33 protein-coding genes, 1 tRNA gene and 4 pseudogenes are annotated in these 40,420 nt (G+C 64.0%); 17 read left to right on the top strand and 21 right to left on the bottom strand.

Annotated elements, in window-relative coordinates; translation table 11 throughout:
• Together F753_RS0124845 and F753_RS34345 are read right to left on the bottom strand one after the other, a co-directional pair.
• A pseudogene (locus F753_RS0124845) lies at nt 1–271 on the bottom strand (serine/threonine protein kinase); the annotation flags it as partial.
• A gap of 166 nt (nt 272–437) precedes the next feature.
• Nucleotides 438–661, bottom strand: a pseudogene (locus tag F753_RS34345) (DUF2061 domain-containing protein).
• Between the two features lie 282 nt (nt 662–943).
• Here F753_RS34345 and F753_RS34340 point away from each other — a divergent pair.
• From F753_RS34340 to F753_RS34320, 5 genes are all read left to right on the top strand, one after another.
• A complete protein-coding gene (locus tag F753_RS34340; protein WP_023445032.1) occupies nt 944–1,258 on the top strand; it encodes a DUF485 domain-containing protein in 315 nt (104 codons plus the stop codon).
• Complete coding sequence (locus F753_RS34335) at nt 1,258–2,913, top strand: cation acetate symporter (RefSeq protein WP_023445031.1); 1,656 nt, start codon at nt 1,258–1,260, stop codon at nt 2,911–2,913. The genes F753_RS34340 and F753_RS34335 overlap by 1 nt, the downstream gene beginning before the upstream one ends.
• Before the next feature lie 239 nt (nt 2,914–3,152).
• Complete coding sequence (locus tag F753_RS34330) at nt 3,153–3,962, top strand: SDR family oxidoreductase (protein ID WP_014819796.1); 810 nt, start codon at nt 3,153–3,155, stop codon at nt 3,960–3,962.
• 128 nt (nt 3,963–4,090) lie between these two features.
• Nucleotides 4,091–5,221, top strand: coding sequence for an MFS transporter (locus F753_RS34325; RefSeq protein WP_031297561.1), 1,131 nt, complete (start codon nt 4,091–4,093; stop codon nt 5,219–5,221).
• A 114-nt stretch (nt 5,222–5,335) separates the two neighbouring features.
• A complete protein-coding gene (locus tag F753_RS34320) occupies nt 5,336–5,764 on the top strand; it encodes a hypothetical protein (protein WP_003301247.1) in 429 nt (142 codons plus the stop codon).
• 15 nt (nt 5,765–5,779) lie between these two features.
• Here F753_RS34320 and F753_RS34315 read toward each other — a convergent pair whose 3' ends face one another.
• The 5 genes from F753_RS34315 to F753_RS34295 all read right to left on the bottom strand — a co-directional run bounded on the left by F753_RS34315 (nt 5,780) and on the right by F753_RS34295 (nt 13,966).
• A complete protein-coding gene (locus tag F753_RS34315) occupies nt 5,780–6,007 on the bottom strand; it encodes a YheU family protein (RefSeq protein WP_003301246.1) in 228 nt (75 codons plus the stop codon).
• 44 nt (nt 6,008–6,051) lie between these two features.
• Nucleotides 6,052–8,799 (bottom strand): hybrid sensor histidine kinase/response regulator, encoded by a 2,748-nt coding sequence (locus F753_RS34310; protein ID WP_023445029.1) that lies wholly within the window; start codon nt 8,797–8,799, stop codon nt 6,052–6,054.
• Between the two features lie 209 nt (nt 8,800–9,008).
• Entirely contained in the window at nt 9,009–10,199 is a 1,191-nt protein-coding gene (locus F753_RS34305; RefSeq protein WP_023445028.1) for an osmoprotectant NAGGN system M42 family peptidase, read from the bottom strand.
• Nucleotides 10,200–10,318: 119 nt separating this feature from the next.
• Entirely contained in the window at nt 10,319–12,058 is a 1,740-nt protein-coding gene (ngg, locus tag F753_RS34300; RefSeq protein WP_023445027.1) for an N-acetylglutaminylglutamine synthetase, read from the bottom strand.
• A 135-nt stretch (nt 12,059–12,193) separates the two neighbouring features.
• Entirely contained in the window at nt 12,194–13,966 is a 1,773-nt protein-coding gene (locus F753_RS34295) for an N-acetylglutaminylglutamine amidotransferase (protein WP_023445026.1), read from the bottom strand.
• Between the two features lie 175 nt (nt 13,967–14,141).
• Here F753_RS34295 and F753_RS34290 point away from each other — a divergent pair, with 175 nt between their 5' ends.
• Complete coding sequence (locus F753_RS34290) at nt 14,142–14,615, top strand: MarR family winged helix-turn-helix transcriptional regulator (RefSeq protein WP_023445025.1); 474 nt, start codon at nt 14,142–14,144, stop codon at nt 14,613–14,615.
• 6 nt (nt 14,616–14,621) lie between these two features.
• On the opposite strand, the gene F753_RS34285 is transcribed toward F753_RS34290, so the two are convergent.
• The 3 genes from F753_RS34285 to egtB are packed head-to-tail and all read right to left on the bottom strand — an operon-like array spanning nt 14,622 to nt 18,664.
• Nucleotides 14,622–16,400 carry a S8/S53 family peptidase gene (locus F753_RS34285; protein WP_023445024.1) on the bottom strand — a complete coding sequence of 593 codons (1,779 nt, stop codon included), beginning with the start codon at nt 16,398–16,400 and terminating at the stop codon, nt 14,622–14,624.
• 3 nt (nt 16,401–16,403) lie between these two features.
• The gene (gene egtD, locus F753_RS34280) at nt 16,404–17,366 is read right to left on the bottom strand and encodes an L-histidine N(alpha)-methyltransferase (protein ID WP_023445023.1); all 963 of its coding nucleotides are present in this window, start codon (nt 17,364–17,366) and stop codon (nt 16,404–16,406) included.
• A gap of 2 nt (nt 17,367–17,368) precedes the next feature.
• Nucleotides 17,369–18,664: an ergothioneine biosynthesis protein EgtB gene (egtB, locus tag F753_RS34275; RefSeq protein WP_014819804.1), complete on the bottom strand. Its 1,296-nt coding sequence runs from the start codon at nt 18,662–18,664 to the stop codon at nt 17,369–17,371.
• A 149-nt stretch (nt 18,665–18,813) separates the two neighbouring features.
• On the opposite strand from egtB, the gene F753_RS34270 reads away from it, so the two are divergent.
• A complete protein-coding gene (locus F753_RS34270) occupies nt 18,814–19,629 on the top strand; it encodes an OBAP family protein (protein ID WP_041207183.1) in 816 nt (271 codons plus the stop codon).
• Nucleotides 19,630–19,631: 2 nt separating this feature from the next.
• On the opposite strand, the pseudogene F753_RS34265 reads toward F753_RS34270, so the two are convergent.
• Nucleotides 19,632–20,358: pseudogene (locus tag F753_RS34265) on the bottom strand (SDR family oxidoreductase).
• Between the two features lie 9 nt (nt 20,359–20,367).
• Nucleotides 20,368–20,673: a hypothetical protein gene (locus F753_RS34260; protein ID WP_014819807.1), complete on the bottom strand. Its 306-nt coding sequence runs from the start codon at nt 20,671–20,673 to the stop codon at nt 20,368–20,370.
• A 117-nt stretch (nt 20,674–20,790) separates the two neighbouring features.
• On the opposite strand from F753_RS34260, the gene F753_RS34255 reads away from it, so the two are divergent.
• Complete coding sequence (locus F753_RS34255; protein WP_031297559.1) at nt 20,791–25,110, top strand: DEAD/DEAH box helicase; 4,320 nt, start codon at nt 20,791–20,793, stop codon at nt 25,108–25,110.
• A gap of 172 nt (nt 25,111–25,282) precedes the next feature.
• Here F753_RS34255 and F753_RS34250 read toward each other — a convergent pair whose 3' ends face one another.
• Complete coding sequence (locus tag F753_RS34250; protein ID WP_023445019.1) at nt 25,283–26,146, bottom strand: DUF6279 family lipoprotein; 864 nt, start codon at nt 26,144–26,146, stop codon at nt 25,283–25,285.
• A 178-nt stretch (nt 26,147–26,324) separates the two neighbouring features.
• Here F753_RS34250 and F753_RS34245 point away from each other — a divergent pair, with 178 nt between their 5' ends.
• Nucleotides 26,325–26,513, top strand: coding sequence for a hypothetical protein (locus F753_RS34245; RefSeq protein ID WP_023445018.1), 189 nt, complete (start codon nt 26,325–26,327; stop codon nt 26,511–26,513).
• A gap of 30 nt (nt 26,514–26,543) precedes the next feature.
• On the opposite strand, the gene F753_RS34240 is transcribed toward F753_RS34245, so the two are convergent.
• The 4 genes from F753_RS34240 to F753_RS34225 form a co-directional block, all read right to left on the bottom strand.
• Nucleotides 26,544–27,092, bottom strand: a complete 549-nt coding sequence (locus F753_RS34240) for a hypothetical protein (RefSeq protein WP_023445017.1) — start codon at nt 27,090–27,092, stop codon at nt 26,544–26,546.
• Between the two features lie 78 nt (nt 27,093–27,170).
• Entirely contained in the window at nt 27,171–27,941 is a 771-nt protein-coding gene (locus tag F753_RS34235) for an ABC transporter substrate-binding protein (protein ID WP_023445016.1), read from the bottom strand.
• A 122-nt stretch (nt 27,942–28,063) separates the two neighbouring features.
• Nucleotides 28,064–28,789, bottom strand: coding sequence for an RNA pseudouridine synthase (locus tag F753_RS34230; RefSeq protein ID WP_014819813.1), 726 nt, complete (start codon nt 28,787–28,789; stop codon nt 28,064–28,066).
• Between the two features lie 78 nt (nt 28,790–28,867).
• Entirely contained in the window at nt 28,868–29,047 is a 180-nt protein-coding gene (locus F753_RS34225; protein WP_014819814.1) for a hypothetical protein, read from the bottom strand.
• 181 nt (nt 29,048–29,228) lie between these two features.
• On the opposite strand from F753_RS34225, the gene F753_RS34220 reads away from it, so the two are divergent.
• From F753_RS34220 to F753_RS34210, 3 genes are all read left to right on the top strand, one after another.
• Complete coding sequence (locus tag F753_RS34220; protein WP_023445015.1) at nt 29,229–30,377, top strand: PQQ-dependent sugar dehydrogenase; 1,149 nt, start codon at nt 29,229–29,231, stop codon at nt 30,375–30,377.
• 167 nt (nt 30,378–30,544) lie between these two features.
• Entirely contained in the window at nt 30,545–32,875 is a 2,331-nt protein-coding gene (locus tag F753_RS34215; protein WP_023445014.1) for a glucose/quinate/shikimate family membrane-bound PQQ-dependent dehydrogenase, read from the top strand.
• Between the two features lie 41 nt (nt 32,876–32,916).
• A complete protein-coding gene (locus F753_RS34210) occupies nt 32,917–33,753 on the top strand; it encodes a CvfB family protein (RefSeq protein ID WP_023445013.1) in 837 nt (278 codons plus the stop codon).
• Nucleotides 33,754–33,796: 43 nt separating this feature from the next.
• On the opposite strand, the gene F753_RS34205 is transcribed toward F753_RS34210, so the two are convergent.
• Nucleotides 33,797–34,378 carry a DUF488 domain-containing protein gene (locus F753_RS34205; protein WP_023445012.1) on the bottom strand — a complete coding sequence of 194 codons (582 nt, stop codon included), beginning with the start codon at nt 34,376–34,378 and terminating at the stop codon, nt 33,797–33,799.
• A 2-nt stretch (nt 34,379–34,380) separates the two neighbouring features.
• Entirely contained in the window at nt 34,381–34,593 is a 213-nt protein-coding gene (locus F753_RS34200; RefSeq protein WP_003301215.1) for a hypervirulence associated TUDOR domain-containing protein, read from the bottom strand.
• Nucleotides 34,594–35,126: 533 nt separating this feature from the next.
• Between F753_RS34200 and F753_RS34195 the strand changes: the two genes are divergently transcribed.
• The 5 genes from F753_RS34195 (at nt 35,127) to F753_RS34175 (ending at nt 39,778) form a co-directional block, all read left to right on the top strand.
• Entirely contained in the window at nt 35,127–37,205 is a 2,079-nt protein-coding gene (locus tag F753_RS34195) for a glycoside hydrolase family 5 protein (protein ID WP_023445011.1), read from the top strand.
• Nucleotides 37,206–37,649: 444 nt separating this feature from the next.
• Entirely contained in the window at nt 37,650–38,441 is a 792-nt protein-coding gene (locus F753_RS34190) for a hypothetical protein (RefSeq protein ID WP_031297556.1), read from the top strand.
• A complete protein-coding gene (locus tag F753_RS34185) occupies nt 38,438–38,863 on the top strand; it encodes a phage holin family protein (protein ID WP_014819822.1) in 426 nt (141 codons plus the stop codon). Before F753_RS34190 ends, F753_RS34185 begins: the two co-directional genes overlap by 4 nt.
• Complete coding sequence (locus F753_RS34180; protein ID WP_023445009.1) at nt 38,860–39,618, top strand: DUF3618 domain-containing protein; 759 nt, start codon at nt 38,860–38,862, stop codon at nt 39,616–39,618. The genes F753_RS34185 and F753_RS34180 overlap by 4 nt, the downstream gene beginning before the upstream one ends.
• Nucleotides 39,619–39,702: 84 nt before the next feature.
• Nucleotides 39,703–39,778 (top strand) — tRNA-Thr (locus F753_RS34175).
• An 84-nt stretch (nt 39,779–39,862) separates the two neighbouring features.
• On the opposite strand, the gene F753_RS34170 is transcribed toward F753_RS34175, so the two are convergent.
• Both F753_RS34170 and F753_RS34165 read right to left on the bottom strand, forming a co-directional pair.
• Nucleotides 39,863–40,168, bottom strand: coding sequence for a hypothetical protein (locus F753_RS34170; protein ID WP_023443846.1), 306 nt, complete (start codon nt 40,166–40,168; stop codon nt 39,863–39,865).
• Nucleotides 40,169–40,230: 62 nt separating this feature from the next.
• Nucleotides 40,231–40,420: pseudogene (locus tag F753_RS34165) on the bottom strand (tyrosine-type recombinase/integrase); the annotation flags it as partial.

Genomic DNA, 40,420 nt, shown 5'->3' with positions numbered 1-40,420 from the left:
GCGGGGGGAGCCGATAACGCAGCTTTTTGACCGGCCAGAAGTTGTCCGGCAGGGTGAACTCGCGTTCGGGACGCAGGCGCAGGTTGTAGTCGGCCTGGTCGATATCATCATCGGTCGGCACTTCGGCGCGTAGCTCGTTGGGCGTACCGGCGATGGTGGCTTCGAAGGGGTTGGACAGCGGGAAGCCGTACTCCTCGACAGTCAGATCGGCGGCGTGGACAGGCGCAACGACCAGGGCGAGCAGGGCGGTCAGGCGCAACAACAGCTGCATGGTGCTTCTCCGTTAACAGGCCCGGCTGGCCTGTGGCAAGGCAGCGACGGGGTCCCGCGCTACCTGTCCCAATAGAACTGCATCGGCCGCACAATGCAAGCCAACTTCACTATGGCAGCGCGGTTGCGGATTCGATCCCTGCGCAGGATGAGAAATGACGACGGCGTCAGGCGTGATGGTGCAGCCAGGCATGTTTGGGGATGGGCATCTTGCTTGCCGGCTGCGTTCGAAACGCTGCCAGAGCTTCTCGTGGAAGTAGAAGCCCACCGAGTTGCACAGCGGTTCGACGGTGGCGACCAGGCCGTCAATGGCGATGCTGCCAGTCAGTGCATAGGTCACCGAAAAGGCGATGCAGAAGTGCATCAGGGTGAACGTCACGGTCTTCAGCATGGCCCCGTCTCCTTGTGCAGTCGAGAATCGTTCTCGCGATGGAGAGAGTCTGGTCGAGCCCGGGCAATGTCTGAAATCAACGTTTCGCATGTGCGACATAGCGCCACACTATTTGTATGTGGATTTGTTGCGGCGCCCCATTTTCCGCGGCTGAACGGCTCTACGACGGGTGTTTTTGTGAACTGCATTCAGACCAAAGTCGGGGTGGTGTTCATCCGACCCAAGCCTAAAGTAGCCGCCCCTGCTCCCACCGGGGGGTAGCGACCGTGGAGACAGATTCCAATGCACAATGAAAATGTTTACCGGCAGATCTATGCCAATCCGCGTTTCCAGGAACTGGTTGCCAAGCGCGGCCGTTTTGCCTGGCTGCTATCGGCTGTCATGCTCAGCGCCTACCTGGCGTTCATCCTGCTGATCGCCTTCGAGCCAAAGATCCTCGGCATTCCGCTGTCCGCCAATACCGTGACCACCTGGGGTATCCCGGTTGGCGTCGGGGTGATCTTCATGGCGTTCATCCTGACCGGTGTCTATGTGCAGCGTGCCAATGGTGAGTTCGATCGCATCAACCAGGAAATCCTCAACGAGGCACAGAAATAATGATCCTGCGTTTCCTGATGGCTGCCTTCCTCCTGGCAGTCTCGCCTGCGCTGCTCGCCGATGCGATTACCGGCGAAGTCCAGAAACAGGCCACCAACTACACCGCCATCATCATGTTCGTGGTGTTCATCGTCTTCACCATGGGCATCACCAAGTGGGCGGCCAAGCGCAACACCTCCACGGCTGATTACTACACCGCGGGTGGTAGCATCACCGGCTTCCAGAACGGCCTGGCTATCGCCGGCGACTTCATGTCGGCGGCATCCTTCCTGGGCATTTCCGCGCTGGTCTACACCAGCGGCTACGACGGCCTGATCTACTCCATCGGCTTCCTCGTCGGCTGGCCGATCATCCTCTTCTTGATGGCCGAGCGCCTGCGCAACCTGGGCAAGTTCACCTTCTCCGACGTGGCGTCCTATCGCCTCGGTCAGACGCAGATCCGTCTGCTCTCCGCGTTCGGTTCGCTGATCGTGGTGGCCTTCTACCTGATCGCGCAGATGGTCGGCGCCGGCAAGCTGATCCAGCTGCTGTTCGGTCTGGACTACTACGTAGCCGTGGTGCTGGTCGGTGTGCTGATGGTCATGTACGTGCTGTTCGGCGGCATGCTCGCCACCACCTGGGTGCAGATCATCAAGGCGGTCCTGCTGCTGTCCGGCGCCTCTTTCATGGCCATCATGGTGATGAAGAGTGTCGGTTTCGACTTTGGCAGCCTGTTCGCCGAAGCAGTGAAGATCCACGAGAAAGGCGCTCAGATCATGAGCCCGGGCGGCCTGGTTTCCGATCCGATCTCGGCGATCTCCCTCGGCCTGGCGCTGATGTTCGGCACCGCTGGCCTGCCGCACATCCTGATGCGCTTCTTTACCGTCTCCGACGCCAAGGAAGCGCGCAAGAGCGTGTTCTACGCCACCGGCTTCATCGGCTACTTCTACATCCTGACCTTCATCATCGGCTTCGGCGCGATCCTGCTGGTCAGCACCAACCCGGACTTCAAGGACGTGACCGGCGCCATCGTCGGCGGCACCAACATGGTCGCCATCCACCTGGCCAGCGCGGTGGGCGGCAACCTGTTCCTCGGCTTCATCTCCGCGGTCGCCTTCGCCACCATTCTCGCCGTCGTGGCGGGTCTGACCCTGGCCGGTGCCTCGGCGGTTTCCCATGACCTCTATGCCTGCGTGATCAAGCAGGGCAAGGCGCGGGAAGAGGACGAGATGCGCGTGACCAAGCTGACCACCCTGACCCTGGGCGTGGTGGCGATTCTGCTCGGCATCATCTTCGAAAAGCAGAACATCGCCTTCATGGTCGGCCTGGCATTCTCCATCGCCGCCAGCTGCAACTTCCCGGTGCTGTTCCTTTCCATGTACTGGAAGGGCCTGAGCACCCGCGGCGCGCTGTTCGGTGGCTCGCTGGGGCTGTTCACTGCGTTGCTGCTGACCATCATCAGCCCGACCGTATGGGTCGACGTGTTCGGTTATGCCGAGGCGATCTTCCCCTACAAATACCCGGCGCTGTTCTCGATGGCCGCCGCGTTCATCGGCATCTGGTTCTTCTCGGTCACCGACAAGTCCAAGCGTGCCGGTGAGGAACGCGAGCGCTTCTTCGCCCAGTTCGTTCGTTCGCAGACCGGCCTGGGTGCCACCGGTGCCGTCGCGCACTGACGCAATGCTGGCAGAAACAAGGGCAGCCCTCGGGCTGCCCTTTTTTATTCGTGGCGCAGGTCGCTCGTGCAGCTATAGCGAGCCCATGCTGCCGCCATATTGCCTGCCCGGAACCGCGCGGTCAGCCCCATGAGCCGCGGGTTTGCCAAGGGCATTCAGCAGTCTGATGGATGCCGGTCCGTGCCCCGGCATTCGCTAGACTCGCTGCCACTACCCGAACAACAAAAGGCAGCACAACGATGCACAACCGCATGATGATTACCGGTGCCGGCTCCGGGCTCGGTCGCGAGATTGCCCTGCGCTGGGCGCGTGAGGGCTGGCAGCTGGCGCTTTCCGATGTCAACGAAGGCGGCCTGGCGGAAACCCTGAAAATGGTCCGCGAAGCGGGCGGTGACGGCTTCACCATGCGCTGCGACGTGCGTGACTACAGCCAGCTGATCGCCTTCGCCCAGGCCTGCGAGGAGAAGCTTGGCGGCATCGATATCGTGGTCAACAACGCCGGTGTGGCTTCCGGCGGCTTCTTCGACGAGCTGTCGCTGGAGGACTGGGACTGGCAGATCGCGATCAACCTGATGGGTGTGGTCAAGGGCTGCAAGGCGTTCCTGCCGCTGGTACAGAAGAGCAAGGGCAAGATCATCAACATCGCGTCGATGGCGGCGCTGATGCAGGCACCGGGCATGAGCAACTACAACGTGGCCAAGGCCGGCGTCGTGGCGCTGTCGGAAAGCCTGCTGGTCGAGCTGCGCCAGGCCGAGGTCGGCGTGCATGTGGTCTGCCCGTCGTTCTTCCAGACCAACCTGCTGGATTCCTTCCGCGGCCCGACGCCGAACGTGAAGGCGCAGATCGGCAAGCTGCTGGAGTCCTCGCCGATTACTGCGGCGGACATCGCTGACTACATCCACCAGCAGGTCGCCAAGGGCGAGTTCATGATCCTGCCGCACGACGAGGGCCGTATGGCCTGGAAGGTCAAGCAGCAGAACCCTCAGGCGATCTACGACGAGATGGCGCTGCTGGCCGAAAAGAAACGCGCCAAGAGCAAGGCGCTCTGAGACTGCCCGGCCGCTTCGGCGGCCGCTGCGGTTGCCTCGGGGAGGGGCGGGGAGTAGGGTTGCCTGTCCGGCTTTTTTCGCCGTAACCCTATGGATCGCTTGTGAATTTTCCCTCCCGCGGGCTGCTGATGCTGGCGCTGGTACTGGCTGCCATCAACCTGCGCCCAGGTATTACCTCCTTCGCTCCGCTGATCGAGCGCATCGCCGAAGAGCTTTCGCTTTCTCGCGGTCTGATCAGTCTCACCACGGCCTTGCCGGTTCTGCTGATGGGCTTGCTCGCGCCCCTGGCGCCGCGGCTGGCCGTGCGTTTCGGGCTGGAGTGCAGCATCGCGCTGTGCCTCGGGCTGATCGGCGTGGCATTGCTGTTGCGGCTGTTCGGCCACAATGCCGTTCTGCTGATCGGCACCGCCGGGCTGGTTGGCGCAGGGATCGCCGTCGCCGGGCCGCTGCTGTCCGGTTTCATCAAGCGCTACTTCCTCGAACGCATGGGCCAGACCGCCGCCTGGTACTCGCTGAGCATGGCGGTCGGCGGCACCCTCGGCGTAGTGGTGACGGCGCCGGCCACCGAGGTGATGGGGCAGGACTGGACGCGTGGCCTGGCGCTCTGGGCGCTGCCGGCCCTGGCTGCGCTGCTGATCTGGTCGCGCTTGCCCAATCAGCCGGAAGCCGCCAGCGAGAGTCGTGCCGGTTTGCCCTGGAAGGAGCCTCGGGCCTGGTTGCTCAGTGTCTACTTCGCCCTTCAGGCCGGGCTGTTCTACGCGCTGGCCACTTGGCTGGTGGCTCGTTATCACGAGGTTGGCTACAGCCTGCTGCAAAGTAATGCGTTCTTCAGTGGCTTCATGCTCATCGGCCTGCCAAGTGCCTTTGCCATGCCCTGGCTGGCGCAGCGGCTGGGCAATCGGCATCGAATCATGGCAGCGTGCGGCGGGTTGGCGACCCTTTGCCTGGCAGCAATCGCTCTGGCACCGAGCTGGCAACCCCTGGTGGTCTGCATGCTGCTCGGCGTCGCGCTCAACGGCACCTTCTCCCTGGCGCTGATCTCGCCGATGTACGAAGCCAATACTCCGTTGGCGGTCAGCCGGCTGACCGCGATGATGCTCTGCACCGGCTACTGCCTGGCGTGCCTGACGCCGGTACTGGCCGGGCTCGGGCGTGATCTGGCGGGTGACTATCGCATGCCGTTCCTGGTCCTCACCGGCATGGCGGCATGCATGTCGTTGTTGGCGATGCGCCTGCGGCCACGGCATCAGGATCGCTGAACCGTCCCGAGGCTGTGGCCTGTTTCACCACTTCCCAAGCCGCGGGTGACCCGCCCGCCGCGCTGTGCTAGAAAGCTCGCCGTCCCAGTTCATCCCTGCGTTTCGGAGTTTCGAGTGGAGTCTGAATCCATCGTTTATGGCTGCATCCGTGATTGGCCTTCCGCCGACCCCGAGCAGTGCCGCCAGCGCCGGGCGAACAATCTGGCTGCCGTGCAGGCGTTGCCGCAGGGCGAGGCCTGGCCCTTCATCGGTCGCGAGATGTTTTCCTTCTGCCGTAACGAGGAACTGGGCCTGTACCAGACCCAAGTGATCCACTTCGGTGCCAGCTACCGCGCGGTGGAGTACGAGTGGGCGCTCTGGGTCCAGCGTTTCGAGGAGCTGCTCAAGCAGTTGTACTGGACCAGCGCGGTGGTGCACCTGGAAACCGAGCTCAACGGCACCCACACCTTTCGCTGGGAAACCGATACCGGCAGCCACAGTCCGCAGCAGAGCGACCTGCGCATGCGCTGTGCCTGGGAGCGCGAGAGCGGTCTGTTCGGCTGAAACGCGCGGCGGCGTTCAGTCCAGCCACTCGCGCGGCACATCGCGCCTGAGGGCCAGCTGGCATTGCTGACTGTCGGGGTCGAAGACGATCACCGCCTCCCCCTTGTCCAGCGCGCGGCGCACCCGTGTCACCCGGGTTTCAAGCGGGGTTTCGTCACCATTATCGGTGCCATCGCGGGTGACGAAATCTTCTATTAGGCGGGTCAGGGTGTCCGGTTCGAGCTGGTCGTGCGGTATGAGCATGGGATTTCTTCGGGTGAGCCGGTTTGCCACAAGGCCGGCGGACGTTAGCTCGCGCCGCCCTGCAGGTAGCTGTCCAGGCAAGCATACAGCTGCCGGCTCTCCAGAGGTTTGCCGATGAATTCATCCATACCCGATTCCAGGCCGCGCTGACGGTGCTCTGCCAGTACGTGGGCGGTCACGGCGATGATCGGCACGGCCTGTAATTCAAGCTCCGCTTCCAGCTTGCGTATCCGCCGGCTGGCTTCGAAGCCATCGAGCTCCGGCATTTCGCAGTCCATCAGGATCAGTTGCACGGCTTCCGGATCGCGACGATAGAGGTCCACGGCCTGGCGTCCGTTGTCGGCGAGCTGAACCGCGTAACCGCGCTTTTTCAGCAGGCCGCGCACCACCATCTGATTCACCGGATTGTCCTCGGCGACCAGAATGCAGGGCTCGCGCGGTGGCTGCTCGGCCGGCGCTTCTTCGGTCGTTTCGCTGGCCCGCCGCGGCTCCTCGGCGTACAGGGTTTGCAGCGCCTCGCGCAGCGGCGTGCTCTGCAGAGGGAGCGCCAGGCTGATCAGGCGTAAGCCGGGCGATGGTGGCGGTGGCTCGTGGACGGGCGAATAGAGCATCAGCACCCGCTGATTCGCCTCCAGATGCGGGCGAAGACGCTCCAGCCACTGCGCCGGACTACCCGGCCAGGGCGCCAGCAGAACCAGCAGTGGCGGGGCGGGGAAGTCAGACAGGTAGTCCGGCAGGCATTCCGGGGTCTGGCAGCGCTCGGTGCGCATGCCCCAGCGCCGCAGCAGATGGCTCAACGCTTCGAGGCCCTCGGTATCCTGCGAGGCGAGCAGCGCCGGGCGGCCGCCGAGCAGATGGGCGAGGGGGTCTTCCGTGTCGCTGGCGCTTTGCAGCGGAATCTCGAAGCAGAAGCGACTGCCGCGGCCCGGTGCGCTCTGCACCTCGATATGGCCGTTCATCATTTCCACCAGCTCCTTGCTGATCGCCAGGCCAAGTCCGCTGCCACCATAACGTCGGGTGGTACTCGAATCGCCCTGGGAGAAGGACTCGAACAGTTGCGCCAATACTTCCTGACGCATGCCGATACCGCTGTCGCTGACGCAGAACACCAGGCGCCGGGTGCCTTCCTGGGTCTGACGGCAGGAGACTTCGAGCAGTACGTGGCCGTGCTCGGTGAATTTCAGCGCATTGCTCAGCAGGTTCATCAGAATCTGTTTGAGTCGCGTGGGGTCGCCACGAATCCGTCGCGGCACGCCGGGCTCCAGACCTACATGCAGGCTCAGCTGCTTCTCCAGCGCCTGCGCGGTGAACAGCCGGATGGTTTCGGAAATCAGGATTTCCAGATCGAAATCGATGTCTTCCAGGCTGAGCTTGCCGGAGCCGATCCGGGCGTAGTCGAGGATGTCGTTGATCACCGCCATCAGCGAATTGCCGGAGCTGGAGATGGTATCCAGGTAGAACTGCTGGCTGCGGTCCAGCGGCGTTTCACGCAGCAGTTGCAGCATGCCGAGCACGCCATTGAGCGGAGTGCGGATCTCGTGACTCATCTTGGCCAGGAAGCGGCTCTTGGCTTCGTTCTCGCTGGCGGCCCGCTCGGCGGCCTCACGCGAGCGGTAGCCCTCTTCCTTGAGCAGGTTGATGCGATCGGCAAGGCCGATGGACAGGGTGATCAGTTCGAAAGCGACGCTGGCCTTGACCACCGCCGCGCCGTACAGGCCGAACAGTTCGAAACCCAACGAGCCGGCCGTGACCAGAATGAACGAGGCCAGCAGCACGCCCCAGGCCAGCGTGTAGTAAACCCCGTAGCGCACGCCGCGGCGCCAGACGAAGGCACCGGTGACGAGCAGGCCGACCGAGGCGGCGATCACCGTGATGCTGGCCAGGATGCTCCAGGTCTGCACGTCCAGCAGCAGCCCGGAAACCATGCTGCCGAGGGCGATCAGTAGCGTGCAGCGCAGCACCAGATCGAGCCGTGGAAAGAGTTCGCGGGTATGCAGGAAGTGGCGGCTGAACTGAATGGCGATCAGGCAATGACTGAACATCAGGACGTAGATGCCCATGGCCACCAGCCCGCCGTCGTCGGCCAGCCATTTGACCAGCAGGCCGTCGAAGGAGAGTGCGAACAGTCCGACGTTGAGGGTGTAGACCAGATACCAGAAGTACGCCGGTTCGCGCAGCGAGGCGAAGAGGAACAGGTTGTAGCAGAACATCGCGAACAGCACGCCGTAGAAGGCCCCGCTGATGCCGCTCAGCTCCTGCTGCTCGGCCGCGCTGGCGTTGTAGCTGCTGAAATACAGTGGCACGTAGAGCGTGCTGGTGGTCTTGATGCGTAACAGCAGCGTGGTTTCGCCCGGCGGCAGATCGACGGGAAACCAGAAGTCGCTGACCTTCACCGCGCGATCCGCAAAGGGGTAGCGATCCCCGCTCAGTTGCCGGCTGATGCTGCCGTCGGGGTGCTGCAGGAACACCTCGATGTGGTCGAGCAGTGGATAGTTGATCTCGATGAAACCACCGAGCGGTGCGTCCAGCTCGTTGACCAGCCTGGTGCGTAGCCACCACGTCGAGCTGTTCTTGCCTTCGTTGACATGCCCGCTCTCGACGGGGCGCAGACGCTCGGCGGGTAACGCCATGACGTCGTCGAAATCCAGGCTTCCATCCTGGTCTTCGAGGTAGAGGGTGCCGTTACCGAGGGACTGGCGCGTATCGGGCGAATCGAACACGACGGGCGAGACTGCCCAGGCTTGGAGCGACAGGCAAAACAGCAACAGAGCCAGGCATGAACGCGGCGACATGTTTCGTTCCGGAAGGGGCGCGCCCGAATGGGCGACACATATTAGTAGAGCGATGTGACGGTACCGATTCCTTGGGCTCTACATGGCGCCTTCAGAGTGCCGCACGTCCTTGTCCGGTTAACTTTGCCGAGTTACACGCCGAGCGGCAAGCGTCTGCTGTGCGAAGCAGGCGCCTGGTCACGTAAGCCGATGGCTCAACTATCACGCTCCTAGGGTTGGTGCTGGCGCCCGATCAGTGTGTCGACGGGTGGTACACGGGTGTCGTTCTCCATCTGCGCATCATGTTCCAGTTGATGGCTGAAGCGTTCCAGCGAGTCCTTCGAGTGCTGTGAGTCGCTGGCGAAGACCGGCTGGCTGAGCATGTAGCCGCAGAGCAGGCGGCTCATGGCCGCGAGGCTGTCGATGTGGGTGCGTTCATAGCCATGGGTGGCATCGCAGCCGAAAGCCAGCAGCGCGGTGCGGATGTCGTGTCCCGCTTCGACCGCCGATTGGGCGTCGCTGTGGTAGTAGCGGAACAGATCGCGTCGCACCGGGATTTCGTTCTCGCTGGCAAGCTTGAGCAGGTGCCGGGACAGATGGAAGTCATAGGGGCCGCCGGAGTCCTGCATCGCCACGGTTACCGCGTGCTCACTGGAGGCCTGGCCCTTGGCCGCCGGCGCGATGTCGATCCCGACGAACTCGCTGACATCCCAAGGCAGGGCGCCGGCGGCTCCGGAGCCGGTTTCCTCGGTGATGGTAAACAGCGGATGCACATCGATGGGCGGTTCGCGGCCGCTTTCGACGATGGCCTTCAGTGCCGCTAGCAGCGCGGCGACGCCTGCCTTGTCATCCAAGTGACGGGCGCTGATGTAGCCGTTCTCGGTGAATTCCGGCATTGGATCGAAGGCGACGAAATCACCGACGTTGACGCCCAGCGCGCAGGTTTCGTTGCGGCTGTAGGTATAGGCGTCCAGGCGCAGCTCGACGTGGTCCCAGCTCACCGGTGCTTCATCCACGGCGGTATTGAAGGCATGCCCCGATGCGAGCAGCGGCAGTACGCTACCGCGGATAACTCCGGTATCGGTGAAGACACTGACGCGGCTGCCCTCGGCGAAGCGGCTCGACCAGCAGCCCACCGGCGCCAGGCCCAGGCGGCCGGTATCGTGAATCTCGCGAACAATGGCGCCGATGGTGTCCAGGTGCGCCGCGACGGCGCGATCCGGGCTGTAGCGCCGGCCCTTGAGTGTGGCGCGGATGGTCCCGCGGCGGGTCAGCTCGTAGGGGATGCCCAGCTCGGCCAGGCGCTCGGCAACATAGCGCACAATAGTGTCGGTGAATCCGGTGGGGCTGGGGATGGCGAGCATCTCCAGCAACACGCGTTGCATGTAGTTGAGATCGGGTTCGGGGAGTTTTGCGGTCATGAGAGCTCCTGTTGACGGTGCCTTTTCAGCCACCGGATGGAGTGAATGTCGGAGAGCGGGACCCGCCATAGTGACGAGCGACCTGTGGCGACCCGGCTTGGTGCCGGGTCGCGCCAGACTCAACCTGCGGTGCTGAGTGGGAAGAGCAGGTCGATGAAGCGTTCGGCGGTCGGCTGCGGCTGATGATTGGCCAGGCCGACGCGCTCGTTGGCCTCGATGAAGACGTACTCCGGCTGGTCCGGTGCCGGCACCAGCAGGTCCAGGCCCACCACCGGGATGTCCAGTGCGCGGGCGGCGCGTACGGCGGCGTCGACCAGCTCGGGGTGCAGTTGCGCGGTGACGTCTTCCAGCGTTCCACCGGTATGCAGGTTGGCGGTGCGGCGCACCGCGAGCCGGTGTCCGTCCGGCAATACACTTTCGAAGTCGAAGCCGGCGTCGCGCAGGCAGCGCTGGGTTTCCTCATCCAGCGGAATGGAACTCTCACCGCCGGTAGCGGCCTGGCGCCGGCGGCTCTGCTTCTCGATCAGCGAACCGATGCTGGTGCGGCCATCTCCGATGACTTCCGCCGGGCGGCGTATCGCCGCGGCGACCACCTCGAAACCGATCACCACGATGCGCAGGTCGAACCCCGGATGAAAGCTTTCCAGCAGCACGCGGCTATCGTACTGCCGGGCGCGCTGGATGGCGTCTTCCATTTCGGTCGCATCGCGCAGGTCCACGGCGACGCCCATGCCCTGTTCGCCATCCACCGGCTTGACCACCACGCTGCCGTGCTCGGCGAGGAACGCGGCATTTTCCTTCGGGCCGGCGGCCAGTTGTTGCGCCGGAAGACAGATGTCGGCCTGGGACAGGGTGCGGTGGGTCAGGCGCTTGTCCTGACAAAGCGTCATGCTCACGGCCGAGGTTAGGTCGGATAGCGACTCTCGGCAGCGCACCCGCCGGCCGCCCTGGGTCAGGGTGAACAGGCCGGCTTCGGCATCGTTGATCTCGATCTCGATACCGCGCCGCCGGGCCTCGTCGACGATGATCTTGGCGTAGGGGTTGAGCTTTGCTTCCGGGCCAGGGCCGAGGAACAGCGGCTGGTTGAAGCTGTTCTTGCGCTTGACGGTGAAGGTCTGCAGATCACGGAAGCCCAGCTTGGCGTACAGCGCCTTGGCCTGCTGGTTGTCGTGCAGCACCGACAGATCGAGATAGGCCAGGCCGCGGCCCATGTAGTGTTCGATCAGGTGACGCACCAGCGCCTCGCCGACGCCCGGCCGCGGGCAGCTTGGCGAAACCGCCAGGCACCACAGGCTGGAGCCGTTTTCCGGATCGTTGAAGGCGCGGTGGTGGTCGATGCCCATCACGCTGCCGATGATCTGCCCGGAGGTCTCGTCCTCGGCCAGCCAGTACACCGGACCGCCCTGTTCGCGAGGGGTGCAGCGCTCCGGGTCGACTGGCATCATGCCGCGCGCCTGGTACAGGCCGTTGATGGCCTGCCAGTCCGCTTCGCTCTGGGCACGGCGCACGCAGAAACCGCGGAAACGCTTCTGCGAAGGGCGGTAGTCGGTGAACCAGATACGCAGGGTATCGGAGGGGTCGAGGAAGAGTTGCTGCGGTGCATAGGACAGCACCTGGTGTGGCGCGGCGACGTACAGCGCGATATCGCGCTCGCCCGCCTGCTCGTTGAGCAGTTCGGCAGCGAGTTGGGCGGGATCGGAGTAGGTGTGGCCGACCAGAATGCGACCCCAGCCGCAATGCAGGATCACCGGGCCGCAGGGCTCCTCCTGACCGTCCTCGGCGAAGCGTGCCTGCAGCCGCTGGTAGGTCGGAGCCTGTCCGCGCAACAGACGCTGACCGTAGGCTTGGGACTTCTGCATGGTGCGTTCCTTGATGCTAAGTCACGAACCGGCAGCGGCGGGGCGATGTGCTTGCCCCCGTGGCGCGTGGCAACCGCAGCCGTTCGTGAGCGGGTTATCGGGGCCGTCGTGGCCTGGCGCCTGCAGCGGCCAACGTCAAAGGCCTTGTTCGCTCAACCATAGGTTGACCGCCGCCAGCTGCCAGAGTTTTGAACCGCGCAGCGGCGTGAGCTGGCCATCCGGATCGGCGAGCAGCTTCTCCAGTGCCTGCGGGTTGTAGAGGCCGCGCTCCTGGCTGGGGTCGAGCAGCATCTCGCGAACCCAGTTCAGCGTCGCTCCCTGCAAGTGCTTGAGGCCCGGCACCGGGAAGTAGCCCTTAGGCCGGTCGATCACCTCGGCAGGAATCACCTGGCGCGCCGCTTCCTTGAGCACATACTTGCCGCCCTCGGGCAGCTTGAATCTGGCCGGGATGCGCGCCGACAGTTCGGCAACGCGGTAGTCGAGGAACGGCGTGCGCGCCTCCAGGCCCCAGGCCATGGTCATGTTGTCGACGCGCTTGACCGGGTCATCGACCAGCATCACCGTGCTGTCGATACGCAGCGCCTTGTCCACCGCCGCATCGGCGCCGGGCTGGGCGAAGTGCTGACGGACGAAGTCGCCGGAGAAGTCGCCCTGGACCCACTGCTGCTGCACGGTCTCGGCATATTCCTCGTACGTGCGGTCGCGGAACGCGGCCAGGTAGGCCGCCACCGGGTCTTCGGCGCCGTCCACCAGCGGATACCAGTGGTAGCCGGCGAACAGTTCGTCCGCACCCTGGCCGCTCTGCACCACCTTGCAGTGCTTGGCCACTTCCCGCGAGAGCAGGTAGAAGGCGATGCAGTCATGGCTGACCATCGGCTCGCTCATCGCCTGGAAGGCGGCCGGCAGCTGTTCGAGGATTTCCTTTTCCTGAATACGCAGCTGGTGATGACGCGTGTTGTAGTGCTTGGCGATCAGATCCGAGTACTTGAACTCGTCGCCGCGCTCGCCGCCGGCATCTTCGAAGCCGATGGAAAATGTCAGTAGATTGTCGGCCACACCGGCTTCGCGCAGCAGGCCGACCAGCAGGCTGGAGTCGACACCGCCGGAGAGCAGTACGCCGACATCCACAGCGGCGCGCTGACGGATCGCCACCGCCTCGCGCATGGTGTCCAGGGTGCGCTGTTTCCAGTCTTCGAAGCTGTATTTGCGCTCCTCTTCACGGGCGCCGAATTCAAGCTCCCACCAGCGCTGGGTGGTGGTAGCGCCATTGGCGTCGACGCGCATCCAGCTCGCCGGCGGCAATTTCTCGATACCGGCGATCAGCGTGTCCGGTGCCGGAACCACGGCGTGGAAACTCATGTAGTGATTCAGCGCCACCGGATTCAAAACACCCGCTATGTCGCCGCCCTTGAGCAGTGCCGGCAGCGACGAGGCGAAGCGCAGGCGCTGGTCGGTGCGCGACAGGTACAGCGGCTTGACGCCGAGACGGTCGCGGGCGATGAACAGCTGCTGGCTGTCGCGCTCCCAGATGGCAAAGGCGAACATGCCGTTCAGCCGCGGCAGCAGCGCTTCGCCCCAGGCATGGAAGCCCTTGAGCAGCACTTCGGTATCGCCTTCGGAGAAGAAGCGGTAGCCCAGGCCTTCCAGCTCTGCGCGCAATTCGGGGTAGTTGTAGATGGCGCCGTTGAAGACCATCGACAGGCCGAGGGCCGAGTCGATCATCGGCTGGCCGGACGCCTCGCACAGATCCATGATCTTCAGGCGTCGGTGACCCAGGGCGAGTGGGCCCTGGCTGTGGAAACCGCACGCGTCGGGGCCGCGCGCAGTCAGGTGTTGAGTAATGCGTTCAACCGCAGCCAGATCGGCCGGGCGGTTATCGAAGCGAAGTTCTCCAGCTATGCCACACATAAGATCCTTACCGGTTTTGCCGTTGGGGAGTGTGACTGGCCCGTCACCCGCTAAGTTCAGCCTTTCGGATCAGCGCAGCGGCGCCAATGCGGCCGGGAACAGGTCAGTCAGCTTTTTACACCAAAACAAAAAAATGCTTTGATGTCAAAGTTAGTTTTCGCAAGAAAAGCCGCATATGACTGAAGAAACAGTTTTAAACGAAAGCAATAGTGCCGGGCTGGAAGCCTTCGAGATGCCGCTGTTTCAGGCCATGCGCCGGTTGCAGCAGGACGCCGAAGTACATGCCAAGCGTCTGGCGCGCTACGGAGGCTTGAGCCCTGTGCAGCTGATGATCCTGCAGGTGCTGGCTAGCGAAGGGCAGATGACCGCGAGTGACCTGAGCCGGCGCGTCAGCCTTACCGCAGCCACGCTTTCCGGGCAGATCGACCGGCTGGAGGAGCGCGGGCTGTTGCAGCGCCAGCGCGACGACCAGGACCGTCGCCGCCAGTGGCTGCTGCTCAGCGATAGCGGCCGCGCCTTGTTGCAGCAGGCGCCAGCGCTGCTGCCACCGGAATTCCGCGCGCGTTTGGCCGCCTTGCCGCAATGGGAGCGCCACGCGCTGACCGCCGCGCTGCTGCGTGCCGCCGAGCTGTGCGGCGACATGGAGTGAGCGCCGCTAGCGCGAATTCTTCAGGCTTTCCACGGTCAGCTCCAGCGCCTTGCGCATGTCCAGCCGTGCTGAGCGACCGACATCGCGATCATCCAGCCGGTAACCACGCTCGGACGGCAGGATCGGTGCGGTAAGGTCATCCGCCTCGGCGGGCTCGAAATCTGAGTCGCGGCCGATGGTCATGGCGCTGCGGCGCAGCAGTTCACGCAACTGATCCGGCTCCAGCCCGGGGTTGACCGACAGCATCGCGCCCACCGCGCCGGCAACCAGCGGCGTGGCATAGGAAGTGCCGCAATGCACGTCGCCGCGCTTGTCGGGATCAAGCGTGGCGGCGCGGGTGCAGGCGGCGGCGGTGATGTCCACGCGCATATCGACGTTGGATGATTTGCGCTTGCGTACGTAGTCGGGGTGCTCCACCGAGACCTTTTTCCTGTCGTTGCGCTCATGGCCGCCGACCACCAGCAGCTGCTCGGTGATGAACGAGGAGGGCAGTCGATAGTCGTCACGCCCGGAGTGGGCCGAGCCATTGCCGGCGGAGTTGATCACCAGCACGTCGGGATGTTCGCGGCGCAACCAGAGGAAGAATTCCTCCAGCAGCTCCTCGTAGCCGCTCATGGCGATGCCCGAACGCAGCAGCGAATCCACCGGTTCGCCCTCCACATCCACCGTGCCAATGCGGTGGATGCCCCAACTCCAGTTGAGGATGCGCGCGCCGTCCTCCACCAGATTCACCGAGGCTGCGACGTTGGCTGTGATGCCGGCGTCCGAGTTGCGTTCGACGATCACCTCGAAGCCCGGCCCGGTGCCGTCCAGTGCACTGAGAAAGCCCTGGTCGCGGGCATCGCTGGCGTGGGCGGCGAGAATGCCGGCGACGCTGCTGCCGTGATTGTCCGGCCGGTCGGCGTCGCGGGCGTAGAGGCAGGTGCGCTGTTGTTGTGGATCGCAGGGGCCAAGGTACTCGGCAAAATGCGGTGCATCGAAGTCCACCGCACGCTCGATGATGCCGATACGCACCGGCTGTTTTTCGCCGGCGCGCTGGCCGGCGGGAATGCGTTCGCGGTAGTAGTCCACCGCATCGAGGAAGCGGTTGGCGGCCCACTCGCGGTTCTGCGGGCGCTTCTGATCCGCGGTCTTGCCGGTTTCCTGCTCGTCGTTCTCGGCGGCCGATTCCTCGATCACCACGGCATCCACACCCACCTCGCTGCCCAGGCGCAGCACCATGGCGTCGCGCTCGGTCAGATCTTTCACTGGTAGGCGCAGCTGATAGGTGTTCAGCGGCGGTATGGCGCCGACCACCTTGGCGCCGTACTTCTCGGCGAGCCGCCGCGCCTTGTCCAGGCCTTCGTGATCCTCCTCGATGATCAGGCTGACCAAGTCTACGTAGGTGGTCAGGTCATCCATGTTGCGCGCCACTTCATCGGGTTTGGCGGCGAGCACCTGGCTGCGACCAGCCGAGAGCCAGACCGGATTGCTGCGTTGCCCGTCGCGTTCCAGCCACAGCGGGCCGCTGCGCACCGCGTCCGGCGCTAGGGTCAGGCGCAGCTGCTTGCCGTCGCGTTGGAGCGTGTCGGCAGCCACTCGCTCGCCGTTGAGGTACAGCTGCACCTCGCCGCGGGGCAAGCCTTTGGCGCTCAGGCACCAGCTCAGCGAATCCTCGGCGAAGAGGTCGCCGCAGCGCTTGAGCTGGGTGATGCGGATGGGATCTTCTGCAGCTGCCGGAAAGGCGGCGAGGGCGCTCAATAACCCGAGGCCGAGGGTGAACAGGGTGGAGGCGCGTTCTGGCATGGTTCAACGTCGCTCGAGGTAGTTGACGCTGAACAGCCCGCGCCGGTCGGTCCACTGACCGCGACAGTCGAACCCGGCGGCATCGGCCAGGGCAGCGAAGGATTCCAGCGTGTACTTGTAGGAGTTTTCCGTATGCAGGCTTTCCCCAGCATCGAAGTGGAAGCGCCGGCCTTCGATGGTCACGTCCTGCGCATCGGGGCTGATCAGGTGCATCTCAATGCGCGATTCGGCCTCGTTGAAGAAGGCGCGATGGACGAAGCGTGACGGGTCGATGTCGCTGTCCAGCTCGTTGCGGATGCGCTGCAGCAGGTTGAGGTTGAAGGCGGCTGTGACATGGGCGCGGTCGTTGTAAGCCGCCTCCAGCACCGCGCGGTCCTTGACCAGGTCGACGCCGATCACCAAGCCGCCACCGGCCGGCAGCACATCGTGCAAACGCTGCAGAAAGGCCGCGGCCTCGCCCGGGGTGAAGTTACCGATGCTGGAACCGGGGAAGAACATCAGCGGGTGCTCGCTGGAGAAATCATCCGGCAGGTTCAGCTCGTTGGAAAAGTCGGTACAGGCGGCATGCACCTCCAGCCACGGGTAGTCCGCCGCCAGGCGCTGGGTGCTGCTGAGCAGGAAGTCCTCGGAGATGTCGATGCCCAGATAGCTGGTCGGGTGTAGTGCCTCCAGCAGCAGGCGTACCTTGCGACTGGCACCGCTGCCCAGCTCGATCAGGTCGCTGTGAGGGCCGGCGATATCGAGGATGTCGTTGGCCGCCTCGGCGAGAATCTGCTCCTCGGTGCGGGTGATGTAGTACTCGGGCTGCTGGCAGATCTGCTCGAACAGCTCGGACCCGCGCCGATCATAGAAGAACTTCGGCGAGGCCCATTTCGGGCTCGCGGCGAACCCGGCGAGGGTTTCGTCGCGCAGCGAGGCGTCGTGTGGCAGTTGCAGCTGATCGTGAAAGTGAATTGCCAGCGCCATGTTCAGAGCCCTCTGGCCAGGCGCAGCCCGGCGAACTGCCAGCGCATGGCCGGCTGGAAGAAGTTGCGGTAGGTGACCCGTAGGTGGGATTCCGGCGTGGCGCAGCAACCGCCACGCAAGACCATCTGGCCGGACATGAACTTGCCGTTGTACTCGCCGAGGCTGCCCTCCAGCGGGCGAAAACCCGGATAGGGCAGGTAGGCGCTGGCGGTCCACTCCCAGACATCGCCGAACAGCTGCCTCGGGCCGTCATGGCCAGGCGGCGCGGCGACCGGTTGCAGGTAGTCGCTTTCAAGGAAATTGCCGCGCAATGGCTGGTCGGCGGCGGCGACTTCCCATTCCGCTTCGCTCGGCAGCCGCGCACCGGCCCAGCGTGCGAAGGCATCGGCCTCGTAATAGCTGATGTGACAGACCGGTGCCTCCAGATCCAGCGGGCGCAGACCACCAAGGGTCATCTCGTGCCAGCTGGCGTCCTCGCGCAGCCAGTACAGCGGAGCGTTCCAGCCGGCCTGCTGGATCAGGTCCCAGCCGTCCGACAGCCACAGCTCCGGGCGGGCATAACCGCCGTCAGTGATGAACGACAGGTATTCGCGGTTGCTCACCAATCGTTCGGCAAGCTGGAAATCCTCGACGAACTGGCGATGTCGCGGGGTTTCGCAATCGAAGGCGAAATCGCTGCCGGCATGCCCGATGTGCTGCACACCGCCGGCGTATTCATGCCAGCGCGGGCGCTCGGGGCTGCTGGGCCGGGGCTGGGCGAGATCGTCGCGATAGACCGGGTGCAGCGGGTTCTGCGCGAGGATGTGCTTGATGTCCATCAGCAGCAGTTCCTGGTGCTGCTGCTCGTGCTGCAGGCCGAGGCCGACGCGGCGGACGATTTCGGCAGCCTGCTCGCGCGGCGGATTGCTCAGCAGTTCGCCCATGGCCTGGTCGACGTGGCGGCGATAGCGATAGATCTCGTCCACACCCGGGCGGGACAGCACGCCGCGCCGCGCCCGCGGAAAGGGCAGGCCATGGGTCTGGTAGTAGGAATTGAACAGGTAGTCGTAGGCCTCGTTCAGCCGCCGGTAGCCGGGCAGATAAGGCAACAGCAGAAAGGTCTCGAAGAACCAGCTGACATGCGCCAGGTGCCATTTCGGCGGGCTGACTTCCGGCGTGCTCTGGATGACGTAATCCTCGACCTGCAGCGGCGTGCAGATCGCCTCGCTGGTGGCGCGTACCTGCCGGTAACGCTGCAGCAACAGGTCGAGTTCGGCGAGTACCGGGTGCGAATGTGGCTGCTCTGCCAGGTTGCCCATGGCTGTCCCCCTCGGGTTTGACGACCGAAACGGCCTCCCATAGCGACCCGGCGCGGCGGGCAAAAGTTTCTGCCGGCCGGCTTGGCGACCATGAAGAAAAAGCGGCCGCGCTCTGGTCACTCTGTATGAGCAAAGCAGGGGATCGAGCCATGCGAAAGTTGTCAGTTCTGGGTTCCGCAGTGCTGTTGGCTGCCTGCGGGCAACACAATACGGCGTCCTACACCGACGCTGCGGGCGCGCCGAAAAGCGCCGAAACTCGCACCCTCGAGGTCGGTGCCAAGCTGCTGCAGGGCAAGGCGCCGCTGAATGCTGTGAGTGCCTATCTCAACGGGTTTCACTTCTACAACGGCGACATGGACGGGCAGATGGAGGCCCACCACTACGTCACGCGGCTGAACGAGGACGTGATGCAGGCGCTGATCTACGACGGCAATGGCAGCGATGCCAAACTCATGGGCGTCGAATACATCATCAGCGCGCGCCTGTTCGCGACACTGCCCGAGGACGAGAAGAAGCTTTGGCACAGCCACGATTACGAGGTGAAGTCCGGCTCGCTGGTTGCACCTGGCCTGCCGCAGGTGGCGGAGAAGCAGTTGATGGAGCAGGCGGTCAGCACCTACGGCAAGACCTGGCACACCTGGCATACCGACCGCGACAAGGAACTGCCCTATGGAATTCCGGCGCTGATGATGGGCTTTACCGCGGATGGCCAGCTGGACCCGGCGCTGGAACAGGCCCGTGACGACCGTCTCGACGTGGATACCCAGGCGATCCGTCGCAGTCGCGAGCCGATCCCGCAGCCGACGGTCGATCCGGCGGCAAATGCCTGGGAGAAAGGTGAAGTGATTCAGCTGCAGCGGGTGCGGGGGGCCGGCGAGCATCGCCACGGCGATGGGGCCGGGCGGGCGGAAATCATCGAGTCGGGACGCCTGCAACAACAGCAACAGCGCAGCGATGAACGCTGAGGTTACTGATCGCCGTCGACCGGGGGCGTCGGGCGAATCAGGATTTCGTTGACGTCGACATGGGCCGGCTGCGACAGGGCATAGACCACTGCGCGGCCGACATCCTCCGGTTGCAGGGCATAGGGCGGCGGCTCGTCGAACAGCGGCGTGTCGACCATGCCCGGCTCGATCAGCGTGACCCGCACGCCGCTGCCGCGCAGTTCTTCGCGCACACTCAGGCCCATCCCGGTCACCGCCCATTTGCTGGCGCTGTACATCGAGCCGGGAATGACGAAGCGCCCGGCCGCCGAACCGGTGAGCAGCAGATGACCGCGGCTGGCCTTCAAGGCGGCCAGCGTGCAGCGCAGGGTCAGGCCGACGCCGTAGACGTTGGTCAGCAGCATGGTTTTCCAGACTTCGGGATCGGCGCCGCTGAAACCGCCGTCGCTGCCGGGGATGCCGGCGTTGGCGTAGACGGCATCGAGCTGGCCGTAGTGATCGAGCACGCGTTGCACCATGGCTTGCTGCTCGGCGTAATCGGTCACGTCGCAGCGAATGGCGAAGGCGCGCTGCGGCCCGATTTCATCGACCAGATGCTGCAGCTTGTCCGCCGAGCGTGCGGCGAGCGCCCCCCCCCCCCGCGGGGGGGGGGGGGCCCCCCAGCCGGTAGCCGGCCGCCGCTGCCAGGCGTGCGGTTGCCGCGCCGATACCGGATGAGGCGCCGGTGATCAGCAGCACGTGATCGCTCATGGCCGCTCCTCAGTAGTTCGGCGTGGTTTCCGGAATGGCGCTGTCGTCGGTGATGAACGGCATGCTCCAGGGTTCGAGGGTGCAACCCTTGTCGATCAGCTCCTGACGGGTCTGCTCGATCACCTGTGCCATGCGCAGCGGGTCGGCGTAGTCGCGCACCTGCGCCACGCGGGTGATTTCCTCGCCGCTGCCGTTCATCACGGTGAAGCCGAAGCTGTCGTCCTCGGGGTTGGCGCTGGTCACGCAACCACAGGGCAGGAAGGCTTCCGAGGCCAGTTGCATGGCGTTGTCGAGGCTGAGCGGGGTGGTGGTCATGGTCATCTCCGTTGCGTTGCGGATGTTTCAAGTTGACCGCCATATCCCATGGCCGTTTCCCGACCGCCGACCGGCTGTCGCTTGTGCAAAGGCCGGGGCGCCACCATATTCATCGGCATGACCACGTCATCCGTCGATCCGCTTGGCCGTTTCCACCCCGCCGTGGCGGGCTGGTTTTCCCGCAGTTTTCCCGCACCGACGCCGGCCCAGGCGGCTGCCTGGCCGCTGATCCGTGCCGGTCGTTCGACCCTGGTGGCCGCGCCGACTGGCTCAGGCAAGACGCTGACCGCCTTTCTCGCCGCTATCGATGGTCTGGTGCAGCAGGGTCTGGCCGAGGATGGCCTGGCCGACGCGACGCGCGTGCTCTATGTCTCGCCATTGAAGGCCTTGTCCAACGACATCCATATCAACCTGGAGGAGCCGCTCGCCGGGATCACCGCCGAGCTGGCGCGTCTGGGGCTACCAGCGCTGGAAATCCGCACCGCGGTGCGTACCGGCGACACGCCGCAGGCCGAGCGCAACGCCATGCGCAAGCGCGTCCCGCATATCCTCGTCACCACGCCGGAATCGCTCTATGTGCTGCTCGGCTCGGCATCTGGGCGCGAAATGCTCGCCGATGTGCAGAGCGTGATTGTCGACGAGATTCACGCCATCGCCGGCAACAAGCGTGGCAGCCATCTGGCGCTGTCGCTGGAGCGACTGGAAGCGCTCTGCAATCGGCCGCTGGTGCGGGTCGGCCTGTCGGCGACGCAGAAGCCGATCGATGCGGTGGCGCGTTTTCTGGTCGGCGTCGAGCGACCGTGCGAGATCGTCGATATCGGCCATGGCCGCGCCCGCGACCTGGCGCTGGAAGTGCCGCCGGTGCCGCTGGAGGCGGTGATGAGCAACGATGCCTGGGCGCTGGTCTACGACCGCCTCGCGGCACTGGCTGGCGAGCATCGCACCACGCTGGTGTTCGTCAACACGCGGCGCCTGGCCGAGCGCACCACCCGCCACCTGGCCGAGCGGTTGGGTGCAGAGGTGGTCGCTGCGCATCACGGAAGTCTGGCCCGCGAACAGCGGCTGAGCGCCGAGCAGAAGCTCAAGCGCGGCGAGTTGCGGGTGCTGGTGGCCACTGCCTCGCTGGAGCTGGGCATCGACATCGGTGATGTCGAGCTGGTCTGCCAGCTGGGCTCGCCACGCTCGATTTCGGCTTTCCTGCAGCGGGTTGGGCGCGCCGGGCACCAGGTCGCCGGGGTGTCCAAGGGGCGGCTGTTTCCCAGCTCCCGCGACGACCTGATCGAGTGTGCCGCGCTGCTCGACGCCGTGCGTCGTGGCGAGCTGGACACGCTGAATATCCCGCACGCGCCGCTGGATGTGCTGGCCCAGCAGATCGTCGCGGAGGTGGCCTGTCGGGAATGGGAGGAGGAAGCGTTGCTCCAGCTGTTCCGCCGCGCGATGCCCTATGCCGCGGTCGACGACGCGACCTTCCAGGCACTGCTGCGAATGCTCGCCGAGGGCTATACGACCCGCCACGGAACCCGTGGCGCCTATCTGCACCGTGATCTCGCGACGCGCAGCCTGCGTGGCCGGCGCGGTGGCCGGCTGACCGCACTGACCTCCGGCGGCACCATCGCCGACAACGCCGACTATGCCGTGCTGCTGGAGCCGCAGGGGCTGAATATCGGCACGGTGAACGAGGACTTCGCGGTGGAGAGCCTGGCCGGCGATGTGTTCCAGCTGGGTAACACCTCGTATCGCATCCTCAAGATCGAGTCCGGGCGGGTGCGTGTCGAAGACGCCCAGGGCATGCCGCCGAGCATTCCCTTCTGGCTGGGCGAGGCGCCAGGGCGCAGCGACGAGCTGTCCTTTGCCGTGGCGCGGCTGCGTGACGAGATCGATCGACGGTTGGCTGAGGGGGCGGCGGTGGGCAGGGTGGACCTGTCGCCCGCCATCGATTGGCTTACCGGCACCCTTGGCCTGGCGGAAACCGCCGCGCGACAGATCGTCGAATACTTGGCGCGTGCCCGCTCCGCACTAGGCGCCTTGCCGACTCAGCAGCGGCTGGTGATGGAGCGCTTCTTTGACGAGTCTGGCGGCACCCAGCTGGTCATTCACTCGCCCTATGGCAGCCGCATCAATCGCGCCTGGGGGCTGGCACTGCGCAAGCGCTTCTGCCGCACCTTCAACTTCGAGCTGCAGGCGGCGGCCACCGAGGACGCCATCATTCTTTCGCTGTCCACCAGTCACAGCTTTCCGCTGGCGGAAGTCTGGCGCTACCTGCATTCGGCCAGCGCCGAGCAGGTGCTGATCCAGGCACTGCTGGATGCGCCGCTGTTCGGTGTGCGCTGGCGCTGGATCGCCACCACGGCACTGGCGTTGCCGCGCATGGCCGGCGGACGCAAGGTCGCGCCGCAGCTACAGCGAATGAAGAGCGACGATCTGCTGGCCACGGTCTTTCCCGACCAGGTTGCCTGCCTGGAAAACATCGTCGGCGAGCGCGAGATTCCCGATCATCCGCTTGTACGCCAGACGCTCGATGACTGCCTGCACGAGGCCATGGATAGTGAAGGCTGGCTCGCGCTGCTGCGGCGCATGGAGGGCGGCCAGGTCGAACTGCTGGCGCGTGATCTGCCGGCGCCGTCGCCGCTCGCCATGGAGATTCTCGGCGCACGGCCTTACGCCTTTCTCGACGATGCACCGCTGGAAGAGCGCCGCACCCAGGCGGTGCTCGCGCGGCGCTGGAGCGATCCGGAGTCGGCTGACGATCTGGGCGCGCTGGACCCGGAAGCGATCGCCGCCGTGTGTGAGGAGGCCTGGCCCGAGGCGCGCAGTGCCGACGAGTTGCACGAGGCGCTGACAGCGCTCGGTTGCATTGCCGAAGCCGAAACCGCCGCACAGCCGCAATGGAGCGAATGGCTGGCCGAACTGGCCCGTGGTGGCCGCGCGACGCGCATGGAGGTGGCGCACGACCGCGTCCTCTGGTTGCCGCTCGAGCGCCTGATGCTGCTGCGCGCGGTCTATCCGCAGGCTCCGTTCCAGCCGCATCTGCAGGCGCCCGGCGGCTACGATCAGCCAATCGAGGAAGAGGCGGCACTGGTCGAACTGATTCGTGCGCGGCTGAGCGGCTTCGGCCCGCTGCCGGTGGCGTTGATCGCGCGGCCGCTGGCGTTACCGGCCTCTGCCGTCGCGGCGGCGCTGGTCCGTCTGGAAAGTCAGGGTTACGTGATGCGCGGGCGTTTCAGCGCTGGCGCAGTGGAGGAGGAGTGGTGCGAGCGGCATCTGCTGGCGCGTATCCATCGCTACACGGTCAAGCGCCTGCGACGGGAGATCGAGCCGGTCGAACGTGTCGATTTCATGCGCTTTCTTGCTGACTGGCAGCATCTGTCCGCGACCACGCGCATGCAGGGGCGCGAGGCGCTGGCCACGGTCGTCGAACAGCTGGAGGGCTTTCAGGCCGCCGCCGCAGCGTGGGAAGCCGATCTCTTGCCGGCGCGCCTGAAGGATTATGGCGGCACCTGGCTGGACGAGCTGTGCCGCTCCGGCCGCATTGTCTGGACGCGGCTGGCCGGGCGACTCAGGGCCAGCACCGGGCCGGTACGCGGCACGCCGATCGTGCTGCTGCCGCGGCGCCAGTTACCGGCCTGGTATGCACTGGCCAGCGACGCGCCGGCGCCGGAGCTGTCTTCACGGGCACAGCGGGTGCTCGAATGTCTGAACGCCCAGGGCGCGCTGTTCTTCGATGAGCTGCAGCACGACGCGCATCTGCTGCGCAGCGAACTGGAGGATGCCCTTGGCGAGCTGGTGGCGGTGGGTTTGGTGAACGCCGACAGCTTCGCCGGTCTGCGCGCATTGCTGGCGCCGGCGAGCAAGCGCTCGCGCACGGCTCGACGAAGCCGTGGTGGTGCCTTTATCGGCGGGATGGACGACGCCGGCCGCTGGGCACTGGTGCGCAAGTCTGGAGCGGGCGAAGAGGAGGCAAGAACACCGGCGTTCGATGCAGAGGCGCTGGAGCACATTGCCCGTGTGCTGCTGCGCCGTTACGGCGTGGTGTGCTGGCGCCTGCTTGCGCGTGAAGCGGACTGGTTGCCGCCCTGGCGCGACCTGCTGCGGGTCTACCATCGGCTGGAAGCCCGTGGCGAGATTCGCGGCGGACGCTTTGTCGCGGCGGTGGCGGGCGAGCAGTTCGCTCTGCCGGAGGCGCTTGGCTTGCTGCGCGAGGTGCGCAAGCGGCCGCTGACCGGCGAGATGCTGGCGGTGTCCGCGGTCGATCCGTTCAATCAGCTCGGCACCCTGTTACCGGGCTCCAGGGTGCCGGCCCTGGCGGCAAATCGGATCCTGTTTCGCGACGGGCTGCCGGTGGCTGTGCTGGCGGCGGGCAAGCCGCAATGGCTGGTCGAACTGGACGAGGATGCCCAGCGCGAGGCGCGCCGCCTGCTGACCCCAGCCAGACGCTGAGCAGCTAGTAGCCCGTTTGGTACGTTCAGTTGGTCACTTTCGGCGCCCATGGCCCCGATGCTGTGTTGCTGCTCCTTGCCATAGCACCACTATGACTCGTCGCAGCGCCTTGTTTTGCAGCCATGTTCATCCGAACTAGCCTCAACCCACTCACCGCCCAGGCCACCAAGGATCAGGCTGTCGGCGCCAGGCATTTCAGGTCGCCGAAGTCGGTGCGTAGCTGCGCCAGGCGCCCGCTGAGGTGTGTGCGCTGCCCTTCGTCGGCAAGGCTGTAGAGGTCGGCCACCAGGTCCAATCCGGCCTGCTCGGCACGCTGCAACGCGGCCTGATCGTTCGTACTCAGCAACGCCTCGCGCTCCTGCAGCAGCTGCGCGATGCGGTCATCGAAATCGTCGCGGTGGCGCTGCTCGACCGCGGCCAATAGCAGCTCTTGCCAGCGCTCGCGGTTGCTTAGCCAGCGGCTGTTCTGCTCGTTCAGGGCGTGAGACCAAAGCAGCACTCGTTGACGCTGGGCCGCGTTCAACTGGCCGAGCCAGTACTGCAGGCGCTCCTGCATGCGCTCGGCGCGCTCGCGAATCTGCCGTTCCAGCGGCGGAGCCAGGTATTTCTCCCGGTACTCCTCTCGGTTTTCCTCCAGCGCGTTGCGCAGTTCGGCGACCTGCTCGTCGCTCAGGGCACGCAGCAGGTCCGTTGCGGTGGGGGTGATCTCCACGGCAACGCTGTGCATGGCGTCGCGGACGTCGCGGTACTGTGGTTCGAGATCGCGGCGTTCGAGCTGGCCGCCAGCAGTTTCGCGCTCAAGCTGTTCGAGGTTGGCCAGCAGTTCTGGCAATTGCGTGCTGCAGTGCCAGGCCAGGTGCTCGCGCAGGCGTTCGCGCAGCTCGTCCTTCTGACGGTTATCGAGGTCGAGATAGTCGTTGAGCGTCCAGGGCACGACCATGTCGAGGTTGCGATAGACCAGGGTGGCGCGGCTGCAGCCGTTCAACAGCGTGGCGCAGAGCAGGGTCAGCAGGAGCAGGCTGGCAATGGGGCGCATCGTCTTTCCTCGAGCGTCGGCGGCTGTTCTGTAGAGCCACGGCAGCGCCGGGGGTTCGGCTGGCGGACCGTTTCGTCGGTGCCGGCGAGCAAAGGTGGCTGGCCTGTGGTCTTCCCTACATGGAGTCGTTCCGACGATATGGGACGGCCGATTTACCCAGCAGCAGTGGAGAAAAGCCATGACCTCTCAGATCAAGCACCTCAGCGGCGAAGACGTACCCAAGGCCTGGCGCCCGACCTGGGTCGTGTGCTGGGTAGTGGAGCTGAACGGCACCATCGTCGGTGGCCCCTACGCCACCGAACAGGAAGCGCGTGCGGTGGCCGATGGCGACGAGGAGCCGCGGATCTCGCAGACCCCGGCGCCCTGAAACGGTAATCCCAGGCGCCTGGGCCCGTAACTAGCGGGACTGTTCCAGGCAGTGCTGCGGGCAGGGCGCCTGATACGGGACCGATGGCGGTGGCGGAGCGACCAGCTGATTCACCAGTTCCAGTGATTTATCGAAGGATGGATAGCCGCTGCGCGCGACATCCAGCTCGCCGTAGGCGTCGCGGTAGCGTTCCGCGCGCTCCTCGTCTGCTTCGTTGAGCAGGTACGGCTCGTGATAGATCTTGTAGAGCAGCGCCACCGCATGGGGGTGGCCCTTGCGCTTGGCCTTCTCCAACAGGTCGAGCACTTCCGATGGCTCCGGGCCTTGGCGAATCAGCAGCAGGGCCTGGTAGAACTCAGTCTCGCCGCGCCGATCCAGCTTCGCACTGCGATCAAGCAGCGCCTGGGCAAGCTCGTAGCTGTCTTCGTCGCCGATCGAAATCAGAATCTTCGCCTGCATCAGGTCATTCTGGTACAGCAGCCGTTCGGCACGACATTGGTCGTTCCAGACGCGGTCGCAGGATTGAGTGGCGCAGCCGCCGAGGGTCAATAGCAGGCTGACCAGCAGTGCCTTTTTCATGGCTGAATTGGTACTCCGTTCTCTTTTCGCCAGTATGAGCCGTGCCAGCTTCGATTCGCCAGTGGCGCTTACGTTCGCTCAATAATTGGGACAGGGCGCGCTCATCTCTTGCAGGCCGTAGCGCCTGAGCAGGGTCTGCCAGCGCGCGCTGTGTGGCAGATCGGCGATGAGCTGATGCACGAACTGCGTGGTTTCGGCTGGCAGGCTTGCGGTCATGAGCACATGCCGGTCGAAGACATAGAGCGGGCGTGGCGAAACATGCAGCGGTGCGTCCGGCACCTCTGTCAGGCTGAAGAACAGCCGTGAGGAGCGCGGCATCAACGCGACATCGATGCGCTGGTTCAGCAGCTTGTTTAGGTTCTGCAAATCGTTGTGCACGTCTTCGCGCTGGATCAGGCCCTTGTCGATGTCGCCTTCCAGCGCCCGGTAGAGATGCCCGAGCACGCCGCCCAGACGCAGGCCATGCAGGGACTTCGGGCCGTGATAGTCGACCGGCTTGTCTTTATGGGAAACGAAATCCTGGATGTCGCACAGCAGTGGCCGGGTCCAACTGGCGCTGGCGGTGAGGTGCTCGGGAAAGAAGTCCGACGTGGCCCATAGCAGAATGCCAGGCTCTTTGCCCTTGAGGCGCGTGTCGAGACGTTTGCGCGGCAACTGGGTCAACTGAAAGTCGTAGCGGTCCTGGTTGGTCGGATGCTCGTTGAGCAACTGCACCAGTGCTTCGGATAGCCCGGGGTTCTGCCCCGAGGCAAAGGGCGGCGAGGGTTGGTAAGCCCATACGGCGACAGGCTCGGCAGCCAGGATGCTCAGCGGGAAAACGGTCAGCAGCAGGAGCATCAGTTTCTGCATCGCGGTCCTGTCTTGAGTGAGAGCGTCGTCGTGGCGAATTGCCGCTCAAGACTGATTCAGCAGGGCAGGTAAAGCAAGCGTGCTCCGCCAGCCGGTGCTGGCGATGGCGTGCAGGTACGGCGTCAGAAGCGCTCGTGTTCGCCGACAAAACGCCACTGGCCGGCCGGTAGTTTGGCCATGGACAGGCGGCCGATGCGAATGCGTTTGCAGGCAAGCACCGTCAGCCCGATGGCTTCGCAGAGCAAGCGGACCTCGCCGGGCGCGGGCTCCTTGATCACCAGGCGCAGACGGTTTTCGCTCTGCCAGCTGACCTTGGCCTTGGGCAGGATCTTGCCGCGGTGGCCAATGCCCTTGGCGAGCAGGGCCAGCCCGTTTTCTTCGGCTTCGCCGCTCACTTCGACGACGTATTCCTGTTCCAGCTTATCGCGCGTGCTGGTGAGCAGGCGGATCACTTCGCGTTGCTGGCTGAAGACGGTCAGCCCACTGGCGTCGGCGTCCAGTGGCAGCAACAGGTTCTGCTGCAGCAGATGGCGCTGCAGGGCTTCGTTGCGGCTGGGGTCGTCGCTCCAGTGCTCGCTGGCCTGCAGTACGCGGCGGGTGCTGTCGACGTCGGCATCGATCACCTGCCCGGCCGGTTTGTGCAGCAGCAGCGTCACAGGCGTGATTTCCTTCGCGGTAGCGCCGGCCTGCAGTTCGACACGCTGTTCAGGTCGCACCTTGATGAAAGGCGCTTCGACCAGTTCTCCGTCGACCGTTACCCAACCACCCTCGATATACAGCTCGGCCTCGCGCCGGGAACAGCCGAGTTGCTCGGCGAGGCGTTTGGCAAGGCGTACGGGGTCGGTCATGGTGCGCTCGGAGACGAGAAAGGAGGGGGTAGAACGCGGCGAGCCATGATAAAGCCGGCTCGCCGAAGGCGGTTCAGATCACTTCTTGCTGATGGTGATCTGGCGGGAAGGACCGTTGGTCTGGCCACTCACACCGTTGGGGATGGTCTGGACTTCGCCGCCGGCCTTGATGAAAGCGGCCATTTGCGCAGCGAGGGACTGGCTGGTTTCGGTGGCGGGTTCGGGCTTGCGCTTGGCGCTGGTGGTTTTAGTGGCCATGGATCGCTTTTCCTTTAATCAGTCGAACCGGGCATTATACAGATTTGATCAAAATTTGTTCAGGTTTTTGCAGGCCGTCATTTCTTGAAGCGTTTTTGCAACCACTCAGCGAGCCGTCTGGTCTTCAATTAGCCGCAAAAGCGAGTTTCTCGACGCCGGATCATCACCTGAGAGGAAGACCATGCTGCGCCATGCCATTCGCACCACGCTCTGCGGTTTTGCCATCGCCGCTTCGCTGCAGGCTGTCGCCGAAACTGAACGTCATTCCAGCGAGGCCGGGCCGATAACGGTCAAGGAGATCGCCAGCGGCCTTGAAAACGCCTGGGCACTGGCCTTCCTGCCGGACGGCAAGCGCATGCTGGTGACCGAACGGCCTGGCCGCCTGCGCGTGATCGGCCTGGACGGCAGCCTCTCCGAGCCGCTTGCTGGGGTGCCGGAGGTCTTCGCCCGCTCCCAGGGTGGTTTGCTCGACGTGCGATTGTCGCCGGACTTCGAAAAGGACCGCCTGGTCTACCTGACCTATGCCGAGGCCGGTGAGCAGGGCAAGGCTGGAACGGCGGTCGGTCGTGGCCGGCTGAGTGACGATGACACACGGCTGGATAACTTCGAGGTTATCTTCCGTCAGCTGCCGAAGCTCTCTACCGGGGTGCACTTCGGCTCGCGGCTGGTGTTCGACGGCAAGGGACACCTGTTCGTCGCGCTCGGCGAAAACAATCAGCGGCCGACCTCACAGGACCTCGACAAGCATCAGGGCAAGGTGGTGCGCATCGGCCTGGATGGCAGTGTGCCGGAGGACAACCCCTTCGTCGGGCAGAACGGCGTGCGACCGGAAATCTGGTCCTACGGCCATCGCAACCAGCAGGGCGCCGCACTCAACCCCTGGAGCGGCGTGCTCTGGACCCACGAACATGGGCCGCGCGGCGGTGACGAAGTCAACATTCCCCAGGCTGGCAAGAACTACGGCTGGCCGCTGGCAACTCACGGCATCAACTACAGCCTGCTGCCGATTCCTGAAGCCGAGGGTGAAACCGTCGAGGGCACCGAGCCGCCGCACCACGTCTGGAAAAAATCGCCGGGCGTCAGCGGGATGGCGTTCTACGATGCCGAGCGCTTTCCCGGCTGGCAGCACAGCCTGTTCATCGGCGCGCTGGTGGATCAGTCGCTGATACGCCTGCAGCTCGATGGCGACCGCGTGGTTGGTGAAGAGCGCCTGCTCAAGGAGCTGGGCGCGCGCATCCGCGACGTTCGCGTCGGGCCCGACGGTTACGTCTATGTGCTGACCGATGCGGGCAATGGCAAGTTGCTTCAGGTTGGCCTGGATACCCAGTAAGTCTCGCCTGGCTGGGGTTGCCGGCCCCGTCTTGCCAAGTCATGTCGCGCCAATCGCCCCTGTGCACGGAGCATTCCCGCTCGTCGCCTGTCCCACTCTAATGATGGCCAGCCCTGCCGGCCGTCGCAGTGTGGTGATTTGAATAACAAGATCGAGGGAGACAGGCCGTGGCTGTGGTCATCAGCGGAGTGTTTTGCATCATCGTCGGGCTCGCGCTCGCTGCAGGGGGAGCGAAGGTCGTCAGCCTTGGCGGTACCTGGTATTTCGCCATCGTCGCGGCAGGGTTTCTGCTGACCGGGGCCCTGCTGCTGATGCGCCGCCGCGCGGCGCTTTGGGTTTACGCGCTGCTGATGCTCGGGGCGCTCGGTTGGGCGCTGTACGAAGTGGGACTGGACTGGTGGCAACTGGCGCCGCGCGGCAGCATCATCGCGCCGCTCGGGTTGTGGCTGCTGACGCCCTGGATCGCGCAGCGGCTGGGCTGGCAGCACTTCGGCTTTCGCGCCTGGGGCGGCGCCGCGCTGCCGCTGATGCTGGCGGTCGTGCTCTGGGGCGCAGCAGCGGTTTACGCCGTTGGGCACGACAGTCACGACATCAAGGGCATGCTGCCGCCGCCTTTGGCCGAAGCGCCTGCCATGGACCAAGCTGTGCCGGCCGGCGACTGGCACGCTTACGGACGCAGCCAGCAGGGCCAGCGCTACTCGCCGCTGGCACAGATCACGCCGCACAACGTCGAGCGGCTGGAGCCGGTGTGGCATTACCAGACCGGGGATCTGCGCGGTCCGGACGACCCGGATGAAACCACCTACGAAGTCACCCCGCTCAAGGTCGATGACAGCCTGTACCTGTGCACGCCGCACAATCTGGTCATCGCGCTGGATGCCGAAACCGGCGAGGAGCGCTGGCGCTTCGATCCCGAGGTGCCGCATTCGGTCAACCGCCAGCACCTGACCTGCCGCGGGCTTTCCTACCATGCAGCACCGCCGGCCACCGAGGGCCAGGCCTGTCGGCAGCGCCTGTTCATGCCAACCGCCGATGCCAGGCTGATCGCGCTGGATGCGAAGACCGGGGAGATTTGCCCCGGCTTCGGCGACAACGGCGCGGTGGATCTCTGGGCGAACATGCCCCACGTGAAGGAAGGCTTCTACTATTCCACCTCGCCGCCGGTGGTCGCGCGTGATCGGGTGATCGTCGGCGGAGCGGTGAATGACAACGTTCGCGCCAACGAGCCGTCCGGCGTCATCCGTGCCTATGACGTCTATACCGGCGAGCTGAAATGGAACTGGGACCCGGGCAATCCGGATGAAACGGCCCCGATCGCCGCCGGGCATACCTACAGCGCGAGCAGCCCGAACAGCTGGAGCATTTCCAGCGCGGACGAGGCGCTGGGGCTGATCTATGTGCCGCTGGGCAATCAGGTGCCGGATCAGTGGGGCGGTAAGCGCAGCGAGAACAGCGAGCGTTTTTCCTCCTCAATCGTCGCCCTCGATCTGGATAGCGGCCAGCTGCGCTGGGTCTTCCAGACGGTGCGCCATGACCTCTGGGACATGGACGTACCGGCGCAGCCGAGCCTGATCGACATCCAGACCGAAGAGGGTCCGGTGCCCGCGCTGGTGGCGCCGACCAAGCAGGGCGACATCTATGTACTTGACCGTCGCACGGGTGAGCCGGTCCTGCCGGTGCGCGAGGTGCCTGCACCGCAGGGCGCGGCCGAGGGTGACTGGGTCGCCAGGACGCAGCCTGCGTCGGCACTGACCTACGAGCCGCCGAAGCTGCAGGGCAAGGACCTGTGGGGCGCCACGCTGATCGACCAGATGATGTGCCACATCCAGTTCCACTCGCTGCGCTACGAAGGACGGTACACACCGCCATCGACCCAGGGCACCCTGGTCCATCCGGGCAATTTCGGGGTGTTCAACTGGGGCGGCGTAGCGGTGGACCCGGTGCGGCAGATGGTGTTCAGCACGCCGGCCTATCTGGCTTTCACTTCGAAGCTGATTCCCCGGGAGGATGCCGAGACGACTTACGTGTCCGAGGAGGAGCCGTTCCTCAACGAGAACTTTGGCTCACCCTTCGCCGTTGAGCTGAAGGCTTTCGTCTCGCCCATCGGCCTGCCATGCACCGCGCCGCCTTGGGGCTACGTGGCCGGCGCCGATCTGCGTACCGGCAAGACGCATTGGCTGCGCAAGAACGGCACGGTTCGCGACCGTTCGCCGATTCCGCTGCCATTCAAGATGGGCGTGCCGAGCCTTGGCGGACCGATGCTCACCGCCGGTGGCGTCGCGTTCTTGAGCGGCACGCTGGACTACTACCTGCGTGCCTACGATGTCAGTACCGGCCGCGAACTATGGAAAGCGCGTCTGCCGGCCGGCGGCCAGGCCACGCCGATGACCTACGAGAGCCGCTCGGGTCGGCAGATGGTCGTGGTGGTTGCCGGCGGGCATGGCTCGCTGGGCACCAAAGCCGGTGATTCGGTGATCGCCTATGCATTGCCACGCTGACAGGCGCTAGAATCGCCGCCTTTATATTCGGGACCGCCCACATGGCCGCAATCGGACGTTACAACAGCCTGCAGATCGTCAAGCACACCGGTTTCGGCCTCTATCTGGACGGCGGTCCGGACGGCGAGATCCTGCTGCCCAACCGCTACATCCCCAAGGACATGCCGGCCGAGGTGGATGACTGGCTGAACGTCTTCATCTACCTCGACAGTGAGGACAAGCTGATCGCCACCACCGAGAAACCCAAGGTGCAGGTCGGTGAGTTCGCCAGTCTCAAGGTGGCCGAGATCAACCGGGTCGGATTGTTTCTCGACTGGGGACTACCCAAGGACCTGCTCTTGCCGCACTCGGAAGAGAAGCGGCCGCTGCAGGTGGGTGATTACTGCGTGGTCTACGTCTACATCGACAAGCGCACCCGGCGCATTACCGCCACGGCGCGACTGGACCGCTATCTGGACAAGACCCCGGTGACCTACAAGGTAGGAGAAGCGGTGGACCTGCTGATCGTCGAAGCCACCGATCTCGGTTTCAAGGCGATCATCAACGGCCAGCACTGGGGCCTGATTCACAAGAACGAGGCGTTCAAGTTTCTCCGTGGTGGCATGCGCGAGCGCGGCTACATCAAGGAGCTGCGGCCCGACGGCAAGATCAGCCTGAGCTTGCAGCCGGTGGGCAGCGAAGCGACCGATGCGCTGCAGGCGTTGATCCTGCAGAAGCTGGAAGAAAACCACGGCTCGCTGGATGTCAGCGACAAGAGCCCGGCCGAGGAAATTGCACGTCGCTTCGGCGTCAGCAAGGGCAACTTCAAGAAGGCCATCGGTGGTCTTTACAAGCAGGGCCGCATCGTCATCCACCCGGATCGCATCGAACGCGTCTGAGCCAACCCCATAGGGGTGGTCACAATGACCACCCCTATGGCCGCTACAGATCCAGATTGATCTGCCCGCTGCCGACTTCCTTTCTCAGCGACTCGCCTTTGCCCTCCGCATAGCTCAGCTGCCCGTCGACCAGGCGGGCAGGGGCGGTGAACGGGTGGGCGGCCGGCGGCTTCTCGTCCTGGATATGCAGGACTTCGATGCCGCGTATTTTCAACACGTCCGAAACCAGCGAACGATGGCAGCGCCACCAGAGCACCTCGGCGCACATCATTGCCGTACGTCGGTGTGCCGCCATTTCCAGTAGGCGCTGCAGACCGCGGTTGAATTCATCGCTGCGCAAATGATCGGCATAGCCGCGAAAGGAGCTGTTGCGCCAGGCCAGGCTTGGCGAATCCTTAAGAGGTCGCCGTCTGCCGCCCAGCTCTTCGATCCATTGATAGTGCAGCCCGTGCGCTTCCAGACCTTCGCGCAGCGCTGCCTCGCCGAACTGCGGCAATCGCCGTGAGCCGGGAAAGCGACGGACGTCGGCGATGGCCTCGATCTGATGGTGGCGCAGTATCTCGATCAGATGCTCCAGAGAGCGCGTCGAGTGGCCGATGGTCCACACCGTGGCTGGCTGAGCCATGCTCAGCTCAGCTTCCTGAGTGCTGACTCTTTATGCATCGCCACATGGTCGGTCTTGTCGCTCTTGATCTCGTATTGCGGAGCATCCGGGCTGGCGCGCCGTGTGCGGCCCATGAATTCGGTGTCCGCCGTGTGCACTCGGGTGATGTGACCGCTGACCCGTCCCGCTTCCGAGTTCCAGCTGACGTGATCGCCCACTTTGTACTTATGGCTCATGGTGCCTCCGTTTCGTCGTTCGGTAAGGCATCCGACAGCCATCTGCCGACGAAGATCGGTTACTTCCGGCAGCCAGTTTCTCAGCCCTAACAGACAGCTATCCGCTCGTCCGCCATATACCGTTCGTCGACAAGCTTGATAGCGGTTAATCCCGCTAAAGATCACCAAAGTTCAAAAAGCCGACGCTGATTCTGGCGCCAGGCAACCAACTAGGGCGGCTAAACGTAATATCAATTCGACAGCTATCGCCATATGAGTAATGGCAGCTTAATGTTATTTGCTCTGTATGGCGTTTTTCTGGCGATCTATTACTGACAAAAAAATTTCCATTAATTTTTTGAACCTATTATAAAGCCGCCACGCAAGACGATTTACCGGTTTGTTCAGGGGGTGGACGGCGGGAAATTTCTTGTTGAACGGTTCGTTTGTTGTGACACCGCGGCCCTCCTTAAGAGCAACGCCCCACGACTTATCGACCTCCCGTCACTTTTTAAAGGCTCGGCCTTTGAAGTAGTAAGTTCCGGAGAGACTCAATGTCCACCAACCTGTTTTCCGGTGCCCGCAAGGCACTCGTCGCTTCCATCGCCGCCGCTGTTCTTCTGGGTGGCGTCACTGTTGTAACCACGCCTTATGCCGCTGCATCCACGGTTGCCGCTGTATCGGTTTCCGCCAAGATCAACGCTTTCACCAACACCGATTGGCTGAACGGTGTCTGGCGCACCGGCGCCGGCTTCTCGATCCCGGCTACCTCGGCAAACCGCACCGCGTTCGTGGCCGGCGTTTCGGTACGAGTGGCAGACGGTCAGGTACGCAAGATCAGCCGCGCGCAGATCGTCGGCAGCAACATGAGCGTCTTTCTGGAAGGTGCAAAACTGGACGGCAACAAGGTTGGCGCACCGCAGGTGGTCACCATCGGTAGTACGGCCGTAACGGCGCCTGTAACTTCCACCGCTCCGGTCACTTCACCGACTACCGTTGCTGCACACTCGACCAGCATCAATGCATTCACTAATACCGATTGGCTCAATGGGGTATGGCGCAAGTCGCCGGGCTTCTCCATTCCGGCCAGCGATGCCAACAAGGCTGCGTTCAAAGTTGGTGCGTCGGCAAAACTGGCGGATGGCCAGGTTCGCAAAGTTACCCAGGTACAAGTTGTCGGCGCCAATATGAGCGTCTATCTGGAAGGTCCGGCAGTTAACGGGAGTGTGGTCGGCGCACCCAACAAGTTGTCGCTGGCGACAACCTCTACTACCAGCCCGGCTCCGGCGCCTACTGCTCCGACTAACTCAGTCATCGCGACCAGTAACCTGAACAACTACACCAATACTCATTGGTTGAACGGTATGTTCCGCACTGCCGCCGCCTTCTCTATTCAGGCAAGCAGCGCCAACGTGGCAGCGTTCAAAACTGGCGCTGTGGTGAAGCTCGCTGACGGCCAGACCCGCAAGGTGCTGCGCACTCAGCTGGTTGGCAGCAACATGAGCGTCTTTCTCGACGGCGCTGTGATCAATGGCACCACGCTGGGTTATCCGAAGACCATCTCGGTAGTAAGCACATCGACCAGCACTCCGTCGTCTCCGGCTCTGACTACTCCGCCAGTAGAAGCAGCACCGGCTCCGGCGCCTACCGCACCTGACACCACCAATGGCAAGCCGCTGCTGGTTGGCGTTAACCTGTCCGGCGCGGGTTTCGGCCCGTCGGTTGTTCCGGGCAAGCATGGCACCAACTACACCTACCCGGCCGAGTCTTACTACAAGAAGTACTCCGACCTGGGCATGCCGCTGGTTCGCCTGCCGTTCCTCTGGGAGCGTATCCAGCCCAAGCTGAACTCTCCGCTGAATGCCGAGGAGTTCGCCCGTCTGAAGCAGTCGCTAGACTTCGCGCAGAAGCACAACGTCAAGGTGATTCTCGACCTGCACAACTACTACCGTTACTACGGCAAGCTGATCGGCTCCAACGAAGTGCCCATCAGTTCCTTCGCTGCGGTGTGGAAGCAGATCGTGCAGCAGGTGGTCAACCATCCTGCCGTCGAGGGCTACGGCCTGATGAACGAGCCGCACTCCACCAATGGGCTCTGGCCGCAAGCTGCCCTGGCTGCTGCTCAGGCAATCCGCACCGTCGACTCCAAGCGCTGGATCTACGTAGCGGGCGATCGCTGGTCGAGCGCCTTCCACTGGCCGCACTACAACACCCAGCTGGTCACCAACCCGTGGATGCGTGATCCGAAGAACAACCTGGTTTATGAAGCGCACATGTACGTGGACAAGGATTTCTCGGGCAACTACTTCGACAAGGCCGAGAAGTTCGACCCGATGATTGGTGTCAATCGCGTCAAGCCCTTCGTCGACTGGCTCAAGCAGAACAAGCTGCGCGGCTACATCGGTGAGCATGGCGTACCGGACTTCTCGCCCTCGGCCATCGTCGCTACCGACAACCTGCTGGCTTACCTGCGTCAGAACTGCATCCCGAGCACCTACTGGGCTGCCGGTCCCTGGTGGGGTGAGTACGCCATGTCGCTGGACGTGAGCAGTGGCAAGTACCGTCCGCAGCTGCCGGTTCTGCAGAAGCACGCCAAAGCCGCAAACAGCTGCACCAGCATCGGTCCGCTGTAACGACACCATCCAAACAAGAACGGGCCCCAAGGGCCCGTTTTTGCGTTCCTATACTGTATTGGCTGATTACAGCTCGTCGGCTCGCTGTGACGGGGTGATCGCCAACGAGCTGACCCGATGGTCACCATCGCTGTCGTTCCCGCCGTTCCGCTTGTTCGACCTTCGCATTCCCCCAAGCCAAGCTGCATGCCGGCTGCGCGCCAATCGCGGGCAGATCGCCACCAGATCTCGCTGTTTCACGTCCTCCCTTCCTGCAGTGCGGCATAGCTGAACTCGGTTCTCGAAGCCCCGTACCGCTTGGCCAGAAACACGGAACTCGAAAATTTGGGTCCGGTCACCATTTATGTGCGTACTGAAATCGCACAGCCGCGGAACCCCGCACTGCTGTGCTTCACGGACCGTGGTCATCCGGCCAAACCCTATGACCCTATAAAGGTGGACAAAATGACGACACCCGATGAAGAGATCACAGGTTACGGCGGCCCAGCCAGAACCGACGCCAACGCGCAGTCAACGAGCGCTCCCGCTCAGCCCACCGGCCAGACCGGCCAGACCGGCCAGGCTGGCACCACGCAGGCAAGCAGCTCCGCTTCCGCTCCGAGCGCCGAGGAACTCAAGGCAAAGGCGCGCGAAGCCGGCGAGCAGGTGAAGAACCAAGGCAAGGCTCAGCTGGACAGCTACCGCGGTACGGCCGCCGATGAGCTGGAAAAGGTTGCTCAGAGCGCCAAGGCAGCAGCGGCAGAACTTGAAAACCAGGATCGCACTGGCCTTTCCCATTACGTCTCCGACATGGCGCAGAGCATGGTCGACCTGGCCGACAACCTGCGCGGCAAGAGCGTTGATGAGCTGGTGGGCGAGGTGAACCGTCTCGCTCGCAACAATCCCGGCCTGTTCATTGCCGGCAGCGTTGCACTTGGCTTCGGCCTGACTCGTTTCGCCCGTGCTTCCAGCCATCGCGCTGAATCCACAACGCGTGAACCGACGACCGATTACGGCCATTCCGACGCCAGTCGCCCGCATCCGACTTCGCCGCTCGGCGTGCCGGCAGACGTAACCGCCGAAACCCTGCCAAGCCAGTCCGACCTGGACTCGCGCATTTCCAGTGGCACACCGAGCAATACCGTCGGCGGTGTGAGCAACGCTGGCATGGCGCCGAACACGGGCAGCACCAATGGCGTAGGCAGCAACGGCGTTGGCAGCACTGGCAAAGGCACGAACGGAGGGCTTAATCGATGAACGAACAACGCAACCTCAATACGCCTTACGAACCCGGCAACCCCGAGCACGATAATTCGGTCGGCGGTTTGTTACGGCAGCTGACCCGTGAAGTGCCGTCGCTGTTCACAAAGGAACTGGCGCTGGCCAAGGCCGAGCTGAACGAATCGTTGCGTGCCACCAAGGCAGGCGCTGCCAGCGTCGCAACCGGCGGTGCGGTGCTCCTAGCTGGCTTCATCATCCTGCTGATGTCGGCGGTCTACTTCCTCAGCACCATGATGGAACCCTGGCTCGCCGCGTTGATCGTCGGCGTGGTCGTGGTGGTCATCGGCATGATCATGGTCTCGGCCGGCAAGAAGAAGTTCGAAGCCTCTTCGTTCAAACCCGACCGCACCATCCATTCGCTGCAGAAGGATAAAGAAGTCGTAAGGGGGCACGCATGAGCACGCATAACCAGGTAGACGTAGAAGCACAAAAGGACCCCGACACGCTGGAGCGCGAGATCGACCAGCAGCGCGCCGAAATCGGCAACATCGTCCACGCGCTGGAAAGCAAGCTCTCCCCGGGGCAGATGATCGATACCGCGCTCGGCTATGCCAAAGGCGGCGGTGGCGAGTTCCTGCATAACCTCACCGATACCGTTAAGGCCAATCCGGTACCGACGCTGCTCACCTCCATCGGCCTGGTATGGCTGATGGCCGGGCAGAATCGGCGCCCGGACTATAGCGACAGCGCTTCGACCGGTCCGTCGATGACCGACAAGCTCGTCGCCAAGGCCTCTGGTCTCAAGCAGCAGGGCACCGGCATCAAGGACAAGGCAGCGCAGATGAGCCATAGCGCCTCCAGCTCACTGGGCAATGCCCGTCATCGCGTCGGTGACTCCAGCCGGCACGCCGCGGAAAGCCTGCGACATACCGCAGACCGTGCGCGCGGCGGTTTCACTCAGTTGCTCAACGAGCAACCGCTGGCATTGGGCGCCATGGGCATCGCCCTCGGCGCGTTGCTGGCGGCCTCGGTTCCACCGACCCGTCGTGAAGACGAACTGATGGGCCAGAAGAGCGACGAGCTGACCGGCAAGATCAAGGACAAGGCCCGCGAGGGCTATGCAATGGCCAGCGCCGAAGGCGAGCAATTGGCCGGCCAGGTCAAGCACGACCTCGAACGCGACCATGGCCAGCCCGCGTCGCGGCCACATTGACCGAATGACGCGGATCGGAGTATCGAGGGCTATGCGCGCGGACTTGAGTCCAACCGCAGAACCCCTGATAATCCGCAGCCTGGCGCCGGTGTAGCTCAGTAGGTAGAGCAGCGCATTCGTAATGCGAAGGTCGCAGGTTCGACTCCTGTCTCCGGCACCAATGAAATCAAGGGGTTAGCTTCGGCTAGCCCTTTTGTTTTTGGGCCGGTGTCTCACAAGTGTCCCATTCTTGTCTCGGCGTCGATCACGCTGTCAGGCGGTACGCGACGTAAGCCAGGACGCCAAAGGCGGCGCCGAAAATCCCATAGATCGGCCATAGGCTTCGTTTTCTAGCCTCTGCTCGAGCATCGAGAATCTCTTGCGCCTGAAGGTGCACGTAGGACGGTGGCGTTCGTGTCTTGGCGGGCCGCTTGATTCGAGTTATCTCGCCTCGAGGAGGCTCCGTCGTTTGCGCCTTGGGTGCCGCATCAGCTCTGAAGTTGTCCCAGGAGGGCTTTTTGCCTTTCTGGCGCAGTTCTTCGCGATACCACTCGCGATCTTCCATTCCCATGTCTGCCTCCTTGCAACCACCGTTTCAATCGCAGCCAATCGTATAGCACTGGCCGCAAAACGCTAGCGATCCCCTCGGGGTGCTTCGAGCAACACCAATGGCGAATGACTGAGAACAGTCGCGAAGTGATCCGGCGCCAGATGCGAGTACCGCATCGTCATCTTGATATCGCCGTGGCCCAGGATTCGTTGCAGCGTGAGGATGTTGCCGCCCTGCATCATGTAGTGGCTGGGGGAGGGGGGGCGCCGGGTG

The organism is Stutzerimonas chloritidismutans AW-1 (assembly GCF_000495915.1).
GTDB classification, from domain to species: domain Bacteria; phylum Pseudomonadota; class Gammaproteobacteria; order Pseudomonadales; family Pseudomonadaceae; genus Stutzerimonas; species Stutzerimonas chloritidismutans.
This window is presented reverse-complemented; position numbering and strand designations above follow the sequence as displayed.

Excerpts from the sequence above, each read along its gene's own strand:
- F753_RS34340 (WP_023445032.1), top strand. The coding sequence starts at position 944 with ATGCACAATGAAAATGTTTACCGGCAGATCTATGCCAATCCGCGTTTC.
- F753_RS34335 (WP_023445031.1), top strand. The coding sequence starts at position 1,258 with ATGATCCTGCGTTTCCTGATGGCTGCCTTCCTCCTGGCAGTCTCGCCT.
- F753_RS34330 (WP_014819796.1), top strand. The coding sequence starts at position 3,153 with ATGCACAACCGCATGATGATTACCGGTGCCGGCTCCGGGCTCGGTCGC.
- F753_RS34325 (WP_031297561.1), top strand. The coding sequence starts at position 4,091 with ATGCTGGCGCTGGTACTGGCTGCCATCAACCTGCGCCCAGGTATTACC.
- F753_RS34315 (WP_003301246.1), bottom strand. The coding sequence starts at position 6,007 with ATGCTCATACCGCACGACCAGCTCGAACCGGACACCCTGACCCGCCTA.
- F753_RS34310 (WP_023445029.1), bottom strand. The coding sequence starts at position 8,799 with ATGTCGCCGCGTTCATGCCTGGCTCTGTTGCTGTTTTGCCTGTCGCTC.
- F753_RS34305 (WP_023445028.1), bottom strand. The coding sequence starts at position 10,199 with ATGACCGCAAAACTCCCCGAACCCGATCTCAACTACATGCAACGCGTG.
- ngg (WP_023445027.1), bottom strand. The coding sequence starts at position 12,058 with ATGCAGAAGTCCCAAGCCTACGGTCAGCGTCTGTTGCGCGGACAGGCT.
- F753_RS34295 (WP_023445026.1), bottom strand. The coding sequence starts at position 13,966 with ATGTGTGGCATAGCTGGAGAACTTCGCTTCGATAACCGCCCGGCCGAT.
- F753_RS34290 (WP_023445025.1), top strand. The coding sequence starts at position 14,142 with ATGACTGAAGAAACAGTTTTAAACGAAAGCAATAGTGCCGGGCTGGAA.
- F753_RS34285 (WP_023445024.1), bottom strand. The coding sequence starts at position 16,400 with ATGCCAGAACGCGCCTCCACCCTGTTCACCCTCGGCCTCGGGTTATTG.
- egtD (WP_023445023.1), bottom strand. The coding sequence starts at position 17,366 with ATGGCGCTGGCAATTCACTTTCACGATCAGCTGCAACTGCCACACGAC.
- egtB (WP_014819804.1), bottom strand. The coding sequence starts at position 18,664 with ATGGGCAACCTGGCAGAGCAGCCACATTCGCACCCGGTACTCGCCGAA.
- F753_RS34270 (WP_041207183.1), top strand. The coding sequence starts at position 18,814 with ATGCGAAAGTTGTCAGTTCTGGGTTCCGCAGTGCTGTTGGCTGCCTGC.
- F753_RS34260 (WP_014819807.1), bottom strand. The coding sequence starts at position 20,673 with ATGACCACCACCCCGCTCAGCCTCGACAACGCCATGCAACTGGCCTCG.
- F753_RS34255 (WP_031297559.1), top strand. The coding sequence starts at position 20,791 with ATGACCACGTCATCCGTCGATCCGCTTGGCCGTTTCCACCCCGCCGTG.
- F753_RS34250 (WP_023445019.1), bottom strand. The coding sequence starts at position 26,146 with ATGCGCCCCATTGCCAGCCTGCTCCTGCTGACCCTGCTCTGCGCCACG.
- F753_RS34245 (WP_023445018.1), top strand. The coding sequence starts at position 26,325 with ATGACCTCTCAGATCAAGCACCTCAGCGGCGAAGACGTACCCAAGGCC.
- F753_RS34240 (WP_023445017.1), bottom strand. The coding sequence starts at position 27,092 with ATGAAAAAGGCACTGCTGGTCAGCCTGCTATTGACCCTCGGCGGCTGC.
- F753_RS34235 (WP_023445016.1), bottom strand. The coding sequence starts at position 27,941 with ATGCAGAAACTGATGCTCCTGCTGCTGACCGTTTTCCCGCTGAGCATC.
- F753_RS34230 (WP_014819813.1), bottom strand. The coding sequence starts at position 28,789 with ATGACCGACCCCGTACGCCTTGCCAAACGCCTCGCCGAGCAACTCGGC.
- F753_RS34225 (WP_014819814.1), bottom strand. The coding sequence starts at position 29,047 with ATGGCCACTAAAACCACCAGCGCCAAGCGCAAGCCCGAACCCGCCACC.
- F753_RS34220 (WP_023445015.1), top strand. The coding sequence starts at position 29,229 with ATGCTGCGCCATGCCATTCGCACCACGCTCTGCGGTTTTGCCATCGCC.
- F753_RS34210 (WP_023445013.1), top strand. The coding sequence starts at position 32,917 with ATGGCCGCAATCGGACGTTACAACAGCCTGCAGATCGTCAAGCACACC.
- F753_RS34205 (WP_023445012.1), bottom strand. The coding sequence starts at position 34,378 with ATGGCTCAGCCAGCCACGGTGTGGACCATCGGCCACTCGACGCGCTCT.
- F753_RS34200 (WP_003301215.1), bottom strand. The coding sequence starts at position 34,593 with ATGAGCCATAAGTACAAAGTGGGCGATCACGTCAGCTGGAACTCGGAA.
- F753_RS34195 (WP_023445011.1), top strand. The coding sequence starts at position 35,127 with ATGTCCACCAACCTGTTTTCCGGTGCCCGCAAGGCACTCGTCGCTTCC.
- F753_RS34190 (WP_031297556.1), top strand. The coding sequence starts at position 37,650 with ATGACGACACCCGATGAAGAGATCACAGGTTACGGCGGCCCAGCCAGA.
- F753_RS34185 (WP_014819822.1), top strand. The coding sequence starts at position 38,438 with ATGAACGAACAACGCAACCTCAATACGCCTTACGAACCCGGCAACCCC.
- F753_RS34180 (WP_023445009.1), top strand. The coding sequence starts at position 38,860 with ATGAGCACGCATAACCAGGTAGACGTAGAAGCACAAAAGGACCCCGAC.
- F753_RS34170 (WP_023443846.1), bottom strand. The coding sequence starts at position 40,168 with ATGGGAATGGAAGATCGCGAGTGGTATCGCGAAGAACTGCGCCAGAAA.